51 protein-coding genes and 1 tRNA gene (2 of these 52 cut by a window edge) are annotated in these 55,981 nt (G+C 64.7%); 30 read left to right on the plus strand and 22 right to left on the minus strand.

The window, feature by feature from the left end:
- Both GWK50_RS03645 and GWK50_RS03650 read right to left on the minus strand, forming a co-directional pair.
- On the minus strand, positions 1-3,030 hold the 5' portion of the coding sequence (locus tag GWK50_RS03645; protein WP_242455281.1) for a tetratricopeptide repeat protein. The gene continues 810 nt to the left of window position 1, outside the view; the window shows 3,030 of its 3,840 coding nt (coding positions 1-3,030); the start codon lies at positions 3,028-3,030; the stop codon falls past the left edge of the window.
- Positions 2,990-5,749, minus strand: a complete 2,760-nt coding sequence (locus GWK50_RS03650; RefSeq protein ID WP_242455447.1) for a bifunctional glycoside hydrolase 114/ polysaccharide deacetylase family protein — start codon at positions 5,747-5,749, stop codon at positions 2,990-2,992. The genes GWK50_RS03645 and GWK50_RS03650 overlap by 41 nt, the downstream gene beginning before the upstream one ends.
- Before the next feature lie 273 nt (positions 5,750-6,022).
- On the opposite strand from GWK50_RS03650, the gene galE reads away from it, so the two are divergent.
- Positions 6,023-7,042: a UDP-glucose 4-epimerase GalE gene (gene galE / locus GWK50_RS03655; RefSeq protein WP_162015341.1), complete on the plus strand. Its 1,020-nt coding sequence runs from the start codon at positions 6,023-6,025 to the stop codon at positions 7,040-7,042.
- A 43-nt stretch (positions 7,043-7,085) separates the two neighbouring features.
- On the opposite strand, the gene GWK50_RS03660 is transcribed toward galE, so the two are convergent.
- Positions 7,086-8,156, minus strand: a complete 1,071-nt coding sequence (locus GWK50_RS03660; protein WP_162015342.1) for an ABC transporter ATP-binding protein — start codon at positions 8,154-8,156, stop codon at positions 7,086-7,088.
- Positions 8,157-8,250: 94 nt separating this feature from the next.
- On the opposite strand from GWK50_RS03660, the gene GWK50_RS03665 reads away from it, so the two are divergent.
- The gene (locus GWK50_RS03665) at positions 8,251-9,882 is read left to right on the plus strand and encodes an iron ABC transporter permease (RefSeq protein ID WP_242455282.1); all 1,632 of its coding nucleotides are present in this window, start codon (positions 8,251-8,253) and stop codon (positions 9,880-9,882) included.
- A 19-nt stretch (positions 9,883-9,901) separates the two neighbouring features.
- Here the strand turns inward: GWK50_RS03665 and GWK50_RS03670 are convergent, their stop codons facing one another.
- Positions 9,902-10,201 (minus strand): DciA family protein, encoded by a 300-nt coding sequence (locus tag GWK50_RS03670; protein WP_162015344.1) that lies wholly within the window; start codon positions 10,199-10,201, stop codon positions 9,902-9,904.
- Between the two features lie 27 nt (positions 10,202-10,228).
- Between GWK50_RS03670 and GWK50_RS03675 the strand changes: the two genes are divergently transcribed.
- The 5 genes from GWK50_RS03675 to GWK50_RS03695 all read left to right on the plus strand — a co-directional run bounded on the left by GWK50_RS03675 (position 10,229) and on the right by GWK50_RS03695 (position 16,957).
- Positions 10,229-11,206, plus strand: coding sequence for a M23 family metallopeptidase (locus GWK50_RS03675; RefSeq protein ID WP_162015345.1), 978 nt, complete (start codon positions 10,229-10,231; stop codon positions 11,204-11,206).
- A gap of 134 nt (positions 11,207-11,340) precedes the next feature.
- Positions 11,341-14,100 carry a preprotein translocase subunit SecA gene (secA, locus tag GWK50_RS03680; RefSeq protein WP_162015346.1) on the plus strand — a complete coding sequence of 920 codons (2,760 nt, stop codon included), beginning with the start codon at positions 11,341-11,343 and terminating at the stop codon, positions 14,098-14,100.
- A 96-nt stretch (positions 14,101-14,196) separates the two neighbouring features.
- A complete protein-coding gene (gene argJ, locus GWK50_RS03685; protein WP_162015347.1) occupies positions 14,197-15,426 on the plus strand; it encodes a bifunctional glutamate N-acetyltransferase/amino-acid acetyltransferase ArgJ in 1,230 nt (409 codons plus the stop codon).
- A 219-nt stretch (positions 15,427-15,645) separates the two neighbouring features.
- The gene (locus GWK50_RS03690) at positions 15,646-16,518 is read left to right on the plus strand and encodes an ATP-binding protein (RefSeq protein ID WP_162015348.1); all 873 of its coding nucleotides are present in this window, start codon (positions 15,646-15,648) and stop codon (positions 16,516-16,518) included.
- A gap of 4 nt (positions 16,519-16,522) precedes the next feature.
- Complete coding sequence (locus tag GWK50_RS03695; RefSeq protein WP_162015349.1) at positions 16,523-16,957, plus strand: NUDIX domain-containing protein; 435 nt, start codon at positions 16,523-16,525, stop codon at positions 16,955-16,957.
- Positions 16,958-16,997: 40 nt separating this feature from the next.
- On the opposite strand, the gene GWK50_RS03700 is transcribed toward GWK50_RS03695, so the two are convergent.
- From GWK50_RS03700 to GWK50_RS03735, 8 genes are all read right to left on the minus strand, one after another.
- Positions 16,998-17,219 carry a DNA gyrase inhibitor YacG gene (locus GWK50_RS03700; RefSeq protein WP_162015350.1) on the minus strand — a complete coding sequence of 74 codons (222 nt, stop codon included), beginning with the start codon at positions 17,217-17,219 and terminating at the stop codon, positions 16,998-17,000.
- Between the two features lie 174 nt (positions 17,220-17,393).
- On the minus strand, positions 17,394-18,149 hold the full coding sequence (gene zapD / locus GWK50_RS03705) for a cell division protein ZapD (protein WP_162015351.1): 756 nt from the start codon (positions 18,147-18,149) through the stop codon (positions 17,394-17,396).
- A 7-nt stretch (positions 18,150-18,156) separates the two neighbouring features.
- Entirely contained in the window at positions 18,157-18,777 is a 621-nt protein-coding gene (gene coaE / locus GWK50_RS19780; protein ID WP_277950288.1) for a dephospho-CoA kinase, read from the minus strand.
- Positions 18,774-19,655 carry an A24 family peptidase gene (locus GWK50_RS19785; RefSeq protein ID WP_162015353.1) on the minus strand — a complete coding sequence of 294 codons (882 nt, stop codon included), beginning with the start codon at positions 19,653-19,655 and terminating at the stop codon, positions 18,774-18,776. Before GWK50_RS19785 ends, coaE begins: the two co-directional genes overlap by 4 nt.
- Positions 19,655-20,872, minus strand: a complete 1,218-nt coding sequence (locus GWK50_RS03720) for a type II secretion system F family protein (protein WP_162015354.1) — start codon at positions 20,870-20,872, stop codon at positions 19,655-19,657. The genes GWK50_RS19785 and GWK50_RS03720 overlap by 1 nt, the downstream gene beginning before the upstream one ends.
- Positions 20,873-20,897: 25 nt before the next feature.
- Entirely contained in the window at positions 20,898-22,634 is a 1,737-nt protein-coding gene (gene pilB / locus GWK50_RS03725) for a type IV-A pilus assembly ATPase PilB (protein WP_162015355.1), read from the minus strand.
- A 118-nt stretch (positions 22,635-22,752) separates the two neighbouring features.
- Positions 22,753-22,829, minus strand: a tRNA-Pro gene (locus GWK50_RS03730).
- Positions 22,830-22,850: 21 nt separating this feature from the next.
- Complete coding sequence (locus GWK50_RS03735) at positions 22,851-23,780, minus strand: polyprenyl synthetase family protein (RefSeq protein WP_162018007.1); 930 nt, start codon at positions 23,778-23,780, stop codon at positions 22,851-22,853.
- Positions 23,781-24,006: 226 nt separating this feature from the next.
- On the opposite strand from GWK50_RS03735, the gene rplU reads away from it, so the two are divergent.
- The 4 genes from rplU to proB all read left to right on the plus strand — a co-directional run bounded on the left by rplU (position 24,007) and on the right by proB (position 27,010).
- Complete coding sequence (gene rplU / locus GWK50_RS03740) at positions 24,007-24,318, plus strand: 50S ribosomal protein L21 (RefSeq protein ID WP_162018008.1); 312 nt, start codon at positions 24,007-24,009, stop codon at positions 24,316-24,318.
- An 18-nt stretch (positions 24,319-24,336) separates the two neighbouring features.
- Positions 24,337-24,594 (plus strand): 50S ribosomal protein L27, encoded by a 258-nt coding sequence (gene rpmA, locus GWK50_RS03745; protein WP_162015356.1) that lies wholly within the window; start codon positions 24,337-24,339, stop codon positions 24,592-24,594.
- Between the two features lie 131 nt (positions 24,595-24,725).
- Complete coding sequence (cgtA, locus tag GWK50_RS03750; RefSeq protein WP_162015357.1) at positions 24,726-25,805, plus strand: Obg family GTPase CgtA; 1,080 nt, start codon at positions 24,726-24,728, stop codon at positions 25,803-25,805.
- A 53-nt stretch (positions 25,806-25,858) separates the two neighbouring features.
- The gene (gene proB, locus GWK50_RS03755; RefSeq protein WP_162015358.1) at positions 25,859-27,010 is read left to right on the plus strand and encodes a glutamate 5-kinase; all 1,152 of its coding nucleotides are present in this window, start codon (positions 25,859-25,861) and stop codon (positions 27,008-27,010) included.
- Positions 27,011-27,017: 7 nt separating this feature from the next.
- Here the strand turns inward: proB and GWK50_RS03760 are convergent, their stop codons facing one another.
- Complete coding sequence (locus GWK50_RS03760) at positions 27,018-27,698, minus strand: RNA pyrophosphohydrolase (RefSeq protein ID WP_162015359.1); 681 nt, start codon at positions 27,696-27,698, stop codon at positions 27,018-27,020.
- Between the two features lie 92 nt (positions 27,699-27,790).
- Between GWK50_RS03760 and GWK50_RS03765 the strand changes: the two genes are divergently transcribed.
- Both GWK50_RS03765 and GWK50_RS03770 read left to right on the plus strand, forming a co-directional pair.
- On the plus strand, positions 27,791-29,536 hold the full coding sequence (locus GWK50_RS03765) for a proline--tRNA ligase (RefSeq protein ID WP_162015360.1): 1,746 nt from the start codon (positions 27,791-27,793) through the stop codon (positions 29,534-29,536).
- The gene (locus GWK50_RS03770; protein ID WP_162015361.1) at positions 29,533-30,171 is read left to right on the plus strand and encodes a lytic transglycosylase domain-containing protein; all 639 of its coding nucleotides are present in this window, start codon (positions 29,533-29,535) and stop codon (positions 30,169-30,171) included. Before GWK50_RS03765 ends, GWK50_RS03770 begins: the two co-directional genes overlap by 4 nt.
- 48 nt (positions 30,172-30,219) lie before the next feature.
- Here GWK50_RS03770 and GWK50_RS03775 read toward each other — a convergent pair whose 3' ends face one another.
- A complete protein-coding gene (locus GWK50_RS03775) occupies positions 30,220-31,539 on the minus strand; it encodes a hemolysin family protein (RefSeq protein ID WP_162015362.1) in 1,320 nt (439 codons plus the stop codon).
- A gap of 435 nt (positions 31,540-31,974) precedes the next feature.
- Between GWK50_RS03775 and GWK50_RS03780 the strand changes: the two genes are divergently transcribed.
- Positions 31,975-33,423, plus strand: coding sequence for a DEAD/DEAH box helicase (locus GWK50_RS03780; RefSeq protein ID WP_162015363.1), 1,449 nt, complete (start codon positions 31,975-31,977; stop codon positions 33,421-33,423).
- Between the two features lie 122 nt (positions 33,424-33,545).
- Here the strand turns inward: GWK50_RS03780 and GWK50_RS03785 are convergent, their stop codons facing one another.
- Complete coding sequence (locus GWK50_RS03785; protein WP_162015364.1) at positions 33,546-34,388, minus strand: symmetrical bis(5'-nucleosyl)-tetraphosphatase; 843 nt, start codon at positions 34,386-34,388, stop codon at positions 33,546-33,548.
- Between the two features lie 24 nt (positions 34,389-34,412).
- On the opposite strand from GWK50_RS03785, the gene GWK50_RS03790 reads away from it, so the two are divergent.
- From GWK50_RS03790 to acnA, 3 genes are all read left to right on the plus strand, one after another.
- Positions 34,413-35,702, plus strand: coding sequence for a hemolysin family protein (locus tag GWK50_RS03790; protein WP_162015365.1), 1,290 nt, complete (start codon positions 34,413-34,415; stop codon positions 35,700-35,702).
- Positions 35,703-35,849: 147 nt separating this feature from the next.
- The gene (locus GWK50_RS03795; RefSeq protein WP_162015366.1) at positions 35,850-36,137 is read left to right on the plus strand and encodes an H-NS histone family protein; all 288 of its coding nucleotides are present in this window, start codon (positions 35,850-35,852) and stop codon (positions 36,135-36,137) included.
- Positions 36,138-36,386: 249 nt separating this feature from the next.
- Entirely contained in the window at positions 36,387-39,125 is a 2,739-nt protein-coding gene (acnA, locus tag GWK50_RS03800) for an aconitate hydratase AcnA (protein ID WP_162018009.1), read from the plus strand.
- A 133-nt stretch (positions 39,126-39,258) separates the two neighbouring features.
- Here the strand turns inward: acnA and GWK50_RS03805 are convergent, their stop codons facing one another.
- Together GWK50_RS03805 and GWK50_RS03810 are read right to left on the minus strand one after the other, a co-directional pair.
- Positions 39,259-40,455 carry a serine hydrolase gene (locus tag GWK50_RS03805; RefSeq protein WP_162015367.1) on the minus strand — a complete coding sequence of 399 codons (1,197 nt, stop codon included), beginning with the start codon at positions 40,453-40,455 and terminating at the stop codon, positions 39,259-39,261.
- A 99-nt stretch (positions 40,456-40,554) separates the two neighbouring features.
- The gene (locus GWK50_RS03810) at positions 40,555-40,974 is read right to left on the minus strand and encodes a hypothetical protein (protein ID WP_162015368.1); all 420 of its coding nucleotides are present in this window, start codon (positions 40,972-40,974) and stop codon (positions 40,555-40,557) included.
- 100 nt (positions 40,975-41,074) lie between these two features.
- Here GWK50_RS03810 and polA point away from each other — a divergent pair, with 100 nt between their 5' ends.
- From polA to GWK50_RS03830, 4 genes are all read left to right on the plus strand, one after another.
- A complete protein-coding gene (polA, locus tag GWK50_RS03815; RefSeq protein WP_162015369.1) occupies positions 41,075-43,867 on the plus strand; it encodes a DNA polymerase I in 2,793 nt (930 codons plus the stop codon).
- A 323-nt stretch (positions 43,868-44,190) separates the two neighbouring features.
- Entirely contained in the window at positions 44,191-44,925 is a 735-nt protein-coding gene (locus GWK50_RS03820) for an AzlC family ABC transporter permease (protein ID WP_162015370.1), read from the plus strand.
- Positions 44,922-45,227 carry an AzlD domain-containing protein gene (locus GWK50_RS03825; protein ID WP_162015371.1) on the plus strand — a complete coding sequence of 102 codons (306 nt, stop codon included), beginning with the start codon at positions 44,922-44,924 and terminating at the stop codon, positions 45,225-45,227. The genes GWK50_RS03820 and GWK50_RS03825 overlap by 4 nt, the downstream gene beginning before the upstream one ends.
- A 37-nt stretch (positions 45,228-45,264) precedes the next feature.
- The gene (locus GWK50_RS03830; protein WP_162015372.1) at positions 45,265-45,894 is read left to right on the plus strand and encodes a uracil-DNA glycosylase; all 630 of its coding nucleotides are present in this window, start codon (positions 45,265-45,267) and stop codon (positions 45,892-45,894) included.
- Positions 45,895-46,146: 252 nt separating this feature from the next.
- Here the strand turns inward: GWK50_RS03830 and GWK50_RS03835 are convergent, their stop codons facing one another.
- The 3 genes from GWK50_RS03835 to GWK50_RS03845 all read right to left on the minus strand — a co-directional run bounded on the left by GWK50_RS03835 (position 46,147) and on the right by GWK50_RS03845 (position 47,980).
- On the minus strand, positions 46,147-46,560 hold the full coding sequence (locus tag GWK50_RS03835; protein WP_162015373.1) for a type II toxin-antitoxin system VapC family toxin: 414 nt from the start codon (positions 46,558-46,560) through the stop codon (positions 46,147-46,149).
- Between the two features lie 9 nt (positions 46,561-46,569).
- On the minus strand, positions 46,570-46,830 hold the full coding sequence (locus GWK50_RS03840; protein ID WP_162015374.1) for a prevent-host-death protein: 261 nt from the start codon (positions 46,828-46,830) through the stop codon (positions 46,570-46,572).
- A gap of 250 nt (positions 46,831-47,080) precedes the next feature.
- Positions 47,081-47,980 carry an NAD-dependent epimerase/dehydratase family protein gene (locus GWK50_RS03845; RefSeq protein WP_162015375.1) on the minus strand — a complete coding sequence of 300 codons (900 nt, stop codon included), beginning with the start codon at positions 47,978-47,980 and terminating at the stop codon, positions 47,081-47,083.
- Positions 47,981-48,232: 252 nt separating this feature from the next.
- Between GWK50_RS03845 and GWK50_RS03850 the strand changes: the two genes are divergently transcribed.
- Positions 48,233-49,081, plus strand: a complete 849-nt coding sequence (locus GWK50_RS03850; RefSeq protein ID WP_162015376.1) for a ZIP family metal transporter — start codon at positions 48,233-48,235, stop codon at positions 49,079-49,081.
- A gap of 45 nt (positions 49,082-49,126) precedes the next feature.
- Here the strand turns inward: GWK50_RS03850 and GWK50_RS03855 are convergent, their stop codons facing one another.
- Positions 49,127-49,912: an SAM-dependent methyltransferase gene (locus GWK50_RS03855; protein WP_162015377.1), complete on the minus strand. Its 786-nt coding sequence runs from the start codon at positions 49,910-49,912 to the stop codon at positions 49,127-49,129.
- Entirely contained in the window at positions 49,909-50,508 is a 600-nt protein-coding gene (locus GWK50_RS03860) for a Maf family nucleotide pyrophosphatase (protein ID WP_162015378.1), read from the minus strand. The genes GWK50_RS03855 and GWK50_RS03860 overlap by 4 nt, the downstream gene beginning before the upstream one ends.
- Before the next feature lie 25 nt (positions 50,509-50,533).
- On the opposite strand from GWK50_RS03860, the gene GWK50_RS03865 reads away from it, so the two are divergent.
- The 8 genes from GWK50_RS03865 to fabF all read left to right on the plus strand — a co-directional run.
- The gene (locus GWK50_RS03865) at positions 50,534-51,088 is read left to right on the plus strand and encodes a YceD family protein (protein WP_162015379.1); all 555 of its coding nucleotides are present in this window, start codon (positions 50,534-50,536) and stop codon (positions 51,086-51,088) included.
- Positions 51,089-51,192: 104 nt separating this feature from the next.
- Positions 51,193-51,375: a 50S ribosomal protein L32 gene (rpmF, locus tag GWK50_RS03870; RefSeq protein WP_162015380.1), complete on the plus strand. Its 183-nt coding sequence runs from the start codon at positions 51,193-51,195 to the stop codon at positions 51,373-51,375.
- A gap of 123 nt (positions 51,376-51,498) precedes the next feature.
- Positions 51,499-52,554, plus strand: coding sequence for a phosphate acyltransferase PlsX (plsX, locus tag GWK50_RS03875; RefSeq protein WP_162015381.1), 1,056 nt, complete (start codon positions 51,499-51,501; stop codon positions 52,552-52,554).
- A complete protein-coding gene (locus tag GWK50_RS03880; protein ID WP_162015382.1) occupies positions 52,551-53,528 on the plus strand; it encodes a beta-ketoacyl-ACP synthase III in 978 nt (325 codons plus the stop codon). Before plsX ends, GWK50_RS03880 begins: the two co-directional genes overlap by 4 nt.
- A gap of 60 nt (positions 53,529-53,588) precedes the next feature.
- Positions 53,589-54,539, plus strand: a complete 951-nt coding sequence (gene fabD, locus GWK50_RS03885) for an ACP S-malonyltransferase (RefSeq protein ID WP_162015383.1) — start codon at positions 53,589-53,591, stop codon at positions 54,537-54,539.
- Positions 54,536-55,282: a 3-oxoacyl-ACP reductase FabG gene (gene fabG / locus GWK50_RS03890; RefSeq protein ID WP_162015384.1), complete on the plus strand. Its 747-nt coding sequence runs from the start codon at positions 54,536-54,538 to the stop codon at positions 55,280-55,282. Before fabD ends, fabG begins: the two co-directional genes overlap by 4 nt.
- A gap of 101 nt (positions 55,283-55,383) precedes the next feature.
- Positions 55,384-55,623: an acyl carrier protein gene (acpP, locus tag GWK50_RS03895; protein ID WP_042425023.1), complete on the plus strand. Its 240-nt coding sequence runs from the start codon at positions 55,384-55,386 to the stop codon at positions 55,621-55,623.
- 53 nt (positions 55,624-55,676) lie between these two features.
- A protein-coding gene (fabF, locus tag GWK50_RS03900; protein WP_162015385.1) for a beta-ketoacyl-ACP synthase II crosses the window boundary here: on the plus strand, positions 55,677-55,981 show its start. 940 nt of this gene lie beyond the right edge of the window; 305 of the gene's 1,245 nt are visible here — the first part of the coding sequence; its start codon is at positions 55,677-55,679; its stop codon lies beyond the right edge, outside the window.

A 55,981-nucleotide genomic window follows, 5' to 3' on the forward strand; every position in this document is an offset into this window, starting at 1 on the left:
AATGTCCATCGCCAGCCGGGGGGACAGGGCCAGGTGCAGGCTGCCGCCCAATTGGTTTTCGTCCATGCCCGCGAGCTGGATGTGCCGGGTGTTGGCTTGCACCTGGTCGCTGAAGGCCAGGAGGGATTCGGTCAGCTGCAGGTGCAGGGGTTCGTCGTCGTGTTGGGCGTGTTGGGTATCGAAGGCCGCGCTTTGGGCGGTGCGCAGGTCTTCCACGGCGCGTGCCGCATTCACGCGGTCGTAGCGTGGCAGCCGTTCGTCAAAGGCTTCGAGCAGTTCGCCTGCGGCCATGCGGTCGTCTTCGGCCAAGGCGACGGTGATGTCGGCCCAGAGCGGGCGGTGGGTGCGCAGGCTGCGGCTGCGGGCGTACTGGTGCCACAGAAAACGCCGCTCGGCTGAGTATTCCTGCTGGTCCTGCAGCCAGCCAATGGCGGTCTCGGCGGCTGCGTTGGACAGTTGGCCTTGGTCGTCCAGGTCCAGACGCATCAGTTCCCGCAGCACGGCATAGGCCGGGTCACCAGGGTTCTGCGTGATTTGCAGGCGCGCACGGGCCACACGCTGCGTGGCGTCCAGGCCCTGTTGGGTCAGCCACTGCGCGCGCACCAACCCAGGTCGGCCTTGCGCGTTGGGTACCTGCTGCGCGAGCTGTCGCCATTGCTGGCGCAGCAGGTGGCGGCGCAAATGCCACGCACGGTCGAACTGCTGGTTCTGATCCAATGCGTCGGCGTAGTTCATCATCCAAAGGAAATCGTCCTGTCGTGCCTGCAACTGGGGCGTCAGGTAGCGCTCCAGCGCCACCTGTGGCTGTGACAAGGCTTGGTAGCTGGACGCCAGCGCGTTGTGCACGGCGGCCTGGCGGCTCCAGGCCACTTCGTGTCGTGCGAGCAGTTCACGCAGTGCCACGGCATCGTTGCTGTCGATCAGCAGCCACAGCAACGCGGTCTGCATATCGGTGGAGTCCGGGCTTGCGGCCAGGCCCGCCTGCAAGTGCTCACGGGCCACTGCCAGGCGTCCTGCGTTCTGGTGGTGCGAACCCATGAGGCGCAGGTACTCGGGCATGCGCCAGAGCTTGCGCAGCGAGCGGCGCGGCGCGTCGGGTGCCGGGTCGAGCAGGGACAGCACGCGGTCAAAGGGTGCCCACTCGCCGCGGCCTGAATACAGCGTCAGGGCCTGGATCAGGTGACGCGGTTGGTCGTGGCGCTCCCAGGCGCGCAGTGCCACCTGGGCCGCCTCCAGAGGGTGATCGGGCAGCAGTTGGCGGATCAGGGCGTCCAAGTCCTCCAGGGGCGCGTCGGGGTTGGCCGCCAGTTGCCGGTAGGCGGTGATCGCCAGTTCGCGGCGCTCCTGGCTCTCGGCAATCTGGCCGGTCAGGCGCCAGAATTCCGACGCATCGCCCTCCGCGGGCAGGTGGCGCTGGGCGGCCTCCATCCATTGCAGGCCTTCGTCGGGGTGGCCTTGCATCAACGCCAGCACGGCGGCGGGGACGGCCCTGGCGGGGGTGATCTGCGCGGGATCGCTGAACAGCGAGCGCCAGGCGTTCAGCGCCGTGTCGGGCTGGCCTGCGCGTTCGGCCAGCCAGGCCAGCCGCTCCAGGCTGGCGGGGCTGCGGGCGTTCTGTTGCAGGTAGCGCAGCGCTGGCTCGGGCTCCCCCAGGCGTTCGTAGGCTTCGACCAGATCCTCGATCAGCTCTTCATCGCCCGGTTTGCGGCGCAATTGGTAGTGCAGGGCTTCGATCAGTGCCGCATCATGGAACAGCCCTGGGGCCAGTCGCAGCACGGCCTTCCAGGCGTCGTCTTTCTGGGTTTGCCGTGCGATGAACAGCCATTGCTCCAGCGCCTGCACGGGGCGTTCGGTCCATTCGGACACCCGCGCCAGGCGCTCGCGCCAGACAAGGCTGGAGGGTTGCTGCTGCACGGCGGCGTTGGCCACGGCCCATGCGTCCTCGGGCTTGCCGTTTTCGAGGAACACCTGGTAGCCCAGCGAAAACGCCTTGTCATCAAAAGGCAGGGCCGGGGCCTTGGGGGTCGGTGCGCTCTGCACGGGCCACGCCACCTGCTGCATCTCCGAGCGCAGGAGGCTGGCACCGTCGTCGTACTGTGCGGTAGCGGGAGCCTCTTGCGCAGCGTCATACCCAGGCCACGTCCTCAGGAGCGAAATGCGCAGCAGGCGGCGGGCATAGCGGTCTGCCACATCGGGACGCCCTGCGGCGCGTGCGATCTCGATGACCAGCAACAGGGTGTCGCGGTCGTCTGCCAGCGGGCCCAACTCGCGCTCGGCCAGGGCCAGGGCGCCGGCAGGATCATTGCCCGCGCGCAGGGTGCGCAGGGCCTCATGGAAGAAATGCTTGGCCTGTGCGGCGCTGTCGCTGGTGTTGCGCGCGAGCATGAAAAGCTCTGCGCTGCCCGCATAGTCGCCTGCGGCCAGTGCATCGCGCGCTGCGCGCTCGTAGGAGGTGGCGTCCTGTGGCTGTTGCTGGGGCTGGGTTTGGGCCCACTGCTGCTCCAGGCGCTTGCGCAGGGCATCGTCACCGAACTGGGCGGCAAGTGTGATGAGCCTGCGTTGGCGATCCAATGGCCACTCTTCGGCCGCCAGCCTGTGCAGCAGGGCGCGCAACCCGGGGAGCTGCTCCTGGCGTTCGTCCTGGCGGTCTTCGGGGGTGCGCACATACTGGGTGTAGCGAAGCTCCCACAGTGTCCACAAAGCGTTGCGGTGGATCTCCGGGTTGCTCGATGCCAGTGCGGGGGCGAGTGTCACGTGGGCACTGTCCATCTCGCCGTGCAGGATTTGCTGGCGCGCCAGCAGCAGGCGCAGGGTGGGGTTTTCTGGGTCGCTGCGCAGCAGGTTGTGCAGGTAGGCGGCAGACAGCGGTGAGTCGGCCGTTTCGGACAGGCGCCGCTCCAGCGCCTGGCGCGGGTACAGCAGCCACAGGCCACCCGCCACCATGCAGGTGAGCACGGCGATGAGCCAGTCGGGTGCGAGCACCGGGCGGTCAACGCGCTGGGCAGTGAATCTGGATACGCGCTGTGACATCGTTGAGGCGGTAGTGGCGGATGTCGGTCCGTGCCGGGGTGGGGCTGGACTGGGGTGCCAGAGTGCGCTGGTGGGCGCGAACCTGACAGGGGGAAGGGATGTGCAGGCTGAATTCCAACGGCCCGTGGCCCTGCAATTGGAATTCGCCGCCCTGGGCCTGCATGTCCCAATGCGTGATGCGGGCATTGGCATCGCGCAGTGCGGGCGCGGCCGGTGTTTGCATGGGCGCGGCGCGCAACCAGGCCTGACCACCGGTGAGGTGGGCGTAAGTGCCCTCAGGGCCTTCGCTCCAACCCGCGACGCCCCGGCTGCGCTCGGGTTGTGCCGCCCCCAGGACTGTGGGCAGGCGCAGCGTGCGCAAGGCACCGTTGCCGCGCACGCGCCAGCCTTCACCTTCGCGTGCCAGTGCCAGGCCATGGAAGTCCTGCACCTTGGCGATGAACTCCGATGTGAACACCGGGTGCAGCGGCTGGGCCAGTGCCCAGCCATACACCTTGTGCAGCGCTTTCAATCCGGCAGGCTTGCTGGCTGAGTAGGTGTGGTAGTAGATGCCTACGGGTTTGATGCGGCGCGGCGCGTTGGTCAGCTCAAAGGTCTCGATGGCGCGTTCGAACCCGTAGAACGGGCCTTTCCAGAGGTTGGTGTAGATGTTTTCGTTGGTGATGGGGGCATACACCTGCAGGTGTCCGGCCTTGTGGATGCCCAGTGCTCCAATGGCCGTGAGCGAGGGATTGGCGCGGGTGATGAAGGTGTCGCCCCCGTTGATGTTCAGCAGGCCGGCTTCCTCGGTGATCTTGAGTGCTTCGGTGCTGGGAGCGGTGTCGCCGGACCACTGCAGGATGCGCACCGGCTTGCCTTGCGGCACCAAGTGATCTCGGATGTAGGCAATGGAGCCGACGATTTCGCGCTGCAGGTCGAACCGGTAGTTGGGCAGCGGCAACTGGTAGGCGGCACTGCCGTCGTCTTTGAACACGCCATGGCGCACCGCGCGATCCCACAGGAAGGGGTGCGAATAGGTGTGGCTGGCGGCCTCGATGTGGGGCAGCTTGAACATCGCCTTGGCAATCGCCTGCAACTGGGGGCTTTGGGCGGGATACAGGCCGTGGGGCGCGACCTCGGCTTCGATGACCGACATGGTTTGCGGAATGCGGTAGCGCATGAACACGTCACGCAGCAGAACCTCCGCCGCCAGCGGACTGCCGGGCAGTTCGGCCAGCGAAGGGAAGCCGTCTCCGTCCACATGCGCGAGCAACAGGCGGCGGCCGTTCTCGGTGGTGGTGTCGGGCACCGGAATGGCGGGCAGGCGCAGTGCCTGGGTGAGAAAGGCGAAAGGGTCGATCACCCAGCGCGAGTACTCGGTGCCGGGCACGTTCACCAGTGTGTAGGGCTCCAGCACGAAGCCGCCCCAGGACGTCAGGGCAGCGGCGACCTGCTCACGCTGGGATTTGCCCCGGAAGGCCACCAGGGGGGAGGCCTGAGGTTTTTCCTGGGCACTGAGGAGGAACAACTCCACGTCGTTGCCAGGTTTGGGTGGTGGGGCCTCGAGGCCCACCATTGCATGGTAGGGCAGCGGCTCCAACGGGGCGGACGTTCGCGCAGCGGACTCCAGCCCCAACTTGCGTGCCAAGCCGGGCGGGGGTGTCAGTCCGAACCCGCCAACCACGGCCATGGGCACCTTGTGGGCCAGTTGCCGCTCTATCCAGGCCGCGAGCGCCGCCTGCTTGCCTTCGGGCAGGTAGCCCGAGAAGCTGAGCACGATGCCTGCATAGCGATCAGGCAGGATGGGTTCGGGCAGCGGCTCCAAGGCGTCGCGCAGCTCCACGGTGTAGCCCAGGTGGTTCAGGGGCATTTGCAGGAACCGGTGCGCCACGGAGTAGTTGACCGAAGGCGACTCCTCGGCGTTGTAGATCATCAGCACCTTGCGTGCCACCGGCTCGATGCTGCCCATGCCCACGCCGGACAGCTCGGCATTGCTGACCCAGGGGGTGAACCCGTCGGCCAGGATCTTCTGGGCTGTGGCGCGTGCCAGCGTGCGGTCGTGCGGCGGCACATAGTCGATCACCAGGACCGGCAGGCCATGGCGCTCGCGTACCTGTTGCAGCTGGCCCAGCAGCCAGCTGCGGTCGGCCTCGGGGACTTCTTCGTATTGGCGCTGGGTAGCGTTCCAGCGGCGATAGAGCGACTCGGCGGCCACCCATTCGATCTGGCCTGGCAGTTGCGGCACGATGTCGAAGCCCCGGTTCAGCATGAGCCGGATGCCCGGAAACCGCTGGTGCAGCCCGCGGATCAGTTGCACCAAGCCTTGTTGCTGCGCCTGTTCGTCAAAGCGCTCGGCCAGGCGGTACGAGTCCAGCGTGTCCAGGAAAAAGCCCCGGTAGCCTTGTGCCCACAGCGGTGCAATCACGCGGGTGGCAAAAAACTCTGGCCAACCGGGGGCACTTTGGTCGATCAGGTCTGATCCCCAGGCAGGATTGCGCCCTATCTTCCAGTCGACCGGGATGTCGGCGTAATAGGCGCGGGAGGGCTGTACCTCCGTGACGGAGGCATAGGCATAGAACTGGGTGCCGTCCCACGCAGGCAGCGGCTGCTGCCGGTAGTGGTCTGGATCCACCACCACCAGGTCGAATGCGCGAAAATCGGCCAGGCCTGCGCGTTCGCCGTAGTACAGCGCCACCGCAGGTGCTGCATGCGCTGCCAGAGGCCAGCACAGCGCTGCCATCAAGGCCAGTAGGCAGGTTCGTACGAATGGAAAACGCAAATCCAGCAACATGCCAAAGTGTCGCAGCACGATCAAGAGAAAAACAAGCAGGGATGTATAAGAACAGAAGGTCATTGCGAACGGGTGTCGCATGACCTGAATGGATGTTGCGGAAGGCTTGCTCCGCACATATGTTCCCAAACGTCACAATCATTGATTTTAGACAAACACCAATAGTTTTGGCGTATCTTTGACTGTTCCATTATTGTATTTTTAGATTTGCAGGGGCTGAGAATGATTCTTGTGACTGGTGGGGCGGGCTACATCGGATCCCACACCTGTGTGGCGCTGGCGCAGGCGGGTATGCCTTGCCTGGTGCTGGACAACTTCTGCAACAGCCGTCCCGATGCGCTGGAGCGCGTCGGGCGCATCACCGGCCAGGTGCCGGCGCATGTGCAAGGGGATGTGCGTGACTCGGCCTTGCTGGACGATCTGTTTGCGCGCCATCCGATCCAGGCGGTGATCCACTTCGCGGCGCTCAAGGCCGTGGGTGAGTCGGTGCGCGAGCCGTTGCGTTATTACGACAACAACGTGGCGGGCACGGTGTCGCTCCTGCAGGCCATGCGGCGTGCCGGGGTGCGCACCTTGGTGTTTTCCTCGTCGGCCACGGTGTATGGTGACCCGGCACAACTGCCGATTCGCGAGGACTTTCCGCTCAGCGCCACCAATCCCTACGGCTGGAGCAAGCTCATGATGGAGCAGGTGCTGGCCGATCTGGATACCTCCGAGCCTGGCCAGTGGCGGCTGGCGCGGCTGCGCTATTTCAACCCCGTGGGTGCGCATGAAAGCGGCCTCATTGGCGAAGACCCGCAGGGTATTCCCAACAACCTGCTCCCCTTCGTGGCCCAGGTGGCCGTGGGCCAGCGCGAACGCCTGAGCGTCTATGGCGACGATTACCAGACCGTTGATGGCACGGGGGTACGGGACTACATCCATGTCAGCGACCTGGCGCAAGGCCATGTGGATGCGCTGCGCTATCTGGAACGCCATCCAGGCCTGCTGACTGTGAACCTGGGCACGGGCCGCCCGGTGTCGGTGCTGGAGATGGTGCGGGCCTTCGAACAGGCCAGCGGCCGTCCCGTGCCCTACCAGGTGGTGCCACGCCGCCCTGGTGATGTGGCTGCCTGCTGGGCCGATCCCACGCTGGCGCAGCAACTGCTGGGCTGGTGTGCGCAGCATGGCGTGCAGCGCATGTGCGAGGACGCCTGGCGCTGGCAGAACGGCGAGGCCCGCACACTGAAAAATGCTATCTAATTGATAGCTTCTTGCGCTTGCTGGTATTGCGCTGTAGCCATATTTAGCCTGAATTTCGCTCGAAGGTCACCACATGGTCCACGAGCGCGCGGATACCGATCCACTCTCCAAGGGCGTGGTCGTGGTGGCTGGGTACATGGGCCAGCAGCATCTGGCCGTTGTCCATGCGCAGCGTGTATAAAAACTCTGACCCGCGAAACGACTTGCGCACGATCTGCGCCTGCACCGGGGCCGCATCGTCGTGCACGATGTCGTCGGCCCGCAGCAGTACGTCACACGCCCCTCCGGGGTAGCGCGAGGGCAGGGGGCAGTCGGTCAGGTTGGCCAGGTCACCCAGGGGGGTGCGCACCACCACGCCGCTGCCTTGCTGCACCAGTGTGGCGGGGGCGAACACGCCGTGCCCGATGAAGTCGGCCACAAACCGGGTGGCGGGGCGGTGGTACAGGGTGTAGGCGTCGTCCCACTGGTGCAGGCGGCCCTGGTGCATCACGCCAATCATGTCCCCGATCGCAAACGCTTCGAGTTGGTCGTGGGTGACAAACAGTGCCGTGGCGCCTGCCTGCTTGAGGATGTTGCGCACCTCGTGGGCCAGTCGTTCGCGCAAATCTACATCCAGGTTGGAGAAGGGCTCGTCCAGCAGCATGAGCTGCGGACGGGGCGCCAGCGCGCGCGCCAGGGCCACGCGTTGCTGTTGGCCGCCAGAGAGTTCATGTGGGTAGCGTTGCGCACTGCCCTCCAGGCCCACCAGTTGCAGCACTTCGGCCACACGCAGGCTGCGTTCGGCGGCGGGCAGGTGCTCGATTCCAAAGGCCACGTTGCTGCCCACAGTCAGGTGCGGAAACAGCGCATAGTCTTGGAACACCATGCCAATGCGTCGCTGCTCGGGCGGCATGTTGTGGCCGGGGCTGCCCACCACCTGCGAACCCAGGCGGATGCCGCCTGCGGCCACGGACTCCAGCCCGGCCACGCTGCGCAGCAAGGTGGTCTTGCCGCAGCCCGAGGGGCCGATAAGCACGCCAATCTGGCCAGCTGCCAGACCCAGGGACACATCCTGCACTGCGGCCACCGCCTGACCGGCATAGCGCACTTGCAGTTGGGAGACTTGCAGAAACATGTGCGCATTGTAGGAGGGTCGAATGCGTAGAATTCGCATTCCTCTCGGCCCTCGCGGCCGTCACTCCCTGTCTGCCGCCCTTCGAGACGCTCTCTTGCCACGCCTGTCCGCCGTTTTGCGCTCCCTTCCCTTGCTGCTGCTGGCGGGTGTGCTGTCCCTGCCTGTTCTGGCCCTGCTGGGGGCCTGGCTGCCCTGGGGAGAGGGGGGGGCATCGGCCTGGGCCGTCCTGCGCGAGATGGCATCCACCGTGTTGCCGGGCTATGTGGGCACCACGCTGTGGCTGTGCCTGTGGGTGGGGTTGGGGGCGGCCGTGGTCGGCAGCGCGGCGGCGGCGGCGGTCACCTTGTTCGATTTTCCGGGGCGGCGGGCGTTCGAATGGCTGCTGCTGTTGCCCCTGGCCATGCCGGCCTATGTGACAGCCTATGCCTACACCGATTTTCTGCAGTTCAGCGGACCGTTGCAGGTGGGGTTGCGTGCGGCCTTTGGCTGGGAGGGGCACCTGCTGCCCGAGGTGCGCAGCCTGTGGGGCGCGGTGCTGGTGTTTGTCGTGTCTTTGTATCCCTATGTGTACCTGCTGGCCCGCACGGCATTGGGTGAGCGGGCTGCACATCTCATGGAAGCGGCGCGCCTGCTCGGGGCGCCGCTGCCCCGGCGCATTGCCCGCATTGCCCTGCCGCTGGCGCGCCCGGCGGTGGCCGCCGGGGTGGCGTTGGTGCTGATGGAAACCCTGGCCGATTTTGGGGTGACCAGCTACTTTGGCATCCAGAGTTTCACCACGGGCATCTACAAGGCCTGGCTGGCCATGGACAACCGCGTGGCGGCTGCGCAGCTCTCCACCCTGTTGCTGGCATTGGTCCTGGTGGTGATGGGGCTGGAGCAGCGTGCCCAGCAGCGCATGCGCTTTGCTGCGTCGGGTGTGGGCCGGGGTGGGTCGGCCGAAGCGACGCCGGTACGTCTGCGCGGTGGCCGTGTGCTGTGGGCCTGGGCGGTGTGCGCCCTGCCGGTGTTGCTGGGCTTTGTGGCGCCGGTGTTGTTCATGCTGCGGCCACTGGCTGCCGACTGGTCGGTGCTGCCCTGGGACCGCTTTCTGGCCTGGGGTTGGAACAGCATGCGGCTGGGTGGCATTACCGCCGTATTGTCTGTGCTGGTGGCGCTGGCACTGGCTTTTGCCGTGCGGCGCGGTGCGGGCGTGCTGACGCGCGGCGTGGTGCGCCTGGCCAGCCTGGGCTATGCGGTGCCGGGCGCGGTGATCGTGGTGGGGTTGTTGCTGCCCGTGGGCTGGCTGCAGGCGCTGGCGCCGCAGTGGGGCGTGGGCGCGCTGGTCACCACCACGGCGCTGGGCATCGTGTGGGCCTACCTGGTGCGCTTTAGTGCGGTGGCGCTGCAATCGGTACAAAGCGGGTATGCACGCATCCCGGCCAGCCTGGACGACTCGGCACGCATGCTGGGCGCTGGCAGCCTTCGGTTGTTGGCACGGGTGCACTGGCCGCTGTTGCGCCGATCCACCGCGGCGGCGGCTTTGTTGGTGTTTGTGGATGTGATGAAGGAGTTGCCCGCCACGCTGGTGCTGCGCCCCTTCAACAGCGACACGCTGGCCGTGGTGGCCTATCAGTTGGCACGCGATGAGCGGCTGGGCGAGGCGGCGCTGCCTTCGCTGGCGCTGGTATTGGTGGGCTTGGTGCCCGTGGTGCTGCTCAGCCGGGCTTTGCGTACCAATTCAGGGTAAACCCTGATTTGCGGGGCCTTCAGGTTTGGATTTTTAGCCGAATCGCGTTAACCTGCCAGCCCTTGCTGCGCAGGTGGGCCTGCAAGGCGGGCAACAGTTGGCGCAATTTGGCGGCAGCTGCGTTGCTTTTGACCACCAGGCACCAAGTATCGCCCTCGATGGGCCCCGCTTGCAGTGCAGAGCGCAGCGCCGGTGGAACCAGCGGTTCCACCGCCTTGAGGCGTTCGCTGGACTCGCGCGTGAGCGCAGCCAGCTTGGCCAATGTGGGTGACTCATCGGCGGCCTGCTGCAGCGAAATGGCGTGGTGGCGGCGGAGCATGTTCGGTCAAGGACACAGGAAGCAGGAATGCAGTTGATTATCATGGACTCGCGGCTGTGCCGCAGCCGCACCATCCATCTGACGGGTACGCGACTGATGGCAGCGATGCTGGCCGCATCTCTGTTGCTGATGGCAGTGGCGGCGTTGCTGTACCACTTGGTGTTTCTCAAGGGTGCGCGCGAAGGCTGGCCCGTGGTGGGCTCGCTGGTGCGCCTGGTCGTGGAGGATGAATTTGCCCAGCGCGACCGCTTCATGCGCCAGAACCTCGACGCCATGGCGCGCAAGCTGGGTGAGATGCAAGCACGCATGGTCGAGCTGGAATCCCTGGGCGAGCGGGTGTCGGGTTTGGCGGGCATAGAGCCTGCGGTGACCAAGCCCGCAGGCCGAGCACCAGGACTGGGTGGGGCGTTGATGGCCGGGCGCTCGCTCTCCATGGAAGAACTGGACGCCACCCTGAAGGAACTCGATCAGATCAGTGGCCAGCGCATTGATCTGCTCACGGTGCTGGAATCCCGCCTGTTCGATCAGCACATTCGCAAGCACATGGTGCCCACCGAGTCTCCCGCACCGAGCAAGGACGTGGGGTCGCGCTTTGGCTGGCGCATCGATCCCCTCACCGGGCAGTCGGCGTTGCATGCGGGACTGGATTTCTCTGCCGACACTGGGGCTCCCATCGTGGCTGCCGCAGGCGGTGTGGTGATTACGCAGGAGTATCACCACCAATTCGGCAACATGGTTGAAATCGACCACGGCAACCAACTGGTGACCCGTTACGCCCATGCATCCAAGGTGCTGGTCAAGCGGGGTGACCTGGTGCGCCGCGGCCAGAAAATTGCCGAGGTGGGCAGCACTGGGCGTTCCACGGGGGCGCACCTGCACTTCGAGGTGCTGGTGCAGGGCGTGCCCCAGGATCCGCAGAAATTTCTCTTGGCAGGCCAGCAGGCAACGCAAAAGCTGGCAGTCCTGCCGTCACGCAGCAGTGGGGCACCCACGGCTGGCAGGTAAAATCCGCGCTATTTGGTGCCGTTCCGCAGCTTGTCGATGCTTGACAAGCTGCGGGATGCCCCCAACTGAACCCCTTTCAATCAAGCTTCTGGCCGTCCGGTGTGCCTTCGGGCGCACGGGGCGGATCTGTTCGCATGGCCACCAACTTCCTCACCAAAATTTTCGGCAGCCGCAATGACCGGCTTCTCAAGCAATACCGCAAGACGGTGGCCCGCATCAATGCGCTGGAGCCCCAGTTCGAGGCTCTGAGCGACGAAGCCCTGCGGGCCAAGACGCAGGAGTTCCGCCAGCGCCTGGAACAGGGCAGCACGCTGGACGAACTGCTGCCCGAAGCCTTCGCGGTGGTGCGCGAGGGTTCCAAGCGCGTGATGAAGATGCGCCACTTCGACGTGCAGCTGATCGGCGGCATGGCGCTGCACTACGGCAAGATCGCCGAAATGCGCACGGGTGAGGGCAAGACGCTGACCGCCACGCTGCCCGTGTACCTCAATGCCCTGTCGGGGCACGGGGTGCATGTGGTCACGGTGAACGATTACCTGGCCAACCGCGATGCCCAATGGATGGGGCGGCTGTACAACTTCCTGGGTCTGACGGTGGGCATCAACCTGCCGCAGATGCCGCGCGAACAAAAACAGGCTGCCTACGCCAGCGACATCACCTACGGCACCAACAACGAGTACGGGTTTGACTACCTGCGCGACAACATGGTCTATGAGGTGCAGGACCGGGTGCAGCGTAAGCTCAACTACGCCATCGTGGACGAGGTGGACTCCATCCTCATCGACGAGGCGCGCACCCCGCTGATCATCAGCGGTCAGGCCGAAGACCACACCGCCACCTATCTGGCCATGAACAAGGTGGTCCCGCTGCTGGTGCGCCAGGAAGGCGAAGCTGACCCACGCACTGGCGAGGGCGTGACCAAGCCCGGCGACTTCACGGTGGATGAAAAATCGCACCAGGTCTTCCTGACCGAGCAGGGCCATGAGAACGCCGAGCGCATCCTGGCCAGCCAGGGCCTGATTGCCGAGGGCGCATCGCTGTATGACCCGGCCAACATCACGCTCATGCACCACCTGTATGCGGCGCTGCGGGCCAATCACCTGTACCACCGCGACCAGCATTACGTGGTGCAGAACGGCGAAATCGTCATCGTTGATGAATTCACCGGCCGCCTGATGTCGGGCCGCCGCTGGAGCGATGGTCTGCACCAGGCTGTGGAGGCCAAGGAGGGCGTGCAGATCCAGGCCGAGAACCAGACGCTGGCCTCCATCACCTTCCAGAACTACTTCCGCCTGTACAACAAGCTCTCGGGCATGACGGGTACGGCCGATACCGAGGCCTATGAGTTCCAGGAAATCTACGGTCTGGAAACCGTGGTCATCCCGCCCAACCGCCCGAGCAAGCGCGATGACCAGCTCGACCGCGTGTACAAGACCACGCGCGAAAAGTACGAGGCCGCCATTGCGGACATCCGCGAATGCCACGAGCGTGGCCAGCCGGTGCTGGTGGGAACAACCTCGATCGAGAACTCCGAAATCATCGACCAGTTGCTGACCCAGGTGGGCCTGCCGCACCAGGTGCTCAACGCCAAGCAGCACGCCCGCGAGGCCGACATCGTGGCCCAGGCCGGTCGCCAGGGCATGATCACCATTGCCACCAACATGGCAGGCCGCGGCACCGACATCGTGCTGGGCGGCAACATCGAGAAGGATGTGGCTGCCATCGAGTCCGATGAAAGCCTGGATGACGGCACCAAGCAATCGCGCATTGCCCAGTTGCGCGCGCAGTGGCAGCAAGACCACGAAAAGGTCAAGGCGCTGGGCGGCCTGCGCATCATCGCGACCGAACGCCACGAATCCCGCCGCATCGACAACCAGCTGCGCGGCCGTTCGGGCCGCCAGGGCGACCCGGGTTCCTCGCGCTTCTACCTAAGCCTGGACGATGCACTGATGCGCATCTTCGCGGGCGACCGCGTCAAGGCCATCATGGACCGGCTCAAGATGCCCGATGGCGAAGCCATCGAGGCGGGCATCGTCACGCGCAGCATTGAATCGGCCCAGCGCAAGGTGGAAGCACGCAACTTCGACATCCGCAAGCAATTGCTGGAGTACGACGATGTGGCCAATGACCAGCGCAAGGTCATCTACCAGCAGCGCAACGACATCCTGGATGCCGCCGAGCTGTCCGAGGTCATCGCCGGCATGCGTGAAGGCTGCTTTACCGACCTGGTGCGTCAGCATGTCCCCGCTGAATCGGTCGAGGAGCAATGGAACCTGCCTGCGCTGGAGAAGGCCCTGGCCGACGAGTGGCAGCTGAGCCTGGCGCTGCAGCAAATGGTGGAAGGGGCCCAGTCGCTCACCGATGACGACGTTCTGGAAAAGGTGCTGGCCGCCGCGCATGGCGCCTACGAAGCCAAGGTCGCGCTGGTGGGCAAGGAGAACTTCACCCAGTTCGAGCGCATGGTGCTGCTGCAGAACATCGACACCCACTGGCGTGATCACCTCAGTGCGCTGGACTATCTGCGCCAGGGCATCCACTTGCGCGGTTACGCACAAAAGCAGCCCAAGCAGGAATACAAGCGCGAGGCTTTCGAGCTGTTCCGCCAGTTGCTCGACGTGGTCAAGAACGAAGTGACCCGCGTGCTGATGACCGTGCAGGTGCAGTCGCCCGAGCAGATCGACCAGGCCGCTGAGGACCTGGAGGCCCGTGCCGAACACATCGCCAACGTGACCTACACCGCGCCCACCGAAACCGGCGAGGTCGAGACCACGGTGGACGAGCGCACGCTCAGCGTGCAGCAGAAGGTGGCGGCCGGTGGCCGGGTGGGCCGCAACGATCCCTGCCCCTGCGGCAGCGGGAAAAAATACAAGCAGTGCCACGGCAAGCTGGCTTGAGCCTGTTTGCGCACCAGACACGGGCCTCGGCCCGTGTTTTCATTTCGGCGGCTCGGTGACTGCGTATCATCGGCCCAGTTTTTGGAAGGAAACCCCATGCCCGTTCATCTCTCCGCTCCTGTTCCCTCGGATCTGCACCCGGTTGCCGGATTGCGCATCGGTGTCGCCGAAGCCGGCGTGCGCAAGGCCCACCGCAAGGACCTCACGGTGTTCCTGCTGGACGAGGGCAGCGCGGTGGCGGGCGTGTTCACGCAGAACCGCTTCTGCGCCGCGCCGGTGCAGGTCTGCCGCGAGCATCTGGCGGGCGGCCAGGCCATCCGCGCCCTGGTGGTGAACACTGGCAACGCCAACGCCGGCACGGGTGCCGACGGCCTGGCACGCGCACGCGCTACCTGCGCGGCGCTGGCGCGGCATTTGCAAGTGGATGCGGCACAGGTGCTGCCCTTCTCCACCGGCGTCATCATGGAGCAGCTGCCCGTGGACCGCATCGAGGCCGGGCTGCCCGCCGCCATCGCCGACGCGCAACCGGCCCACTGGGCGCGCGCGGCCGAGGGCATCATGACCACCGACACCGTGGCCAAGGCCTTCAGCCGGCAGGTGCAGATTGGCGGCGCCACCGTCACGGTGACCGGCATCGCCAAGGGCGCGGGCATGATCCGTCCGAACATGGCCACCATGCTGGGCTTCGTGGCCACCGACGCGCGCATCGCGCCGGCACTGCTGCAGGGCCTGGTGCGCGAGCTGGCGGACCAGTCGTTCAACCGCATCACCATCGACGGCGACACGTCCACCAACGACTGCTTCATGCTGATGGCCACGCAGAAGGCGGCGCATGCCTCCATCGAATCGCTGTCCAGTACCGAGGGCCAGGCGCTCAAGGCGGCACTGTTGGACGTGGCGCAGAAGCTGGCCCAGGCCATCGTGCGCGACGGCGAGGGCGCGACCAAGTTCATCACCGTGCGCGTGGAAGGCGGCAAGACCGGCGAGGAATGCCGCAAGGTGGCCTATGCCATCGCGCATTCACCGCTGGTCAAGACGGCCTTCTTCGCCAGCGACCCGAACCTGGGACGCATCCTGGCGGCCGTGGGCTATGCCGGCATTGACGACCTGGACCAGACCGGCATCGACCTGTACCTCGACGACGTGCACGTGGCCGTGCAGGGCGGCCGTAACCCGCAGTACCGCGAGGAGGACGGCCAGCGCGTGATGAAGCAGAGCGAGATCACGGTGCGCGTGCTGCTGGGCCGGGGCGAGGCGCAGGACACGGTGTGGACCTGCGACTTGAGCCACGACTACGTGACCATCAACGCCGACTACCGCTCTTGACGTGGATACCCCCTGAGCCGCTGCGCGGCTTCCCCCCGCTCTCGCATTGCTGCGCAATGCGGGCAGGGGGACGCCCCCAGCGCGGCGGGGCGGCCCTTGCACGGGGGCTGCTGACTTTGGCCGCGCCAGGTTCATGCGCCGTGGACGCATGCGAGTGCGGAATGTTTGCTACGTATTTAATAGCTGCTGGCGCTTTATAAATGGGCGCTGGAGGCCAAAATGAACGAAAAATTTGAACATCTGATCGAACGCGCAGAGCAGCTCATTGCGCGCATCGAATCCGTGCTGCCGCAGCCGTTGGCGGCGCCCGACTGGTCGGCAGCGATTGCCTGGCGCTACCGCAAGCGCAGCAGCGGCCTCGGCGCGCTGGAGCCCGTGCGCCATGTGGCGGCGATGCGCCTGGAAGATCTGAAGGAGATCGACGGCCAGAAGGAAAAGATCCAGCGCAACACCGAGCAGTTCGTGCGCGGCCTGCCAGCCAACAACGTGCTGCTCACGGGGGCGCGCGGCACGGGCAAGTCCTCGCTCATCAAGGCCTGCCTGAACGCCTACGCACCGCAGGGCCTGCGTCTGATCGAGGTGGACAAGGCCGACCTGACCGACCTGCCCGACATCGTCGAGGTGGTGGCCGGCCGGCCGGAATACTTCATCGTGTTCTGCGACGACCTGAGCTTCGAGGACGGCGAGCCGGGCTACAAGGCGCTCAAGTCCATCCTCGACGGTTCGGTGGCGGCTGCTACGCCCAACGTGCTGATCTACGCCACCAGCAACCGGCGCCATCTGCTGCCCGAGTACATGCGCGAGAACCTCACGTACACCCACACCGACGATGGCGAGGTGCATCCGGGCGAGGGCGTGGAGGAGAAGATCTCGCTGTCCGAGCGCTTCGGCCTGTGGGTGAGCTTCTACCCGTTCAGCCAGGACGAGTACCTGGCCATCGCCGCCCAGTGGCTGGCGTCCTTCGGGCTGGGCGGTGACGCTATCGCCGCCGCGCGCCCCGAGGCCCTGGTCTGGGCACTGGAGCGCGGCTCGCGCAGCGGTCGCGTGGCCTACCAATTCGCGCGCGACTTTGCGGGGCGGCGCGGTGGCTGAGGCGATGCCCGTGCAGCGCAAGCACACCGAGGTCGCGGTGGGCATCCTCATCCGCGCCGATGGCGCGCTGCTGCTGACCACGCGGCCACCGGACAAGGTCTATGCGGGCTACTGGGAATTCCCCGGCGGCAAGATCGAGGCGTGCGAGACCGTGGAGCAGGCGCTGCGCCGCGAGCTGCACGAGGAGCTGGGCGTCACCATCGGCCCTGCGGCGGTCTGGAAGGTGACCGAGCACGACTACCCGCACGCGCTGGTGCGCTTGCACTGGTGCAAGGTGCACGAATGGACGGGTGACTTCGAGATGCGTGAGGGCCAGACGATGGCTTGGCAGCACTGGCCTATCGGGGTGCGTCCCGTGCTACCGGGCGCGTTGCCGGTGCTGGGCTGGCTGGCCGAGGAGCGTGGCGTACCATTTGATCCGGAAATACTATCAAATTGATAGCTGATGGCGCTTGTCCAACAAGCGCCAGTGCCATTTTTTAATCAATGCTGGTGCGGGGATCGCCAAAGGTGGCATCCTCGGGCGGTGCTTCGGCGGGTACGCGAAAACCCTCGCTGGCCCAGGCGCCGAGGTCCATCTGCTTGCAGCGCTCGCTGCAAAACGGGCGCCAGGGGTTGGCGGGGCTGAACAGGCTCCAGCCCTGACAGGCCGGACAGCGCACCTTGCGCGGTGCCGTGGGTGCTGATTTGTCTGGATGCATTTCAGTTTTTCATGGTGTTTGCACCATCTGCGACGTATGAAGCTGGCGCAACTCAGGCCAGCGGCCACCGTGCAAGGGCCGCCCCGCCGCACCGGTGGCGTCCCCCTGCCCGGAGCGCGCCGCGCTGCGAGAGCGGGGGGAAGGAGCGTAGCGACACAGGGGGGTGTTGGTGCTTCAAGCGCACAAAGCCAGTTCGAACACCGCGTCCTCGGTGCTGGCCTGCAGGTGCCCTTGGGGCATCTGGTGCATGAGGCGCACCGACACCATGAGCCGGTTGCCACTGATTTCGGGCACCAGCCCCTGGGCGGGATCGATGCGCAGGCGCAGCAGTTGGAAGGTGCGACCCTGCGGCAGGTTTTGCTGGAACTGGCCTCGTTCGGCAGCCACTTTTTGAGGGACGCCGGAGTCGCGCAACAGCTTCAGCAGCAGATAAATGGACTCGGCCAGCGGTGCCAGGGTGCCCGCCCAGCCTTCCAGGGCCTGTTGGCGCTCTGGGGCAGGTCGGTGCTGCCACGCGTAGTAGCTGGGCAGGTCGAACCCGCAGGTGCCGCCCGGAATGCCTGCGCGGCTGCGGATGCTCATGAGCCATTCGTTCTCGCTCAGGGGCTGGCCGGTCTTGCCCGCCTGGGTGTTGAGAAGGCCAAAGCATCGGTCGAGCTGGGCGATGATGCCGTCGAGTGCCGCCTCCGAGATGGCAGGGTTGCCGCGGTAACCATCGAGCACATGCTTTTGCTTCTCGATGTCCTTGAGCACGTCGGCTTTCAGGTCGGCGCGCGCGGCCACGTCCATGATTTCGAAAATGGTGGTCAGTGCGAAGTGGTGGTCCAGCGGGTGGGTGCGTGGAATCAGTTCACCCAGGCGTTTGAACAGGTGTTCGAGCCGCAGGTAGGTGCGGATGCGTTCGTTGAAAGGGTATTCGTACAGGATCACGGTCGGATCATAGCCCGAAGCTGCGGGCCACCAAGGACACCTGCTCTTGCAGGCTGGGAAGGGGAACGGTGTCGTTGAACAGCACGATATCGGCGCAGGCCCGCCGCTCGTGGCGGCTGGCCTGTGCGGCCATGATGCCGCGCACCACGTCGGGGCTGAGCTGGCTGCGTGCCACCACGCGGTCGATCTGGGTCTGTTCACGGCAATCGACGACGATCACGGCGTCGAGCTGGCGGCGCCAGTGCCTGGATTCGACCAACAGGGGGATGTCGTACACCACCAGGCGGCATCCTTGGGCGATGGCGGCCTGGGCCTGGCGCACTGTTTCCTGCCCCACCAAGGGGTGGATGATGGCTTCGAGTTGTTGGCGTGCCTGCGGCTGGCGAAAGATGAGCTCGCGCATGCGCGCGCGGTCCAGGGAACCATCTGCCGCAATGAGCGATGGGCCAAATGCCTGGGCAATGGCGGGTAGGGCAGCGCCGTTGGCGGTGGTCAGCTGACGTGAAATCTGGTCCGCATCCACCACCGTAGCGCCGCAGGCCGCCAGCATGGCTGCGACGGTACTTTTGCCGCTGCCAATGCCGCCGGTCAGACCGACCTGCCAGGCTGAAGAGCGTGGGGCGGTCACAGGCCCAGTGTGCCCAGCAACAGGTTCAGCACCTGTGCAGGCCCGAAGACCATGCCGATCAGCCCTGCGCCCACGAGGAAGGGACCGAAGGGAACGTAACCTCCTTCGCGCAGGCTGCTGGCCATTTTCATGGCGATGCCGACCACGGCGCCCACCACGGAAGCCATCAGGATCAAGGGTACCAGGGCCTGCCAGCCAAACCAGGCGCCCATGGCCGCAAAAAGCTTGAAGTCGCCGTAGCCCATGCCTTCCTTGCCGGTGGCGAGCTTGAAGCCCCAGTACACCAGCCAGAGCGACAAGTAGCCTGCAGCGGCGCCGAGCACGGCGTCTGCCAAGGGGATGGTTGTCCATTGGAATACCGATGCCAGCAGACCGGCCCAGAGCAAAGGCAAGGTCAGGTCGTCGGGCAGCAGGGTGGTGTCCCAGTCGATGAAGGCCAGGGCCACCATGAGCGCACTGAACCCGCACCAGGCCAGTCCTGCAGGGCCCAGGCCCCAGCGTTGGGCGCAATAGAAGAACAAGGCGCCTGTCAGCAGCTCGACGGCGGGATAGCGTGCGCTGAAAGACGTTTTGCAGGAGGAGCATCGACCTCGCAGGGCCAGGTAGCTGAGTACCGGGATGTTTTCATACCAACGCAACTGGTGCCCGCAGGACTGGCAGCGCGAGCGGGGAACGGCCAGATTGAACGGGGCGGCGTCCGGCGGTTCTACAGCGGGGGCAGTGTCTCCGGCGGTGGAGCGCGCATAGTCGGCATGCTCGCGCGCCCATTGCCGTTCCATCATGCGGGGCAGGCGGTAGATCACCACGTTCAGAAAGCTGCCCACCATCAGGCCCAAGACGCCGACCAGGGCCGCGTCCCACCACGGATCCAGCACCATCAGACGACCTGGCCCAGCTTGAAGATGGGCAGGTACATCGACACCACGATGCCGCCAATCAGTGTGCCCAGGAACACGATGATGATGGGCTCCATGAGACTGGAGAGGCCTGCGACCATTTCATCGACTTCCTGTTCGTAGAAGTCGGCCGCCTTGCCCAGCATATGGTCAATGGAGCCTGATTCTTCGCCGATGGCGCACATCTGCAGCACCATCGAAGGGAAAACGTTGGCGTTGGTCATGGCCGCAGTCAGGCTGGTGCCGGTGGAGACTTCCTGTTGGATCTTGTCGGTGGCCATGGCATACACAGAGTTGCCTGCAGCACCACCGACCGAATCCAGCGCTTCGACCAGTGGTACGCCGGCAGCAAACATGGTGGAGAGCGTACGCGTCCAGCGCGCCACGGCTGATTTGTTGATCAGGTCACCGAAGATTGGAATGCGCAGCAGCAGACGGTCCATGAACATCTGCATCTTTTCGTTGCGCTTCCAGGCCTGCATGAAGAAGTAGAAGCCACCGCCCAGCACGCCAAAGATCAGCCACCACCACTTCACGAACACGTCGCTGATTCCCATCACGAAGAGGGTGGGCGCCGGCAAATCAGCGCCAAAAGAGGTGAACACCTCCTTGAAGGCAGGGATCACGAAAATCATGATCACGGTCACGACGACGAAGGCAACGATGATGACCGAAATGGGATACATCAATGCCGATTTGATCTTTCCCTTGATCGCCTCGGTCTTTTCCATGTAGGTGGCCAAGCGATCCAGCAGCGCTTCCAGAATACCCGCGGCCTCACCGGCTTCCACCAGATTGCAGTAGAGGCTGTCGAAATACAGAGGGTACTTGCGAAACGCTGCATTGAGCGAGGTCCCCGTTTCCACATCGGCACGGATATCGTTGAGCAACTTTCCCACGCTGGGGTTGGTGTTGCCGCGCCCCACGATGTCAAAAGATTGCAGCAGCGGCACACCAGCTTTCATCATGGTGGCCATCTGTCGGGTGAACAGTGCGATGTCTTTGGGCTTGATCTTCTTGCCCGAGCGCAGACGGCGCTTCTTGATCTTGGTGGGGAACACGCCCTGGCGGCGCAGAGAGGCCTGAACCTGGTTCTCCCCCGAGGCACGGATTTCTCCCCGCACGATCTTGCCGTTGCGGTCCTTGCCCTCCCATTCAAAGACGAAATCCTTGATGCTTGCCTTTGCAGCCGTTGCCATAGATCTCCACCTTGTCAGGTTGTAGTTATTCGTTGGTTACTGCCAGCACTTCTTCAAGCGAGGTGCTTCCCATCTTGACCTTGTGCAGCCCCGATTCGCGCAGGGAGCGTACGCCTTCATTGCGTGCCTGCTCCGCGATTTCCAGCGCACTGCCGTCGCGCAGAATGATGCGTTGGATTTCTTCACTGATAGGCATCACCTGATAGATACCTACACGTCCCTTGTATCCGTTGTTGCAGGCAGAACACCCCACAGGCTTGTAGGGAACCCAGGAACCGTCTATTTCCTCGTCCTTGAAGCCGGCTTCCAGCAGGGCTTCATGGGGAATATCGGCTGGCGCCTTGCATTGGGGGCACAGCCTCCGTGCCAGGCGCTGGGCAGTGATCAGGATCACGCTGGATGCAATATTGAAGGGCGCAATGCCCATGTTGCGCATGCGTGTGAGCGTGGTGGGGGCGTCGTTGGTGTGCAGGGTCGAGAGCACCAAGTGACCGGTTTGCGCAGCCTTGATGGAAATGTCGGCCGTCTCCAAGTCACGGATTTCACCCACCATGATGATGTCGGGATCTTGGCGCAGAAACGATTTGAGTGCCGCTGCGAAGGTCAGGCCCGCTTTTTCATTCACATTGACCTGGTTCACTCCGGGAAGGTTGATTTCCGAAGGGTCTTCTGCGGTAGCAATATTGACACCAGGCTTGTTCAGCAGGTTCAGACAGGTGTACAAGGACACGGTCTTGCCGGAACCTGTGGGACCTGTCACCAGAATCATGCCGTAGGGTCGGCCGATCGCATTCAGCAGACGTTCTTTCTCGATGGGCTCATATCCCAGCGCGTCGATGCCCATTTTGGCGCTGCTCGGATCCAAGATACGGATCACGATCTTCTCGCCAAACAGCGTGGGAAGGGTGCTGACACGGAAGTCGATGACGCGGTCCGGACCGACCTTGAGCTTCATCCGACCGTCTTGCGGCACCCTCTTTTCCGAGATGTCCAGCCGGGAGATAACCTTGATGCGTGATGCCAGCTTGTCTTTGATGGCGACGGGGGGAGACGCAATCTCACGCAACTCGCCGTCGATGCGGAAGCGCACGCGGTAGTGGTGCTCGTAAGGTTCAAAGTGCAAATCGGAGGCGCGCATGTTGAACGCATCCAAGAGCATCTTGTGCAGGAACTTGACGATGGGAGCGTCTTCGACATCCCCACCAGCTCCCGTGTCTTCTGGTTCGTCAGGTATTTCGGTGGAAACATCGTTGAAGTCGAAGTCTCCGCTTGAGAAGGACTCCATGGACTCGCCCACCGACTTGGTGGACGACTCCACCAGTTTGGAGAGCTTGTCGTACTCGGCAATGATCCAGTCCACGCCCATTTGGGTGGTGAACTTGATTTTCTCAGCGGCCTCCTGGTCCGTGGGGTCTGCGGTGGCGACGATCAGACGGTTGCTGCGCTTGCTGAGCACCAGCACGCGATAGGACTGGCAGATCTTGGAGTCCAGCAGATCCTTGGGCAGGCGTTGGGGGTCGATGGCGTCGAGATCGAGCAGGGGGGCGCCAAAGACAGCAGAGACAGTGTGCGCAAGATCGGCGGCAGATACTGCGCCGGAGCCCGTCAACTCTGCGATAAAGCTGCTGCGACCGGCCTGAGACTTCCGGAAGATGTCTTCTGCGGCTTTGGGGGTGAGCTTGCCGGCAGAAATCAGTGCCCTGCCCAAGCCGGGCAAGGCAACTGATGCGGAGTCTCTTTGGGTGGAATCAACTGCAGCCATGTAACCAGAATGAAAGGGGGAACGCGAAACCATCCTATCATCGCCGAAGCTGCGTATGCTGTAAATCGCAGTACCGGCGCCCCCGTAGGGCGAATGGCGCCCGCTAAGGGGGCATTTCTGGTCGGGGTGAGAGGATTCGAACCTCCGGCCTCTACGTCCCGAACGTAGCGCTCTACCAGGCTAAGCTACACCCCGATGGCTGTGTTGCATGAACCGTCAGGTTCTGCGCTGCAACAGCTGAGCCGCTAATTGTAGCAAAGCTGTGCGATAGGCACTGTCTGGGAGTGTGGAAATGGCTTCGATGGCACGATGTGCCTCGGCTGCAGCGGCCTCCCGGGCTACATCCAGAGCGCCGGTTTCCCTGACAACGGTCACGATGGCATCAAGCTGGTCGGTGCTGCCGTTCTCAATGGCGTGCCGGACCATCTGGGCCTGTGTTGCGGAGCCTCTTTGCATGGCGGCAATCAAGGGCAAGGTAGCCTTCCCCTCGCGCAGGTCATCCCCCAGGTTCTTGCCCATTTCCTGGCTATCACCGTCGTAATCCAGCACATCGTCGATGATCTGGAATGCCGTACCCAATGCCTGACCATAGGTGGCGCAGGCTTCTTCCTGTGCGGTATCGCTTCTGGCAAGAACGGCGGCCAAGCGGCTGCTGGCCTCGAACAGTTTGGCGGTCTTGGATCGAATGACCTGCAGGTAAGCGTTCTCGTCCAGCGAGGCGTCGTGCATGTTGATCAGCTGCATGACTTCGCCTTCTGCGATCACATTGGTTGCATCGGCCAGGATTTCCATGATCCGCATTTGGCCCGCATCGACCATCATCTGAAATGCCCGCGAGTACAGAAAATCCCCCACCAGCACGCTCGCAGGGTTACCGAAAGTTTCATTTGCTGTGGCGCGGCCGCGACGCATGGTGGATGCGTCGACCACATCGTCGTGCAGCAAGGTGGCGGTGTGAATGAACTCGACCACCGCCGCCAGATTGAAGCGCTGGGCGTTCTGGCAGTTTAGTGCCCCGGCCACCAGCAGCAGGAGGGCTGGACGCAGGCGCTTTCCGCCGGCGGCGATGATGTATTGCGATATTTGCCCGACCAACGGAACATTGGAAGCAAGGCGTTGAGCAATGACCCTGTCCACCTCACGCATGTCGTGAGCGATCAGGGAAAGGGGTGAGGTAGTGGCGGCGGTCAAGGTAGGCGATGCGAGCAAGGGCCGCTGATTATAGGAACCCGTTCTGCGCAGTGCTCAGGGAGTCTTGGTGCTTGTTGTATTTCTGATCTCGGTGCTATAATCCCTGGTTCCTTGGGCTTGTCCCATGGAGGCTTGAGCACGGGGCGCTAATGCTGCTGTGCAATCACTGAAAGAGGTCAACATGTACGCGGTCATAAAAACCGGCGGCAAGCAGTATCGCGTTGCTTCCGGCGAAAAAATCAAAGTAGAACAGATTGCTGCGGACGTAGGCCAGGAAATCGTGATCGACCAGGTTCTGGCTGTCGGCAACGGCGCTGAACTCAAGGTGGGCACGCCCCTGGTGTCCGGCGCTTCTGTCAAAGCCACCATCGTGGCGCATGGCAAGCACGACAAGGTGCGCATTTTCAAGCTGCGCCGTCGCAAGCACTACCAGAAGCGCCAGGGCCATCGCCAGCAATTCACCGAATTGCTGATCGGGTCGATCGCCGCTTAATTTCCAGGAGCAGATGTCATGGCACAGAAAAAAGGCGGCGGCTCTACGCGAAACGGGCGCGATTCCAAGCCCAAGATGCTCGGCGTGAAAGCGTTTGGCGGCGAATTGATCAGTGCAGGCTCGATCATCGTGCGCCAGCGTGGCACGCGATTCCACCCTGGCACGAACGTGGGTGTCGGCAAGGACCACACCCTGTTTGCCTTGGTGGACGGGCATGTGTCGTTCGGCACCAAGGGTGCACTGAACCGTCACACGGTCAATGTGACTCCGGCCTGATCGGACGGACGCACTCCAACAAGCCCCGCGCTGCGGGGCTTTGTTGTTTGTGGCTTCTTCTTGAGCGGTGCTGAAGGAGGAGCCGCGTTGCCGCCATCCGGCAGGCTGCCTTTTTGTACACTGGAAACCCCATGAAGTTCGTTGATGAAGCCTATATCGATGTCGCCGCGGGCGATGGCGGCAACGGCTGCGTGTCGTTTCGCCACGAGAAGTACAAGGAATTCGGTGGCCCCAACGGCGGAGACGGTGGCCGTGGTGGACATGTGTATGTGGTTGCAGATCCAAACTTGAACACGCTGGTGGACTATCGCTACGCGCGCCGGTACGAAGCCAAGCGGGGTGAGCACGGCATGGGTTCGGATATGTTTGGCGCCGCCGGCGACGACATCACCCTCAAGATGCCCGTGGGCACCATCATCAGCGATGCCGAGACAGGGCAGGTACTGCTGGAACTGTTGAACCCTGGCGAGGTGGTTGTTCTTGCCAAGGGCGGCGATGGCGGGTTCGGCAACATGCGCTTCAAGAGCGCCATCAACCGCGCGCCGCGCCAGAAGACCCCTGGTTGGCCTGGCGAGCGCAAGAATCTCAAGCTGGAGCTCAAGGTGTTGGCCGATGTCGGCCTGCTGGGCATGCCCAATGCGGGCAAATCCACCTTGATCGCCGCCGTTTCCAACGCGCGGCCCAAGATTGCGGACTACCCCTTCACCACTTTGCACCCCAATCTGGGCGTGGTGCGCGTCGGGCCTGAGCAGAGTTTTGTGATCGCCGACATTCCGGGCTTGATCGAAGGTGCGTCCGAGGGAGCAGGCCTGGGGCACCAGTTTCTGCGTCACCTGCAACGAACCCGGTTGCTGCTGCACGTGGTGGACTTGGCACCATTCGACGAGGCGGTGGATCCCGTGGCGCAGGCCAAGGCCATCGTGGCCGAGCTCAAAAAGTACGACAAGGCGCTCTACGACAAGCCGCGCTGGCTGGTGCTCAACAAGCTCGACATGGTGCCCCCCCAGGAGCGGGCTGCCCGCGTGGCAGACTTTGTCAAGCGCTTCAAGTGGAAAGGGCCGGTGTTCGAGATTTCAGCCCTGACGCGTGAGGGCTGTGAGTCGCTGATTCGCGCCGTGTATGACCAGGTGCGTACCCAGCAAGTGGCCGAAGCTGGGCCGGTGGTCGAGGTGGATCCCCGGTTTGCCGTTGAGCCTGCAGCCAAACCTTGAATGCTATTAAATTTATAGCTATTGACGCCCTTCAAATGGGTGCTAGAGCCCCAATGAGCCAAGTAAAAATATCGTCTGTGCTGCGGGATGCGCGCCGCATTGTGGTCAAGGTCGGTTCCAGTCTCGTCACCAACGAGGGCCGTGGGCTTGACGAAACTGCCATTGGAGAATGGAGCCGTCAACTGGCCGCCTTGGTGCGCGGTGATGGAGTGCAGCGCCGCGAAGTCATCATGGTGTCCAGCGGTGCCATTGCCGAAGGCATGAAACGGCTGGGCTGGAGTCGGCGCCCGCGCGAGGTCCATGAATTGCAAGCCGCTGCCGCCGTGGGCCAGATGGGTCTGGCCCAAATGTACGAAACCAAGTTGCGCGAAAACGGTGTGGGCAGCGCCCAGGTGCTGCTCACCCATGCTGATCTGGCCGATCGCGAGCGCTACCTCAACGCACGTTCCACCTTGCTCACGTTGTTGACCTTGGGAGTCGTTCCCGTCATCAATGAGAACGACACGGTGGTCAATGATGAAATCAAGTTTGGCGACAACGACACCCTGGGCGCCCTGGTGGCCAACCTGGTGGAAGCAGATGCGCTGGTCATCCTGACCGATCAGAAAGGGCTGTACACGGCCGATCCGCGCCGCGATCCGACTGCGCAGTTCGTGCATGAGGCACGGGCGGGCGACCTTGCGCTCGAAGACATGGCAGGAGGTGCGGGCTCCAGCATCGGCAAGGGCGGCATGATCACCAAGATCCTGGCGGCCAAGCGTGCAGCGGGCTCTGGCGCCTCCACGGTCATTGCCTGGGGGCGGGAGCACGATGTGCTGCTGCGTCTGGCCAGTGGAGAACCCATTGGTACCTTGCTGGTGGCGCAGACGGCCAAGACGCAGGCGCGCAAGCAATGGATGGCCGACCACCTGCAGTTGCGCGGAGCGGTGACCGTGGACGAAGGGGCTGCAGCCAAGCTGATCCGCGAGGGCAAGAGCCTGCTGCCCATCGGCATGACAGCGGTCGAGGGGGATTTCTCCCGGGGCGACGTGATTGCCGTGCGTGATCCTGCCGGGGGAGAGATCGCCCGCGGCCTGGCCAATTACGCCAGCGCCGAAGCCCGGCTGCTGTGCCGCAAACCCTCTTCGGAGTTTGAGGCACTACTGGGCTACACCGGCGAAGCCGAGATGGTGCACCGCGACAATCTGGTGCTCACCGGCCTCTGAAACAAGCTCAGTGCTGGCCGTGTGACTTTTCCCCGTCAGCGGAGAGTCCGGGCGCGGTGCCCGAGGGCGGTGTCGGATCGAAGGTGGCACCGGGCGGCAATTCCACTCCAGGGTGCAACAGCAACTGCCCACCGCGGTGCGGCGCGCTGGCGCCCGAGGCGGTATCTTGATCCCTTGATCGCATGCTGCCGCGCAGGTAGCGGTTGCGGTGGTCCTGGCGTGGAATAAAGCGCGCCAACTCGGTCAGCGCCATTTCATAGACGCCGCGTTTGAACTCCACCACCACATCCAACGGAACCCAGTAATCGTTCCAACGCCAGGCGTCGAACTCTGGGTGGTCGGTGGCGCGCAGGTTCAGATCCCAATCGTGGCCCAGCAACTGGAGCAGGAACCAGATTTGTTTCTGGCCCTTGTAATGTCCGCGCGCATCGCGGCGGATGTACCGGTCAGGCACCTCGTAGCGCAACCAATCCCGGGTGCGGGCCACCACGCGCACGTGGTCAGGCATCAGCCCCACCTCTTCGTGGAGCTCCCGGAACATCGCCTGTTCGGGGGATTCGCCCCGGTCGATGCCCCCTTGCGGGAACTGCCAGCTGTGGGTGCGGATGCGCTTGCCCCAGAACACCTGGTTCTTGTGGTTGAGCAGGATGATGCCGACGTTCGGCCGAAAGCCGTCCCGGTCAAGCATAATCGAACCCCAAATTTTTAAACTGCATCCATTATGCACGCCGCTTGATGCGCGGCAAGTATGGTGCACCCCCCCCAGCCCGATTGCGTCCGATGAAAGCCTCCCAGTTCTTCATTTCCACCCTCAAGGAAGCCCCCGCCGATGCCGAGGTGGTCAGCCACCAGCTCATGATGCGCGCCGGAATGATCAAGAAGCTCGCAGCTGGGGTCTATACCTACATGCCCATGGGCCTGCGCGTGATACAGAAGGTAGAAGCCATCGTGCGCGAGGAAATGAACCGCGCTGGGGCGGTGGAACTGGCCATGCCCGTGGTGCAGCCCGCCGAGCTGTGGCAGGAGACCCGGCGCTTTGACACCATGGGCCCCGAGCTGCTGCGCATCCAGGACCGCCATGGCCGCGACTATGTCGTGCAGCCCACCAGCGAAGAAGTGGTCACTGACATCGCGCGCCAGGAACTGCGCAGCTACAAGCAGTTGCCGCGCAACTTCTACCAGATCCAGACCAAGTTCCGCGACGAACGCCGTCCGCGCTTTGGCCTGATGCGCGGGCGCGAGTTCACCATGAAGGACGCCTACAGCTTCGACCGCGACCTGGATGCCGCCAAGGCCAGTTACCAGGCCATGGCCCAGGCCTACCGGCGCATATTCGACCGCTTTGGCCTGCGCTACCGCGCCGTGGCAGCAGACTCGGGCGCCATCGGCGGCGACATGTCGGAAGAGTTCCAGGTGATTGCCGCCACGGGCGAAGACGCCATCGTCTACTGCCCCCAGAGCGACTATGCCGCCAACATGGAAAAGGCCGAGGCCCTGGCGCCCCAGGGCCAGCGTCCAGCCGCTGCAGCGGCCATGCAAAAAGTACCCACGCCGGGCAAGAGCACCTGCGCCGACGTGGCCGAACTGCTGGGCGTGCCCTTGCAGACCACGGTCAAGTCGCTGGTGCTGGCCACCGACGAGACCAATGCGCAGGGCGAGATCGTGCGCTCCCAGGTCTGGCTGCTGCTGCTGCGTGGCGACCACGACATGAACGAGATCAAGGTCTCCAAGGTGCCGGGGCTGGATGCGGGCTTGCGCTTTGCCACGGTGGCCGAGATCGAGGCGCACTTCGGCTGCAAGCCCGGCTACCTGGGCCCCATCGGACTGAAGCAGGCCGTCAAGATTGTGGCCGACCGCGAGGTGGCCGTGATGGCCGACTGGATCTGCGGCGCCAATGCCGAGGATTTCCACCTCACCGGCGTGAACTGGGGGCGCGACCTGCCCGAACCCGCTGTGGTGGCCGACTTGCGCAACGTGGTCGCGGGCGACCCCTCGCCCGATGGCAAGGGTGCGCTTGCCATCGAGCGCGGCATCGAGGTGGGGCATATCTTTGTGCTGGGCACCAAGTACAGCAAGGACATGAACGCAACCTTCCTGGACGAAAACGGCAAACCCCAGTTCTTCGAGATGGGTTGCTACGGCATCGGCATCACGCGCCTGCCCGCCGCTGCCATCGAGCAGAACCATGACGAGCGCGGCATCATCTGGCCCGACGCCATTGCGCCGTTCACCGTGGTGCTGTGCCCTATTTCGCCCGACCGCTTCCCTGAGGTGAAGGCCCAGGCCGAGGCCTTGTACGCCGGATTGCAGCAGGCGGGGGTGGACGTGATCCTCGACGACCGCTGCGAGCGCCCGGGCGTCATGTTCTCGGACTGGGAACTCATTGGCGTGCCGCACCGCATCACCATTGGCGATCGCGCCCTCAAGGAAGGTCAGGTCGAATACCAGCACCGCCGCGACGCCAGCGCCACCAAGGTGGCGGTGGCCGATGTACTGGCCCATGTCCTGGGCCGTCTGGCCCCATGACGCAGGGCATTGCCCGGCGCTCACTGGTGCTGGGTGGGGCCTTGGCCCCTGCCGCCTGGCTGGCGCTGCCGGGGGTGGCGCATGCGGGCGGGCAGATCGAAGAGCCGCTGATGGATTCGGTGCGCACCGCGCTGAGTTCGGCCATTGCCAACAGCGCGCCGCCCGAGCCCCAGTTCCCCACCACCGAGACCCGGATGCACTACTTGCGCTGGATGGGCGCCATGAGCAACCGTCTGCGGCGCCGCAAGCCCGACCTGGAGGTGAGGCGGGAGTTTCTTCAAACCGTATGGTACGAAAGCAAGCGTGCAGGTCTTGACGTGTCGCTGGTGCTCGGGTTGGTGCAGGTCGAAAGTGCGTTTCGAAAGTTTGCAGTCTCCAGTGTGGGCGCGCGCGGCTACATGCAGGTCATGCCGTTTTGGACGCGCCTGATCGGCGATGGTGACCCTGGCAAGCTGTTTCATATGCAGACCAACCTGCGCTTTGGCTGCGTCATCTTGCGCCACTACCTGGACCGCGAGCGCGGCGATCTTTACATGGCGCTGGGGCGCTACAACGGTAGCCGGGGCAAGCCGGCCTACCCCAATGCGGTGTTTGCCGCGCAGCGACACTGGATCTTTGATGACCGAGCGGGCTGAGCGATAGCTATCTAGTCGTTGGTTTTGCCGACGATCAATATGGCGTGCTTACGCCGTTGGGGCTGAGGCAGCGGGTGTGCCCTCAGGGATGCGCGTGACCATCACTTGGTCGATGCGGTAGCTGTCCACGTCGATCACCTCGAACTTGTAGCCGCCCCAGGCCACGGCGTCGGTGCGCTTGGGCACCCGGCGCAGCATGACCATGAGAAAACCCGCAAGCGTCTCGTACTCCCCGGGGTGGGGCAGTTCGTCCAGGCCCAGTGCGCGTTGCACGTCATCGATGGCAGTGATGCCGTCGATGAGCCAGGAGTCCTGGTCGCGCTGCACGATCTGCTCTTCATCGAAGGGCGACACCAGGCCGCCCATCACGGTGCTCATCACATCGTTCAGCGTGACCACCCCTACCACCAGGCTGTATTCGTTGACGATGACCGCAAAGTCCTCGTGCGCCTGACGGAACTGGGCCAGCACTTCGGACAGCGTCAGCCGATCGGGCACGATCAGCACCTTGCGCACCAGGCTGTCGTCCTTGAGCGAGATGGGCTGGTTGTTCAGCACGCGCTGGAACAGGTCCTTGGCGTCCACGTAGCCCACCACATGGTCGAGGTCGCCCTCGCACACCGGGTAGGTCGAGAAGGGCTCGGCCGCAATGCGCAGGCGGATCACCGCATCGCTCTCGTCGCGCACAAAGTAGGCGACACGTTCACGTGGCGACATGGCGCTGGAGACGGTGCGTGTGTCCAGCTCGAACACGTTGGTGATGACCTGTTGCTCGTCCACATCCAGCACCCCCGCGCGCGCGCCGGCTTCCATCATGGCCAGGATGTCCTCGGAGGTGACGCGTTCGTCACGCAGCGACGACAGGCCGAACAGACGGAACAGAGCGTCTGCGCAGCGGCTGTAGAGCCAGGCCACAGGCCGCAGCAAGACCATGCACCAAGCCATGGGGCCGGACAGGCGCATGGCCAGTTCCTCAGGCCGCGCCATACCCAGGCGCTTGGGGAACAGATCGGAAAACAGGATGAACAGCGAGGTGATGACCGTGAACGAGGCCAGAAAGCCCAGCGTCTGCGCAGTGGACGTCGGTAGCCACCAGGCCAGCAATGCACTGAAATGCGGGCTCAGGGCGCCTTCGCCCACCACGCCGCCCAGAATGGCCACGGCGTTCTGCCCGATCTGCACCACCGTGAAGTAGTCGCCTGGCTGGTCTTGCACGCGCAGCACGCGTTCGGCGCGGGCATCGCCCTCATCGGCCAGCTGGCGCAGGCGCAGGCGCCGGGCCGCCGCGAGCGCGATTTCGGCCATGGAAAAAAAAGCGCTGGCTGCAATCAGCAGCCCGATGAGCAGCAAGCTGGAACTCAGTGTCATGCATGTAGGAGGGGCGTGGCGCGCAGGCGCACAATGGCTTGAGTGTATCTTTGCCGCCATAAACACCAGCCATGTCACCGGGATGGAACAGCTTGTGCATGCGTGCCACGGGCAGGCTGGTGTTTTGCAGAACAAGGCTATGGGTTGTCATGGCCATCTCCTGCAAGAAACACGCCCAAATTCAATCGCAGAAGTGCGGGAGGCTCAATGCCGGAAATGCCCGCTCAATCCTTGCTTGTTCGCTGCGATTGGCTTCGCCAAATGTCCGGTTTCGCATGATTGAAGGCCTGTTGGTGAAGAGGTGCGCGCTCTGTTGTGCCGTCATCTGAAATCACAGGCGACAACATTCGTTGCGGCGTGGGGCTGACCCTCGCTAGAGTGAGGTCTTCAAGAGTCGGCACGATTTGATCGCACAGTGCGACAATACCAAGTTCAATGACCAGTTCTTTTTCCAATCTATCGCTGGCCGAGCCGCTGGCGCGCGCTGTGGCCGAAATGGGCTACGAGTCCATGACGCCCATCCAGGCGCAAGCTATTCCCGTCGTGCTGACCGGCAAGGACGTGATGGGCGCAGCCCAGACCGGCACGGGAAAGACGGCAGCGTTTTCGCTGCCGCTGTTGCAGCGCCTGCTCAAGCACGAAAACAGTTCCACATCTCCCGCACGCCACCCGGTGCGCGCCTTGGTGCTGCTGCCCACGCGGGAGCTGGCCGACCAGGTGGCGCAGCAAATCGCGCTGTATGCCAAGTACACCAAGCTGCGCAGTACCGTGGTGTTCGGCGGCATGGACATGAAGCCCCAGACGCTGGAGCTGAAAAAGGGCGTTGAGGTACTGGTGGCCACACCAGGCCGTCTGCTGGACCACATTGAGGCCAAGAACGCCGTCCTCAACCAGGTCGAGTACGTGGTGCTTGACGAGGCCGACCGCATGCTGGACATCGGCTTCCTGCCGGATCTGCAGCGTATCCTGAGCTACCTGCCCAAGCAGCGCACCACCTTGCTGTTCTCTGCCACCTTCTCGCCCGAGATCAAGCGGCTGGCGGGCAGCTACCTGCAAGACCCGATCACCATCGAGGTGGCGCGGCCGAACGAGACCGCGTCCACCGTCGAGCAGCATTTCTATAGCGCGAGCGACGAGGACAAGCGCCGCGCCGTGCACCAGGTGCTGCGCTCGCGTGAGATCAAGCAGGCCTTCATCTTCGTCAACAGCAAGTTGGGTTGTGCGCGCCTGGCACGCAGCCTGGAGCGCGAGGGCCTCAAGACGGCCGCGTTGCACGGCGACAAGAGCCAGGACGAGCGCCTCAAGGCGCTGGACGCCTTCAAGCAGGGCGCCGTCGATTTGCTGGTGTGCACCGACGTGGCCGCCCGCGGGCTGGACATCAAGGATGTGCCGGCGGTGTTTAATTTCGATGTGCCGTTCAATGCCGAGGACTATGTGCACCGCATCGGCCGCACGGGCCGCGCTGGCGCCTCGGGGCTGGCGGTGACCTTGGTGTCGGGCAGTGATGGGCGTCTGGTGGCGGACATCGAGAAACTGCTGAAGAAGAAGATCGAGATCGAGGCGCTGGAGTACGACGAGGACCGTCCGCGTGGCCGCATCAACGATGGGCGGCGCCATTGGCGTGATGCGGAGGGTGGCGGCGACGATTCGGTGGAGGGCAATGCCCGCGGCGAACGCGCAGCCCGCGCGCCGCGCAGCCCTTCGCGTTATGCGCCTGCGGCGCCGCGCGATCCGTTCTTCGAGCAACCCTATGAAACCCCGGCCGACGCACCCAAGCCTTCGTGGGAGGCTGCCGAGCGTCCGTCCACCGGGCGCGTGTCGCCCAACATCAAGCCCAAGCGCAAGGTGGCGGCATTGTTCAAGGCGCAAGATCCAGTGGCTTGATTTCTGAGGGGGCTTTGAGAGACTGCTGGCCGGGATCCAGTCAGCCACCCTAAAAAAGCACTCAAAACAGTTTCAAAGCCAATAAGGGTGAGCGCTAATAGCTATCAAAAGTATAGCGAACTTTAGCCGGGTCGCTGGGCCTGCGGGCACTTCACCTGCAGAATCTCGCGCTCGGCCAGCGTTGCGCCAAAGCGCACCGCGCTGAGCTTTCCGCCCCACACGCAGCCCGTGTCCAGCGCCAACAGATCTGGTCGGTTGAGCAGCCCCAGTGTGGACCAGTGCCCCACGGCCAGCAAGGTGCCTGCGGTGCGGCGGCCAGGCACGTCAAACCAGGGCAGCAGGCCTGCCGGAGCCTGGCTGGCCGATTCGGTGCTTTCAAAGTCCATCACGCCCTGCGGCGAGCAAAAGCGCAGCCGGGTCAGCGCATTGACCACCACACGCAGGCGGTCTGCGCCTTCCAGGTGCTCATGCCATTGATCGGGCTGGTTGCCGTACATCTGGTGCAGAAAGTCTGGCAGATCGTCGCTGCGCAGCACGGCATGCACTTCGCCCGCCAGACGCAGCACATCGGCGGCGCTCCAGGCGGGCAGGGCGCCTGCATGCAGCATCAGCAGGCGCTTGCCCGCATGCACATGTTCGCAGGCCAGGGGCTGCTGGCGCAGCCAGTGCAGCAGGGCTTCGCGGTCGCTGGCCTGCAGGATGCCATCCAATGTGTCGCGCCGCGATGGTTGGCGCACGCCTTGCGCCACGGCCAGCAGGTGCAGGTCGTGGTTGCCCAGCAGACAGCGCAGCGCACCCGCGTGCTGTATGCAGCGGCGCAGCACGGCGGCCGATTCTGGGCCGCGGTTGACGAGGTCGCCCAGCAGGTACACCGTGTCGCGGCTGGGTGAGAAGCCCATCCGGTCCAGCAGGTGCTGCAGGGAAGTGTCGCAGCCCTGCACATCGCCAATACAGTAAAGTGCCATGGTGATTTTTGTTACATCTGAAGCATGGATTTTCTGCTGATTGCGTTCCTGACCCTGCTCAATGGCGTTTTCGCTATGTCCGAGATGGCCCTGGCGTCGAGCCGCAAGGCGCGTTTGTCAGCCATGGCGCAAAGTGGTGACAAGGGCGCGCAGGCCGCATTGGGCCTGTTGGACAATCCTACGCAGTTCCTTTCATCGGTGCAGGTGGGCATCACTTCCATTGGCATGCTCAACGGCATCATCGGCGAGGCGGCGTTCAGTGACGATCTCATGCTGTGGTTGGCGGCACTGGGCATGCCAGAGCGGCCCGCCAGCATCACCGCCACTGCGCTGGTGGTGACCATCATTACGTTTGTCACCATCGTCTTTGGTGAACTGGTACCCAAGCGCATTGGGCAGTTGTACCCTGAAACCGTGTCGCGCTTTGTCGCCCGGCCCATGGCCTGGGTAGCGCATGCGGCCAAGCCCTTTGTGCGCTTGCTGTCGCTTTCTACACAGGGCGTGTTGGCTGTGCTGCGCGTAGACAACGACGCTGCACGCGCCGTGACCGAGGAAGAAATCGCCGCCAGTCTGGAGGAGGGGCGCGAGGCGGGTGTGATCGAGCAGCATGAACACCAGATGGTGCAGAACGTCTTCCGCCTTGACGACCGGCCGCTGACATCGCTGATGGTGCCGCGCAGTGATGTGCACTGGATCGACGCTGCATGCTCCGTAGCCCAGGCGCTGCAACAGGCCAGTGCAGGCAGCAGCACCGGGGCGCATTCGTGGTACCCGGTGTGTCGTGGTTCTCTGGATGAGGTGGTTGGTGTGATCAGTGTGGCGCGCCTGCTGGAGCTGGGCCCCCAGGAGCCCTTGCCTGTGGGGGCCCATGCCCAGGCCGCAGCCTTTCTGCCCGAGACCTTGAGTGGCATGGAGCTGCTGGAGCAGTTTCGCCAGCGTGCGGGACGCATGGTGTTCGTGGTGGATGAATACGGCGTGGTGCAAGGCCTGATGACGCCGCGCGATCTGCTCGAAGCCATCACCGGCGAATTGCAGCCTGGCACTCCGCGGGATGCCTGGGCTGTGCAGCGCGAGGATGGGAGCTGGTTGCTCGATGGCCTGGTCCCGGTGCCTGAACTCAAGGCGCGCCTGGATATTCGCGAATTGCCCGACGAGGACCGTGGACGCTATAACACCTTGGCTGGCCTGTTATTGGCCGAATCTGGGCACTTGCCCAGCGTGGGAGAGCGAATTGCGTGCGTGGGCTGGATATTCGAAGTGGTGGATCTGGACGGAAAACGCATTGACAAGGTACTGGCCCTCAGGGAAAACTGATCGCCCCAAAGGGTTAATTGATACGAATAATCGTTGAAATTCAAGGAATTTCAGGTTTTCAAGGATTGCGATGCCGCGGTGGTTTGTTGAATAACAGCAACTCTGTATATAATCAGAGCCGTCGTCCACTTCACCATCCACACCGCCATGGAAGATTACAAGAAACTCATTCAAGAGCGCGAAGCGCTGGAGCAGCGCATCAAGGCCGCGCGCCAGGACGCCATTTCCGGCGCCATTGCAAAAATCCAGTCGCTGATTGCCGAGTTTGAATTGACGCCTCAGGATGTGTTTCCCCCTGCACGCAGCCGCAGCACGGTGGCGGGCACCAAGGTGGCGCCCAAATACCGCGATCCCGCCACGGGCCAGACGTGGACCGGGCGTGGCAAGCCGCCCAAGTGGATTCAGGGTCAGGATCGCGCCAAATTCGCGATTTGATCTGCATTTGCAGCCTATAAAAACCCGCTTCGGCGGGTTTTTGTGTTTTGGGCTTTTGGAAAAAAAGCCATGTCGCAAGTCAGGGGCGTGTCAACAAGATAACGCCATGGCTCTGTGTGGAGTGCACATGGCCAGAGCCCACTTAACGGATCGGGCCATTGCAGGCATCCACCATTCGTGGCAAAAATACAGGCCACACCCACGACAGGAGGTATCCAAATGGCCCATCACAAGGCAGCCACACATCCCATGGCCCATATCCGGCGGGCGTTCACCATGGCTTCCGGGAAAAAAGGCCAGTTCTTTTCCCTGCCGGCATTGGCGCAGGAATATCCGGCAATAGGGCGCCTGCCAGTCTCGATTCGCATCGTCCTCGAATCGGTGCTGCGCAATTGCGATGGTCGCAAGGTCACGCCAGAGCATGTGCGGCAATTGGCCCAATGGGCGCCTCAGGCCGAACGCAAGGATGAGATCCCCTTCGTCGTTTCGCGCGTGGTGCTGCAGGACTTTACCGGCGTGCCCCTGCTGGCCGACTTGGCCGCCATGCGCAGTGCCGCCCAGCGCCTGGGCAAGAACCCGAAGAAGATAGAGCCCCTGGTGCCCGTGGATCTGGTGGTGGACCACTCCATCATGGTGGATCACTACGGCAGCAAGAAGGCGCTGGACCTGAACATGAAGCTCGAATTCCAGCGCAACCGCGAGCGCTACGAATTCATGAAATGGGGCATGCAGGCCTTCGACACCTTTGGCGTGGTGCCCCCGGGCTTTGGCATCGTGCACCAGGTCAACCTCGAATACCTGGCGCGCGGTGTGCACAAGACCAAGGATGGCACCTACTACCCCGACACCCTGGTCGGCACCGACAGCCACACCACCATGATCAACGGCATTGGCGTGGTGGGCTGGGGCGTGGGCGGCATCGAGGCCGAGGCCGCCATGCTGGGCCAGCCCGTGTACTTCCTCACGCCCGATGTGGTGGGCTTCGAGATGACGGGCCAGCTGCGCGAGGGCGTCACCGCCACCGACCTGGTGCTGACGGTGACCGAGCTGCTGCGCCAGCACAAGGTGGTGGGCAAGTTTGTCGAGTTTTTTGGCGAGGGCACGCGCACCCTGGCGCTGCCCGACCGCGCCACCATCGGCAACATGGCGCCTGAATACGGTGCCACCATGGGCTTCTTTCCGGTGGACGAGAAGACCATCGACTACTTCAAGGGCACGGGCCGCACCAAGGGCGAGATCGAAGCCTTCGAGGCCTACTTCAAGGCCCAGGGCCTGTTCGGCGTGCCGCTGGCGGGCGAGGTGGATTACTCGCAGGTGGTGACGCTGGACCTGGGTAGCGTCACCCCCAGCCTGGCCGGGCCCAAGCGCCCGCAGGACCGCATCGAGCTGGGCCAGGTCAGCCGCCAGTTCGCCAGCCTGTTCAGCCTGCCCAATGCGCAAAACGGCTTCAACCGCCCGGCGCAGGCGCTGCACACGCGCTACCCCGTGCGGTCCAGCGATGTGACCGTAGGCAATGGCGACGTGCTGATTGCCGCCATCACCAGCTGCACCAACACCAGCAACCCCAGCGTGCTGCTGGCTGCAGGCCTGCTGGCCCAAAAGGCGGTGCAGGCTGGGCTGCGGGTGGCGCCGCACATCAAGACCTCGCTGGCGCCCGGCTCGCGCATCGTGACCGAATACCTCCGCGAAACCGGCCTGCTGCCGTACCTGGAAAAGCTGGGCTTTGCCGTCGCTGGCTATGGCTGCACCACCTGCATTGGCAACGCGGGCGACCTGACGCCCGAGCTCAACGCGGCCATCACGCAGAACGAGTTGGTGTGCGCGGCGGTGCTCTCGGGCAACCGCAACTTCGAGGCGCGCATCCACCCGAACCTCAAGGCCAACTTCCTGGCGAGTCCGCCGCTGGTGGTGGCCTATGCGATTGCGGGCACCGTGCTCAAGGATCTGATGACCGAGCCCGTGGGCCAGGGCAAGGGCGGGCGCGACGTGTACCTGGGCGACATCTGGCCCACCAGCGAGGAAATCCACCAGCTCCTGAAGTTCGCCATGAAGGGCAAGGCCTTCCGCGAGAACTACGCCAAGGTGGCCACCGATCCCGGCACGCTGTGGAAAAAAATCAAGGGCGTCAGCGGCACGGCCTACACCTGGCCGCAGAGCACCTACATTGCAGAGCCCCCCTTCTTTGCTGATTTTGCTATCAATTCAATAGCTTATGGCGCTTATTCAGCGGGCGCTACAGGCCAAAATCATTCAAATCCTGTAGCCGTGCAGGGTGCACGCACCATGGCCTTGTTTGGCGATTCCATCACCACCGACCACATCTCGCCCGCAGGCTCCATCAAGGAAAGCTCCCCCGCAGGCCAGTGGTTGCTGCAGCATGGTGTGCACAAGGCCGACTTCAACAGCTACGGCGCGCGCCGGGGCAACCACGAAGTCATGGTGCGCGGCACCTTTGCCAATGTGCGCATCAAGAACCTCATGCTGCCCGCGCTGGCCGATGGCTCGCGCGAGGAGGGCGGCTGGACGTTGCACCAGCCCTCTGGCGACAAGCTGTCCATCTTCGACGCTGCCCAGCGCTACCAGGCCGAAGGCGTGCCCACGGTGGTGTTTGCGGGCGAAGAGTACGGCACCGGCTCCAGCCGCGACTGGGCTGCCAAGGGCACGCAGTTGCTGGGCATACGCGCGGTGGTGGCGCGCAGCTTCGAGCGCATCCACCGCAGCAACCTGGTGGGCATGGGCGTGCTGCCGCTGCAGTTCAAGGCGGGCGAATCCTGGGAAGCGCTGGGCCTGACGGGGCAGGAGCGCATCGACATCCTGCCCGACCCCGCGCTCACCCCGCGAAGCGAGGCGCGGCTCGTGGTGCACCGCAGCGACGGTACGCGCCTGGAGACCACGCTGCTGCTGCGCATCGACACGCCCATCGAAGTGGACTACTACCGTGCGGGCGGCATCCTGCCCTACGTGCTGCAGCAGTTGCTGGAAGGATAGGAACACCCTCCTCAGGCGCCTTCGGCGCCTGAATATCGGCGTAGCGGCGGCCCTTGCGCGAGAGCCCTGGCCTTGGGCGCGCCAGGTTCATGGGCCGTGGGTCGGCAAAGCGGATGGGGGGCTGGCTTGGCCTTCAGCGTTCGGCGTCCACCGCCTGCTGCACGGCCTTGTAGAAGGCTTCGCGCGCCTCGCTCTCCTTGGGCGAGCTGGCGCCCCCGGCCCAGTTGGCGTTGGAGGCGATCACCAGCTGGCGCTTGGGGTCGATGAAGATGCCCTGGCCGAAGATGCCGCGCGCGGCGAAACTGCCGTCGTCATAGGTCCACCACTGGTAGCCGTAGCCGCGCCCGGGCTTGCCGATGTCGGCGCGTTTGGTGGTGGCGTCTTGCAGCCAGCCTTCGGGCAGGATGCCTTGGCCCTGCACCTTGGCGCCCTCCAGGATGAACTGGCCCATGCGCGCATAGTCGCGCGCGGCGGCCTGGATGCAGCAGCCGCTGATCTCCTGGCCCGTCTTGCTCAGAATCCAGGTGGCCTGCTGCTCCATGCCTGCGGGCTTCCAGATCTTTTCTTCCAGGTACTGCGCCAGCGGCCGTTTCGTGGCCTCGCTCACCAGGATGCCCACCAGGTTGGTCTCACCTGTGCTGTAAAGCCAGCGCTCGCCCGCCGGGGCCTGGCGCGGCAACTGGCGCAGGTAGCTGACGATGGCGGGCACGCCGGCTTCGGGCGCGTGGTTGTTGAACCGGGCAACGTCGGAGTTGGGGTCGCCGTAGTCTTCGTTCCAGCGCACGCCCGAGGTCATGGTGAGCAGCTGGCGGATGCTCACATCGTCGTAGGCCGAGCCCTTCATGCTGGTGATGTAGTCGCTCACCTTGTCGTCCATGCTCTTGATGTGGCCGTCCTTCAGCGCGGCGCCCACCAGGGTGGAGGTGAAGGACTTGGCCACGGAAAAGCTCGTCCAGCGGCCGTCCGGGCCGTAATCCAGGCCGTAGCGCTCCACACGCAGCTTGCCCCCTTGCACGATGAGGATGGCGCTGCTGCGCTGGCCCGCCATGTAGGCGTCCAGGTCCAGCGGCAAGGCCAGCGGCTGGCCGGGGGGTAGGCTGCGCGGCGTGCTGCTGGGCTGCACCACGCGCCACTTGGCCAGCAGCGGGATGCGGTCCAGTGCGCGGAAGGCCGCGTCGCGCTGCGGCACGCTCCAGAACAGCAGGTCGCGGTTGGTGGGCACGGTCTTGAGCAGGCCGCGCGTTTCTTTGTCCAGACTGAACCAGCCGACCGTGCCGGCCAGCACCAGCGTTGCCAGCGTGCCCAGCGCGATTTTCTTCAGGGTTTTCAACGGTGCACTCCCCGTGCGGTAACAAGACAGCGAGGATTGAACACCAAGCGTGCAGCGCGGGGCAGCGGGTTTCCCCGGCTGACGTAACCCGGCTTTGCGTCAGGGGCGCGGGCAGGCGCCGGCCGTGCACTTGACGGTGTACTGGCCGATGAAGGTGCGGAAGTTCTTGCCCAGCTGGCCCATCTGCTCGCAAACGTCGCCGCGCGCGTCGAAGGCAAAGCCCTGGCTGCCGTCGGCGTTGAGCAGCTCCACCCGCTTGAGACCGAACTGCACAAACTGCTGGGGGTTCATCCACTGCTCGCCGCAGATGTTGTGGAACACAAAGGTGGCATACACCAGCTCGGACACCTCGGCCTTGCTGGTGTGCAGGCGCAGCACGCCGTCCTCCATGTGCGCCGACTTGAGCGCGTTGCCGTGCAGCGCCTTCTGCAGTGGCGGGGGGACGTTCTTGAAATCGGTGTTGGCAAGGGCCAGCGGGCAGGCGGCGGCCATCATCAGGGTGGTGAGCAGGGCTTTCATGGCAATGTTCTCGGGTCGTATTCGCCGACATTGTGCCGGTATCCGCCCCGCCTGGGCGGCGAAGGGCGCGAACCCCCGCCATGTGTGCACAATCGCCCGCATGAGCGACAAAAAGACCCTGCTGCTGGTGGACGGCTCCAGCTACCTCTACCGCGCCTTCCACGCCATGCCCGACCTGCGTGCCGTGCCGGGCGATCCGAACAGCCCTGCCACGGGCGCCATCCGCGGCATGATCAACATGATGCAGGCGCTGCGCAAGGAGGTGCAGGCCGACTATGCCGCCTGCGTGTTCGACGCCAAGGGCCCGACCTTCCGCGACGAGATCTACCCCGAGTACAAGCAGCAGCGCAGCCCCATGCCCGACGACCTGCGCGCGCAGATCGCGCCCATCCACGAGGTGGTGCGCCTGCTGGGCTGGAAGGTGCTGGATGTGCCCGGCGTGGAGGCTGACGACGTGATCGGCACGCTGGCCGTGACCGCGGCGCGCCAGGGCATCGAGGTGATCGTGAGCAGCGGCGACAAGGACCTGGCGCAACTGGTGAACGAGCACATCACCATCATCGACACCATGAGCGGCAAGCGCCGCGACCTGGCCGGCGTGGAGGCCGAATTTGGCGTGCCTGCGCGGCTGATGGTGGACTACCAGACCCTGGTGGGCGACGCCATCGACAACGTGCCCGGCGTGGAGAAGGTGGGCCCCAAGACGGCGGCCAAGTGGCTGCAGGAATACGGTTCGCTCGACGCCGTGGTGCAGAGCGCCGACAAGATCAAGGGCGTGGCCGGTGAGAACCTGCGCAAGGCGCTGGACTGGCTGCCCACGGGCCGGCAACTGCTGACCATCAAGACCGACTGCGATCTCGGCGGCTGGGTCGAGGGCCTGCCCCGGCTCGACGCCATCGCCCTGGGTGCGCCCGACACGCCCCGGCTCAAGGACTTCTACGAGCAGTACGGTTTCAAGGGCCTGGCGCGCGCGCTGGGCGCCGAGGCCCCGGCCGCCGCGCCCGCACCCGTGGTGGCCATGCCCGGCGAAAGCGGCGACCTGTTTGCCGACCATTCCGCCAGCCCCGTGGCCGAGGCCGCGCAGCACCGCACGGTGGTGTACGACACCGTTCTCAACTGGACCGACTTCGACCACTGGCTGCAGCGCCTGATGAAGGCCGACCTCGTGGCGCTGGACACCGAGACCACGTCGCTCGACGAAATGCGCGCCGAAATCGTCGGCATCAGTTTCAGCGTGCAGCCGGGCGAGGCCGCCTACATTCCGCTGGCCCACGCCGGGCCGGACGCCCCCGCGCAACTGCCGCGCGACGAGGTGCTGGCGCGCCTCAAGCCCTGGCTGGAAAACGGCAAGCACCACAAGCTCGGCCAGCACGTCAAATACGACCGCCACGTGTTCGCCAACCACGGCATCGAAGTGCAGGGCTATGTGCACGACACCATGCTGCAAAGCTACGTGCTCGAAGTGCACAAGCCCCACGGCCTGTCCAGCCTGGCCGAGCGCCACACGGGCCGCACCGGCATCAGCTACGAAGACCTGTGCGGCAAGGGCGCGCACCAGATCCCGTTCGCCCAGGTGCCGGTGGACAAGGCTGCAGCCTATTCGTGCGAAGACTCGGACCAGACGCTGGACGTGCACCTGGCGCTGTGGCCGCTCTTGCAGGCCGACGAGAAACTGCGCTTCATCTACGAGCTGGAAATCGCCAGCAGCGAGGCGCTCTACCGCATCGAACGCAACGGCGTGCTCATCGACGCGCCCACGCTGGCCGCGCAGAGCCACGAGCTGGGCCAGCGCATCCTGCAGCTGGAGACCGAGGCGTATGAGATCGCCGGCCAGCCCTTCAACCTCAGCAGCCCCAAGCAGCTCGGCGAAATCTTCTTTGACAAGCTGGGCATGCCCGTGGTGAAGAAGACCGCCACCGGCGCGCGCAGCACCGACGAAGAAGTGCTGGAAAAGCTGGCCGAAGACTACCCCCTGCCCGCCAAGCTGCTGGAGCACCGCAGCCTCTCCAAGCTCAAGGGCACCTACACCGACAAGCTCGCGCAACTGGCCCACCCGCGCACCGGCCGCGTGCACACGCACTACGCGCAGGCCGTGGCCGTCACGGGGCGCCTGTCGAGCAACGACCCCAACCTGCAGAACATCCCCATCCGCACGGCCGAGGGACGGCGTGTGCGCGAGGCCTTCGTGGCGCCGCCCGGCTGCGTGATCGCCAGTGCCGACTACAGCCAGATCGAGCTGCGCATCATGGCCCACATCAGTGGCGACCACGCGCTCTTGCACGCCTTCCACGCCGGTCTGGATGTGCACCGCGCCACCGCCGCCGAGGTGTTCGGCGTGGCGTTGGACCAGGTGACGAGCGAGCAGCGCCGCTACGCCAAGGTCATCAACTTCGGCCTGATCTACGGCATGAGCAGCTTCGGCCTGGCGAAGAACCTCGGCATCGAGACCAAGGCCGCCGCGGCCTACATCGACCGCTACTTTCAGCGCTACCCCGGCGTGAAGCAGTACATGGACGAAACCAAGGCCCAGGCCAAGGCGCGCGGCTACGTCGAAACGGTGTTCGGCCGCCGCTTGTACCTGCCCGAGATCAATTCCCCCAACGGCCCGCGCCGCGCGGGCGCCGAGCGCGCCGCCATCAACGCCCCCATGCAGGGCACGGCGGCCGATCTCATCAAGATGGCCATGGTCAAGGTGCAGCAGGTGCTGGACGCCGAAAAGCCCGCCGTCAGAATGATCATGCAGGTGCACGACGAACTGGTGTTCGAGCTGCCCGAGGCCGAGGTGGACTGGCTGCGCGGCCACATCCCGCGCCTCATGGCCGGCGTGGCCGACCTCAAGGTGCCGCTGCTGGCCGAGGTGGGCGTGGGGCCCAACTGGGACAAGGCGCATTGAGATGAGACGACACCCCCCCGCTCTCGCAACGCTGCGCGCCGCGGGCAGGGGGACGACGCTAGCGCGGCGGGGCGGCCCTTGCGCGGCGTCTGCTGGCCTGGGGCGCGCCGGTTTCAAGGCGCGCGGGCGGCAGAGGCAAAGGGGTCGGATCGCGATTTCGCGCAGCGAAACCCGGGCTCTGACCCCTTTGCCGGAACACAGGGCGCGGTGTTGGCAACGCGCCCCGCATTCCCGTCATGCGCCGTCAGTCCTGCCGGATTTTTAGTGTTTTTGGCCTCAAGCGCTTATCCAGAAAGCGCCACCAGCTATCAAATTTGAAGTCAATGGCCCCCTCCACACCAACTCTGCATCCATCCACCTGGACCCCCGCCATCCGCGTGGGCCTGTCGATTGCCGCTGCCACCGGGCTCTACGGCATCTCCTTCGGCGCGCTCGCCGTGGCGGCCGGCCTCACCGTCGGTCAGGCCATGGCGCTGAGCCTGCTCATGTTCACGGGCGGCTCGCAGTTCGCCTTCATCGGTGTCATCGCGGGCGGCGGTGCGGGCTCTGCGGCCCTGGGCGCTGCCGCGCTGCTGGGCGTGCGCAACGCGGTCTATGGCATGCAGCTCAACGCCATGATCGCCCCCACCGGCTGGCGCAAGGCCGTGGCGGCGCAGCTCACCATCGACGAATCGGCCGCCACGGCCTCGGGCCAACAGACCCCCGACGAGCAGCGGCGCGGCTTCTGGACGGCCGGCGTCGGCGTGTTCGTGCTCTGGAACCTGTTCACCCTGCTGGGCGCCGTGCTGGGCGACGCCCTGGGCGACCCACGCCGCTGGGGCCTGGACGGCGCCGCCGTGGCCGCCTTCCTGGGCCTGCTCTGGCCGCGCCTGCGTGAGCGTGAGCCCGTGGCGCTGGCCGTGGTCTGTGGCGTGGCCACGGCCCTGGCCGTGCCGTTCGTGCCGCCGGGCCTGCCCATCCTGCTGGCCGCCGTGCTCGGCGCCGCCTGGGGCTGGTGGGGCCGCGACCCGGACGCCGACGCCGCCACGCCGCACACCCGGGAAGGGGGCGCCGCATGACGCTCTGGGGCTACATCCTGCTGGCTTGCGCGGTCACCTACCTCACCAAGCTGGCGGGCTACGCCATTCCTGCCCGCTGGCTGCAAAACCCGCGCATGACCCGCGTGGCCGGCGCCATGACGGTGGCGCTGCTGGCCGCGCTTACGGTGATGAACACCGTGGCCTCGGGGGGCGCACTGGTGCTCGACGCGCGCCTGGCGGCCCTGGCGGCGGCGGCACTGGCGCTGTGGCTGCGCTTGCCGTTCCTGCTGGTGGTGTTGCTGGGGGCGTTGGCGTCGGCGGGGGTGCGGTGGTGGGGGTGAGTTCGCACGCTCGCGGCAATTGCAGACCATTCAAGCCATGATCCATTTGGCCGACCGGCTCGTCGCTACGCTTCCCAGTCGACAAGACGGGTTGTACAACCCTTACGCCGACAACTGCGCGTATGACGGCCCGGAAAACACTCCGCAGGCGCGGCTGGAGCGGTTGCGAAATCACCTGGATTGCAGGCCAAGGCTGATCCTCGTTGGCGAGGCGCCGGGGTACCGGGGCTGCCGCTACTCCGGTGTAGCGTTCACCAGCGAAGGGTTGTTGCTGGATGGCGTGATTCCACGGATCGATCCGCCATCGCATCGTCTGACAAAGCGACATCTGCCCTTGAGGGAGCCATCTGCCACCATCATCTGGCGCACGCTGAAATCGCTCTCCATCCAGGAGGAAACAGTTCTGTGGAACGCCGTTCAGATGCACCCGCATCGCCGAGGTGAACCTTGGTCGAACCGGACTCCAACGGCCAAGGAGTTGGCGCTCGGGGTCCCCGCCCTGCAGATACTCCGGCGCGCATTTCCGAATGCGGTGTTTGTTCCGATCGGGAAAAAAGCCTATGAGTTACTGCAGAAAACAGGAATCAGGTCGGCGGCGTATGTGCGCCATCCCGCCAACGGAGGGGCGGCGCGTTTTGCCGAAGGACTGGCTGTGATCCTGGCATGACGAGTGTGTTCCTGTTGCCCGTCGGCGTTGACGGGGTCACGGTGCCGTGCCTGGGGCTGCTATGAATCAAAGAGCTATCGGCGCTTTGCTAGAAAGGGCTGGGGGCTGATTTGATTCTGAACGATCGGACGTGACTCACCCGCCACCAATCGGCTGCAATGCCCCCACGGTCGGCCCAGCAAGCGCTCGAAGGCCGCCGGGTCGCCCACGTCGTCGCTGTCCAGCATGCCCAGGCGCTCAAAGTGCCAGCGCTCACGCAAGCCAAGGGTTCACGACTGTCACTCCGGTATCGGCAAAGTCCGCCACGTTGCGGGTCACCACAGCAAAGCCGTGCTCGATGGCTTTGGCCGCGATCATGGCGTCGCGCTCAGAGCGGCGGTCGGGTATGTGCAGTGAAGCGCACACGGGCGCAGTGTTTTCGGTGAATGGCAGGATGCGACCCGCGAAGGCCACACGCACCCCTGCCAGCCAGGCGCGCAGTGCACTGCCCTGCGGGGGCGTGCGCCGTTCCAGCGTGCGGATGCCGATTTCCAGCTCCAGGATGGAGATGGCCGACAGAAAAAGCCTGCTGCTGGGCTGCCCCGCCGCCCAGGCACGTACCTCGGCCGACTGATGGGGCTTGCCATGGCGCAGTTCGGAAATGACGTTGGTATCCAGGACGAACATGGATGGCTTTCAGTCGAACGACGCGCCTTGGATCTGCACCTTCAACCGAGGGGGCTCGAAATCAATGCCTTCCCCCCCGGGGATGCCATCCATCACGTCCAGGAGCGAGCGTTCGCTTTGCCCTGCGATGCGGTAGTAGTCGTCGATCTTGAGCAGCGCATAGGCTGGGCGCCCCCGGTCGGTGATGAATACCGGGCCATCCACCGTTGCGCGCTTGGCCGCAGACACATCGCGCGTGAAATCGCGGCTGGAAAACGTATGGATGCTCATGCGAACCTCCGGAATCACAATGATGTTTGTATGTTATGACAAACATGAAGGGAGCGTCAATTTGCAGGTGCTGATGAAAGGTGAGGGTTCAGCGTGACGGTGGCTTGGAGTTGCTTTTGCCACGGTCTGTATGCGTTCTTGACCACCTGTGGGTTGGCATTGAGCAGCATTGTTGTGCTATCAATAGTGAAGCAAGTAACGCTTGTTCAGTAAGCTTTGGATGCCTTTTGCTTGAAATATGGGCGCACAATCATCTCCACGCCTGCGCCACCAACCGGCTGTAATGCACCCCCGACCGGCCCAGCAATTGCTCGAACTCCGCCGGATCGCCCACGTTGTCGCTGTCCAGCAGGGCCAGCGATTCGCTGCACCAGGGCACCGAGGCTGGCAGCAGGTCGCCCGCGCGGGCACTCAGGCGCGTCAGCGGCAGGGGCAGGCGCATCACTAGTGCGGGGCCGTGGCCTTGCTGCTGGCGCAGGCTGGCGACGAAGTCGGCCATGCGCACGGGTTCGGGGCCGGTGCAGGCCACGGTGCCGGTGTGCTGCAGGGCCGGGCCGAGCAGGGCCACCACGGCAGCGGCCAGGTCGTGCACCGACACGGGCTGGATACGCGCCGTGAGCATGGGCGCGGGGAACACCACCACGGGCAGGCGGGCCAGGTTCATGAACAGCGCGCTGCTGTCGCCGCCCTTGCCAAACACCACGCTGGGGCGCAGCACCACGGGGTCGAGCTGGCCGGCAGCGGCCAGGGTGCGCAGGCAGGCTTCGGCGGCCAGCTTGGTGCGGGCGTAGCGCGTGGCGCTGCCTTCGATGCCCAGGGCCGAGATCTGCACCACGCGGCGCACGCCAGCCTGGGCGCAGGCCTGGAACAGAGCACAGGGGGTGTGCTGGTGCACGGCGTCGATGGGGCGCGCGGCGCTGTCGCGCAGCACGCCCACGGCGTTGACCACGGCGTCCATGCCCTGCAGCCGGGGCAGCCAGGACTCGGGCGTGGTGTCGCGGGCAAAGTCCATGGGCACCTGGTCTGGCTGGAGCTTGGCCTGGGCGCTGCGGGGGGATACCCCGGCGTGCACCTGGTGCCCGGCGGCGCGCAGGGCGGCATGCAGGGTCTGGCCGATGAATCCGGTGGCGCCGGTCAGAAGGATGTGCATGGTGGTGTGGGCTGGGCTTCGGATGCGGTCACCTTACACCCATGGCGTGGTGTGTGGCTCGGTGGCGGGTGGATTCAGGGGTTGGTGACACGGATATTGCCCTGGCGGACGGGGCTGGGTGCTTGACAGGCTTGCTAAGATCAAAATGCATGCCTTGTCAGCGCTCGCCAGCCAGCGCATTCTTCGCAGACCCCTGTTTGGGGATATTGATAAAAATACCTTCTAAGGCAAGCGCAACAAGCGCTAATAGCTATGATTTTGATAGCAATCATCACGGCCACTCTGGCTGCCGGGATCGGCAGCGTGTGGCTTGCCGCCGGGCTTTTGAGCACCGGGCTGGGCACGCGGCCCGACGGTGTGGGCACGCGCCATCTGCTGAGCCTGGCCGCAGGTGCACTGCTGGCCACGGCCTTCATGCACCTGCTGCCCGAGGCGTTCGAGAGCCAGGCCGGGGCGCATGAGCTGTTCACCACGCTGCTGGTGGGCCTGGTGTTCTTCTTTTTGCTGGACAAGGCCGAGCTGTGGCACCACGGGCACGAGCACCACGACCCGGTGCAGGGCCAGCACGACCATGCCCATGGCCACGGGCACGACCATTCACACGGCCACGCGCATGGCCATGAGCACCATCACCACCACGCCGCGCCGCAGGGCGGTGGCTGGGCGGTGCTGACCGGCGACAGCGTGCATTGCTTTGGCGACGGGGTGTTGATCGCTTCGGCCTTCCTGGCTGACATGCGCCTGGGGCTGGTGGCGGCGCTGTCGGTGCTGGCGCACGAGGTGCCGCACCACATGGGCGATCTGGTGGTGCTGCGCCAGAGCAGTGCCAGCCGCCGCATTGCGCTGGTCAAGGTGTCGCTGGCAGGGGCGGTCACGGCGCTGGGCGGGGTCGCGGGCTACTTTCTGGTGGGGCAGTTGCACGACTGGCTGCCGTTCTTTCTGGCCGTGGCGTCCAGCAGCTTTGTCTATGTGGCCCTGGCGGACCTGATTCCACAACTGCAGCGCCATGTGTCTGCGCGCGAGACGGCGTTTCAGATTTTCTGGCTGCTGCTGGGGATGGCGGTGGTCACCCTGGTCAGCGGCGCGGCGCACAGCCACTGACGGTGGCAGGGGCTGGCGCACCGCGCTGGGCGGATGTCGATATGGTCAGCGTCCGATGGCAAACACGGCGGGCGTGTGCTTGTCGGGGCCGTCGGGCTGTGCGCGCCACTGGCGCACGGTCTGGCTGCGCGTGCGGGCGCTGGCCAGGGTCAGGCCGCTGCTCACGGCCAGGTGGGTGCCCGGCTGCAGGGTTTGCAGCAGGGCCTGGAGCAGGGCGGCGTTGCGGTAGGGCGTCTCGATGCACAGTTGCGTTTGGCCGCTCTTGAGCGCCAGGGCCTCCAGCGTGCGGATGCGCTGGGCGCGTTCGTCGGCGTCCTGCGGCAGGTAGCCCACAAAGGCAAAGTTCTGCCCGTTGAGCCCGCTGGCCGCCAGCGCCAGCAGCAGCGACACCGGCCCCACCAGCGGTACCACCTGCAGCCCCAGTGCGTGCGCTGCACGCACCACCGAGCTGCCGGGGTCGGCCACGGCGGGCATGCCCGCTTCGCTGACCAGGCCCATGTCGTGCCCGGCCAGGGCGGGGGCGAGCAGGGGGCGGGCGTCAAACGGCGCCGAGCCTTTGTCGCCGTGGTCGCCTTTTTTGTGCACTTCACGCGGCAGTTCGGTGATGTGCTGTTCCTGCAGGGGCAGCGCCAGCGGGTGCAGCGCGTCGATGCGCTTGAGGTAGGCGCGCGTGCTCTTGGCGTTCTCGCACACCCAGTGGGTGATGCGGGCGGCCGTGGCCAGCGTGGCGTCGGGCAGGGCGTCGCGCAGGGGGGCTTGTGGCTCGCAGCCAAAGTCCAGCGGTGCGGGCACCAGGTACAGACGGCCGGGGGTGGGGGCGGGCGTGTTCATGGCAGCGTGAGGCCTGCGGCGCGCAGCATGCGGCAGGTGCGGATCAAGGGCAGGCCGACCAGGGCGGTGGGGTCGTCGCTGAGGATGGCGTCCAGCAGGCTGATGCCCAGGCCTTCACTTTTGGCGCTGCCGGCGCAGTCGTAGGGCTGTTCGGCGTGCAGGTAGCGCTCGATTTCGTCACCCGTCAACGTGCGAAAGCGCACTTCCACGGGCGCCAGGTCCACCTGTTCAAAGCCGGTGGCCGCGCAGACCACGGCCACGGCGGTCTGAAAGATGACGGTTTCGCCGCTCATGCGTTGCAGTTGTGCGCTGGCGCGCTCGTGGGTACCGGGCTTGCCCAGGGGCTGGCCGTGTAGGTCAGCCACCTGGTCGGAGCCAATAACCACGGCGTCGGGGTGCTGGGCTGCTACGGCGTGGGCCTTGGCCAGCGCCAGGCGCAGTGCCAGTGCGCGCGGGGCTTCGCCTTGCAGGGGGGTTTCGTCCACGTCGGGCGCGGCCACCGTGAAAGGCAGGCCCAGGCGCTGCAGCAATTCGCGCCTGTAGCGCGAGGTGGAGCCCAAAACCAGAGTGCGAACAAGGGAGGGGGATTGATGCATGGCGCGATTCTCTTACACTGCACGCATGACCAAGGAATTCCACCCCGACCGGCTCGACGCCAAAGCCTTTGTGCTGGCAGGTGCGCGCCTGGAAGGGCACGAGTCCCTGCTCAAGTACGAGCGCCTGGCGCAGGAGGCCAAGGGATTGCATCCCGACCTGCGTGTCGATTGGGTGGCGGTCGGCGAATGGCGCCCTGAAGTCGGCAACGAAGCTGGGCAGCTCTGGATGCATTTGCAGGCCCGCGCGGACTTTCCCATGGTGTGCCAGCGCTGCCTGGGGCCGGTGGATGTGCCGCTGCAGGTGGATCAGTGGTTCCGCTTCGTCGCGGACGAGGCCACGGCCGAGGCGCTGGACGACGAGGTTGAAGAAGACCTGCTGGCCCTGAGCCGTGAGTTTGATCTGCACGAGCTGATCGAGGACGAGCTCCTCATGGCCCTGCCGCTGGTGCCGCGCCACGACGAGTGCCCGGACCCGGTGCAGTTGTCCGCCAGCGACGAGGACTTTGATTCCGCCAGTGCCGAGCGCCCCAACCCCTTTGCCGCGCTGGCGAGCCTGCGCGTTGGCAAAAAAGACACCTGACGGCAGCTTTGGGCTATAATCGAGGGCTTCGCGCGAATCCCCTCGTGTCTTTAATGGGCTGATCGCGTTTTCCACCAACACCTTTTGAAGACCAGGAGCCCATCATGGCCGTTCAGCAAAACAAAAAGTCGCCTTCCAAGCGCGGTATGCACCGTTCGCACAATGCCCTGACGGTGCCCGGCATTGCCGTGGAGCCCACCACGGGCGAAATCCACCTGCGCCACCACATCAGCCCCAACGGCTTTTACCGTGGCCGCCAGGTGCTGAAGAGCAAGTCCGAAGCCTGACCCTGTCTCTGCCCGAGGCCGAGTCTCTCAGGGCCCGTAGCTACCGTTTCGTAGCACGGGCCTTTGTCGTTTGTGCGCCCTGCGCACCCCACCGGGCCGCTGAACCGGCCAAGACCCTGTTGCATGATCACACTGGCTGTTGACTGCATGGGGGGCGACCACGGCCCCCATGTCACATTGGCGGCGTGCCGCCACTTTTTGGACGCGCACGCCGATGCGCGCCTGCTCCTGGTGGGTCTGCCCGAGGTCTTGCAGGGCTTTGCGCATGAGCGCGCCAGCCTGGTGCCTGCCTCCGAAGTGGTGGCCATGGACGACCCCGTCGAAATTGCCCTGCGCCGCAAGAAGGACTCGTCCATGCGCGTGGCCATCGTGCAGGTCAAGGAAGGTGCGGCTGATGCCGCCGTGTCGGCCGGCAATACGGGCGCCTTGATGGCCATTGCACGCTACGTGCTCAAGACGATGGACGGCATCGACCGCCCGGCCATTGCCTACCCGCTGCCCAATGCGTTGGGCGGTTCGACCACGGTGCTGGACCTGGGTGCCAACGTGGATTGCACCGAGCGCCACCTGCTGGAGTTTGCCGTGATGGGCTCGGCGCTCGATACCGTGCTCAAGGGCAAGGAGCAGCCCAGCGTCGGTTTGCTCAACATTGGTGCCGAAGCGATCAAGGGCAGCGAAGTGATCAAAAAGGCGGGTGAATTGCTGCGATCTGCGGCCAACTCCGGCGATTTGAACTTTTTCGGCAATGTCGAAGGCAACGATATCTTCAAGGGAACGACCGATATCGTGGTCTGTGACGGCTTTGTTGGCAATGTGGCGCTCAAGACCAGTGAAGGCTTGGCGGCCATGGTGGGCGGATTCCTCAAGCAGGAGTTTTCGCGCAACATTTTCACAAAAGTCGCAGCGATCGTCGCCTATCCGGTTCTATCTGCATTCAAAAAACGCGTGGACTACCGTCGCTACAACGGTGCGGCGCTGCTGGGTTTGCGTGGGCTGGTTTTCAAGAGCCACGGGTCTGCCGATGAGATGGCTTTTGAGCAGGCTTTGAACCGGGCGTATGATGCAGCCCGCAACAACCTGCTGGATCGCGTCCGTCGGCGGATTGCCAGTGCAGCACCTTTTCTGCTGCCGGAGGCAGACAAGACCGAGGCCGACGTGGCGCCAGCGCCACTTCAATGACACGCTATTCCCGAATTACCGGCACCGGCAGTTACCTTCCGCCGCGCCGGGTGACCAATGCCGAACTGGTGGCCGACCTGGCCAGCCGCGGCATCGAGTCTTCCAACGAATGGATTGTGGAGCGCACGGGCATCCAGGCGCGGCATTTCGCCGACGCTGCAGTGGCCTGCAGCGACCTGGCGCTGGAGGCGGCGCGCCACGCATTGCAGGCCGCCAGCCTGCGCGCACAAGACATTGACCTCATCATCGTCGCCACGTCCACGCCGGACATGGTGTTCCCCTCCACTGCCGCCATCCTCCAGCACAAGCTGGGCGCCTCGGGCTGCCCGGTCTTTGATGTGCAGGCGGTGTGCAGTGGCTTTGTCTATGCGCTGACGGTGGCCGACGCCATGATCCGTGCCGGCACGGCCCGGCGTGCGCTGGTGGTGGGATCCGAAATCTTCAGCCGTCTGCTGGACTTCAACGACCGCACCACCTGCGTGCTGTTTGGCGATGGTGCGGGCGCTGTGGTGTTGGAGGCGTCCGAGACGCCGGGCATTCTGGCTTCGGATCTGCATGCCGATGGACGCCATGTGGGCATTCTGTGCGTGCCGGGCCATGTGTCCGGCGGTCAGATCGCAGGGCGCCCCTTGCTCACCATGGACGGCCCCGCCGTCTTCAAACTGGCCGTGGGCGTGCTGGAAAGCGCGGCGCGTGCCACGCTCGACAAGGCAGGCCTGAAGGAATCCGACATTGACTGGCTGATACCGCACCAGGCCAACATCCGCATCATGCAGGGCACGGCACGCAAGCTCAAGCTCCCGCTGGAGCGCATGGTGGTTACCGTGGACCAGCACGGCAACACCTCGGCGGCGTCCATCCCCTTGGCACTGGACTATGCCGTGCGTGCAGGGCAGATCAAGGAAGGCGAGACGGTCATGCTCGAAGGCGTGGGCGGCGGCTTTACCTGGGGTGCTGTGCTACTAAAAATGTAGCTACTTGCGCTTTATGCATAAGCGCTTGAGCCTGTTTTTGTCTATTTTTTCTGATTGGCAATGAAGAACTTTGCATTTGTCTTTCCGGGCCAGGGCTCGCAGGCCGTGGGCATGCTTGATGGCTGGGGTGATCACCCCGCCGTGGCGCAGACGCTGCAGGAAGCGTCCGACGCCCTGGGCGAAGACGTGGGCCGCTTGATCCACGAGGGCCCCAAGGAAGCGCTGGCCCTGACCACCAACACCCAGCCGGTGATGCTGGTGGCAGGCGTGGCGGCATGGCGCGTCTGGCGCGCCGAGGGCGGTGCTTTGCCCGCCGCCGTGGCCGGCCATTCGCTGGGTGAATACTCTGCGTTGGTGGCGTCCGGTGTGCTCACGCTGGCCCAGGCGGCGCCGCTGGTGCGCCTGCGTGCTGCCGCCATGCAGGAAGCCGTGCCCGTGGGCACTGGCGCCATGGCCGCGATTCTGGGCCTGGATGCTGCAAAAGTGATAGCTGGTTGCGCCGAAGTGACGGCCGCCATGGGCCACAACGGCACCGAAGTGGTCGAGGCGGTGAATTTCAACGACCCGGCCCAGACTGTGATCGCCGGCAGCAAGGCCGCCGTCGAGAAGGCCTGCGAAGCCCTCAAGGCCGCAGGCGCCAAGCGCGCACTGCCGCTGCCGGTGTCGGCACCGTTCCATTCCAGCCTGATGAAGCCCGCCGCCGAGAAGCTGCGCGCCGCACTGGCCGCCATCCCCCTCGCAGCACCGCAGATCCCGGTGCTCAACAATATTGACGTGGCCGTGCAGCAGGACGCCGACGCCATCCGTGATGCGCTCTACCGCCAGGCCTTCGGCCCCGTGCGCTGGGTGGAGTGCGTGCAGGCGCTCAAGGCCCGCGGCATCACGCACATCGTCGAATGCGGCCCTGGCAAGGTGCTGGCGGGCATGACCAAGCGCATCGACGCCGAACTGACGGGCGCGGCACTGTACGACCCGGCCACCCTGAATGAAGTGAAGGAACTGCTGGCATGAGCGAATCCACCGCAACCCCCACCGTGGCGCTGGTCACGGGTGCCTCGCGCGGCATCGGCGCCGCCATCGCATTGGAACTGGCCGCACGCGGCCACCAGGTCATCGGCACCGCCACCACCGACGAAGGCGCTGCGCGCATCACCCAGGCGCTGGCGGCCTATCCCGGCTGCCGGGGCGCCAACCTCAACGTGAACGACGCTGCGGCGGTTGATGCGCTGATCGACAGCATCGTCAAGGGCCAGGGCGGCCTGCATGTGCTGGTGAACAACGCCGGCATCACGCGCGACCAGCTCGCCATGCGCATGAAGGACGACGATTGGGACGCCGTGCTGGACACCAACCTCAAGGCGGTGTTCCGCGTCAGCCGTGCCGCGATCAAGCCCATGATGAAGCAGCGCTACGGCCGCATCATCAGCATTACCAGCGTGGTGGGTGCATCGGGCAACCCTGGCCAGGCCAATTACGCTGCCGCCAAGGCGGGTGTGGCGGGCATGACGCGCTCGCTGGCGCGCGAGCTGGGCAGCCGCAACATCACGGTCAACTGCGTGGCGCCGGGCTTCATCCAGACCGACATGACGGCCGAGTTGTCCGAAGAGCAGCACAAGGCCCTGCAGGCGCAGATTCCGCTGGGCCACATGGGCCAGCCCGCCGACATCGCCCACGCCGTGGCCTACCTTGCATCGCGCGAGGCGGGCTACGTGACAGGGCAGGAACTGCATGTCAACGGCGGCATGTACATGTAACAAAAAAACACGCCGGTTCATCCGTGCGGCGGGCGGTTCGGGGGAGGCTTCCCCTGAGCGGCTAGAATCGCGGATCCATTCACAACCCCCAGAGGGAAACCATGAGCGATATCGAAGCACGTGTCAAAAAGATCATTGCCGAACAACTCGGCGTTGAAGAGTCTCAAGTCACCAATGAAAAGGCCTTCGTGGCTGACCTGGGTGCCGACTCGCTGGACACGGTGGAACTGGTGATGGCGCTGGAAGATGAATTCGGCATCGAGATTCCCGACGAGGACGCCGAGAAGATCACCACGGTGCAGAACGCCATCGACTACGCGCTGGCCCACCAGAAGTCCTGAGCGGCGCGCGAGGCGCCGTCCCCTCCCTAGCGATCAGCACAAGGTTTTCACGCATGAGCCGTCGTCGCGTTGTCGTGACCGGCCTGGGTTGCATCTCCCCCGTGGGCAATACGGTGGGTGATGCCTGGGCCAACCTCCTGGCCGGCCAGTCCGGCATTGACCACATCACCAAGTTCGACGCATCGACCTTTGCCTGCAAGATTGCGGGCGAGGTCAAAGGGTTCGACCTGGAGTCCTACATCAGCGCCAAAGAGGCGCGGACCATGGACAGCTTCATCCACTATGGCATCGCCGCCGCCGACCAGGCCGTGCGCGATGCGGGCCTGCCCACGGGCGAGGCTCTCGGTGAAGAGCAGGC

Source organism: Acidovorax sp. 210-6, from assembly GCF_010020825.1.
GTDB classification, from domain to species: domain Bacteria; phylum Pseudomonadota; class Gammaproteobacteria; order Burkholderiales; family Burkholderiaceae_C; genus Simplicispira; species Simplicispira sedimenti.

Bases quoted from the DNA above. Each gene is read 5' to 3' on its own strand.
- GWK50_RS03650 (WP_242455447.1), bottom strand. From the start codon at position 5,749: ATGGCAGCGCTGTGCTGGCCTCTGGCAGCGCATGCAGCACCTGCGGTG.
- galE (WP_162015341.1), top strand. From the start codon at position 6,023: ATGATTCTTGTGACTGGTGGGGCGGGCTACATCGGATCCCACACCTGT.
- GWK50_RS03660 (WP_162015342.1), bottom strand. From the start codon at position 8,156: ATGTTTCTGCAAGTCTCCCAACTGCAAGTGCGCTATGCCGGTCAGGCG.
- GWK50_RS03670 (WP_162015344.1), bottom strand. From the start codon at position 10,201: ATGCTCCGCCGCCACCACGCCATTTCGCTGCAGCAGGCCGCCGATGAG.
- GWK50_RS03675 (WP_162015345.1), top strand. From the start codon at position 10,229: ATGCAGTTGATTATCATGGACTCGCGGCTGTGCCGCAGCCGCACCATC.
- secA (WP_162015346.1), top strand. From the start codon at position 11,341: ATGGCCACCAACTTCCTCACCAAAATTTTCGGCAGCCGCAATGACCGG.
- argJ (WP_162015347.1), top strand. From the start codon at position 14,197: ATGCCCGTTCATCTCTCCGCTCCTGTTCCCTCGGATCTGCACCCGGTT.
- GWK50_RS03690 (WP_162015348.1), top strand. From the start codon at position 15,646: ATGAACGAAAAATTTGAACATCTGATCGAACGCGCAGAGCAGCTCATT.
- GWK50_RS03695 (WP_162015349.1), top strand. From the start codon at position 16,523: ATGCCCGTGCAGCGCAAGCACACCGAGGTCGCGGTGGGCATCCTCATC.
- GWK50_RS03700 (WP_162015350.1), bottom strand. From the start codon at position 17,219: ATGCATCCAGACAAATCAGCACCCACGGCACCGCGCAAGGTGCGCTGT.
- GWK50_RS19785 (WP_162015353.1), bottom strand. From the start codon at position 19,655: ATGGTGCTGGATCCGTGGTGGGACGCGGCCCTGGTCGGCGTCTTGGGC.
- GWK50_RS03720 (WP_162015354.1), bottom strand. From the start codon at position 20,872: ATGGCAACGGCTGCAAAGGCAAGCATCAAGGATTTCGTCTTTGAATGG.
- pilB (WP_162015355.1), bottom strand. From the start codon at position 22,634: ATGGCTGCAGTTGATTCCACCCAAAGAGACTCCGCATCAGTTGCCTTG.
- GWK50_RS03735 (WP_162018007.1), bottom strand. From the start codon at position 23,780: ATGCGTGAGGTGGACAGGGTCATTGCTCAACGCCTTGCTTCCAATGTT.
- rplU (WP_162018008.1), top strand. From the start codon at position 24,007: ATGTACGCGGTCATAAAAACCGGCGGCAAGCAGTATCGCGTTGCTTCC.
- rpmA (WP_162015356.1), top strand. From the start codon at position 24,337: ATGGCACAGAAAAAAGGCGGCGGCTCTACGCGAAACGGGCGCGATTCC.
- cgtA (WP_162015357.1), top strand. From the start codon at position 24,726: ATGAAGTTCGTTGATGAAGCCTATATCGATGTCGCCGCGGGCGATGGC.
- proB (WP_162015358.1), top strand. From the start codon at position 25,859: ATGAGCCAAGTAAAAATATCGTCTGTGCTGCGGGATGCGCGCCGCATT.
- GWK50_RS03760 (WP_162015359.1), bottom strand. From the start codon at position 27,698: ATGCTTGACCGGGACGGCTTTCGGCCGAACGTCGGCATCATCCTGCTC.
- GWK50_RS03765 (WP_162015360.1), top strand. From the start codon at position 27,791: ATGAAAGCCTCCCAGTTCTTCATTTCCACCCTCAAGGAAGCCCCCGCC.
- GWK50_RS03770 (WP_162015361.1), top strand. From the start codon at position 29,533: ATGACGCAGGGCATTGCCCGGCGCTCACTGGTGCTGGGTGGGGCCTTG.
- GWK50_RS03775 (WP_162015362.1), bottom strand. From the start codon at position 31,539: ATGACACTGAGTTCCAGCTTGCTGCTCATCGGGCTGCTGATTGCAGCC.
- GWK50_RS03780 (WP_162015363.1), top strand. From the start codon at position 31,975: ATGACCAGTTCTTTTTCCAATCTATCGCTGGCCGAGCCGCTGGCGCGC.
- GWK50_RS03785 (WP_162015364.1), bottom strand. From the start codon at position 34,388: ATGGCACTTTACTGTATTGGCGATGTGCAGGGCTGCGACACTTCCCTG.
- GWK50_RS03790 (WP_162015365.1), top strand. From the start codon at position 34,413: ATGGATTTTCTGCTGATTGCGTTCCTGACCCTGCTCAATGGCGTTTTC.
- GWK50_RS03795 (WP_162015366.1), top strand. From the start codon at position 35,850: ATGGAAGATTACAAGAAACTCATTCAAGAGCGCGAAGCGCTGGAGCAG.
- acnA (WP_162018009.1), top strand. From the start codon at position 36,387: ATGGCCCATATCCGGCGGGCGTTCACCATGGCTTCCGGGAAAAAAGGC.
- GWK50_RS03810 (WP_162015368.1), bottom strand. From the start codon at position 40,974: ATGAAAGCCCTGCTCACCACCCTGATGATGGCCGCCGCCTGCCCGCTG.
- polA (WP_162015369.1), top strand. From the start codon at position 41,075: ATGAGCGACAAAAAGACCCTGCTGCTGGTGGACGGCTCCAGCTACCTC.
- GWK50_RS03820 (WP_162015370.1), top strand. From the start codon at position 44,191: ATGGCCCCCTCCACACCAACTCTGCATCCATCCACCTGGACCCCCGCC.
- GWK50_RS03825 (WP_162015371.1), top strand. From the start codon at position 44,922: ATGACGCTCTGGGGCTACATCCTGCTGGCTTGCGCGGTCACCTACCTC.
- GWK50_RS03830 (WP_162015372.1), top strand. From the start codon at position 45,265: ATGATCCATTTGGCCGACCGGCTCGTCGCTACGCTTCCCAGTCGACAA.
- GWK50_RS03835 (WP_162015373.1), bottom strand. From the start codon at position 46,560: ATGTTCGTCCTGGATACCAACGTCATTTCCGAACTGCGCCATGGCAAG.
- GWK50_RS03840 (WP_162015374.1), bottom strand. From the start codon at position 46,830: ATGAGCATCCATACGTTTTCCAGCCGCGATTTCACGCGCGATGTGTCT.
- GWK50_RS03845 (WP_162015375.1), bottom strand. From the start codon at position 47,980: ATGCACATCCTTCTGACCGGCGCCACCGGATTCATCGGCCAGACCCTG.
- GWK50_RS03850 (WP_162015376.1), top strand. From the start codon at position 48,233: ATGATTTTGATAGCAATCATCACGGCCACTCTGGCTGCCGGGATCGGC.
- GWK50_RS03855 (WP_162015377.1), bottom strand. From the start codon at position 49,912: ATGAACACGCCCGCCCCCACCCCCGGCCGTCTGTACCTGGTGCCCGCA.
- GWK50_RS03860 (WP_162015378.1), bottom strand. From the start codon at position 50,508: ATGCATCAATCCCCCTCCCTTGTTCGCACTCTGGTTTTGGGCTCCACC.
- GWK50_RS03865 (WP_162015379.1), top strand. From the start codon at position 50,534: ATGACCAAGGAATTCCACCCCGACCGGCTCGACGCCAAAGCCTTTGTG.
- rpmF (WP_162015380.1), top strand. From the start codon at position 51,193: ATGGCCGTTCAGCAAAACAAAAAGTCGCCTTCCAAGCGCGGTATGCAC.
- plsX (WP_162015381.1), top strand. From the start codon at position 51,499: ATGATCACACTGGCTGTTGACTGCATGGGGGGCGACCACGGCCCCCAT.
- GWK50_RS03880 (WP_162015382.1), top strand. From the start codon at position 52,551: ATGACACGCTATTCCCGAATTACCGGCACCGGCAGTTACCTTCCGCCG.
- fabD (WP_162015383.1), top strand. From the start codon at position 53,589: ATGAAGAACTTTGCATTTGTCTTTCCGGGCCAGGGCTCGCAGGCCGTG.
- fabG (WP_162015384.1), top strand. From the start codon at position 54,536: ATGAGCGAATCCACCGCAACCCCCACCGTGGCGCTGGTCACGGGTGCC.
- acpP (WP_042425023.1), top strand. From the start codon at position 55,384: ATGAGCGATATCGAAGCACGTGTCAAAAAGATCATTGCCGAACAACTC.